We start from the raw sequence: 57,671 nt of genomic DNA on the forward strand, positions 1-57,671 counted from the left end.
TCTCCTCTTAACATTGCTTTATACATTTAGGTTTTGCCTCGCCCACCTACTTAGTCAATTTAATAATTTCTACTAAATTAGTATCCTTAGCTGATTTTACTAATTTCAAAAGCAATTTTAAAACATCTTCCGCTTGATCAGGATGTCCCTCTACGAAATCAATAATATTTAGGAATGCTAATTTTAGAGACTTAGGACTTATATTTCCTTCATAATTTAACGTATAGGGGTAAGGTTGTTCTAAAGAACGAGTTAACCATCCACTTTCAGCCATTGCGGGTAAACCTAACTCTGTTAATGTAGGAGTAATATATTTTGTATCTATAGTTCTTCCGGAAAAACCACCTGTTAGATCAACTTGGTGATATCTAATGTCTTGAGATGGATATAAAACCTTATGTACTAAAAGAGTAACTAGTACCGTATAAACGGCTTTTCTAGTAAAGCATTTTTTACTAATTTCCAGAACATAGTCTTGATATTTTTGTGGTAATTGAGTCTGATTGCTCTCTAATTCAGATATGCTTTGATAAATCTGAATAAGTTTTTCCTTATGATTCATTGTTAATGATATTTTTGTTTTAATTCCTGGCTGTAAAGAACAATTTTTATGAAATTTTAATATTTCTAAGTCGCTCTCTTCAGGTAAAAGAATTTGTTTTTTAATTTGATTTGCGAGTTCATAAATTAGCGGTATACAGACAGAATTACCTATTTGTTTATAGCATTCGGCTAAATTGCTATGGGTTTTAAAGTTATCAGGAAAACCCATGATTTTATAGCATTCCCTAAGTGTTAATTTTCTCACTGCATTTTCTTCTGGTATGTAAATAAAAAATCTTCCTGAAGTCTCTTGAGAAGGTATAGTTGGATGTACTCCTTCGATAGAATAAATTCTATTTGGTTGATGATGAACTCGTGATAGATGTTCTGTATTTGGTCTAACACCTGTTTTCCAAATACTTTTATTGCGATATCCTACAAAAATCAACCCCGATTGTTGTTCTTTAGGATTATCTATCATTGTATATTCTTCAGGATTAAGGTATTCAAATTTTCCTGAACTACACAAAAATTCTTTCAATTTAGGAAATCTGTCCGATTTTTTCAGACTCTGAAAATTAAATTTTCTGCTTTTTGTGGCAACAAATATGACTCGTTCTCTATTTTGTGGTAGTCCGAAATCTCTAGAGTTAACTATTTCGTAGTTAACTATGTAACCCATATCTTCTAAAGAATAAAGTATTACTTCTAATGTTCTACCTTGATCATGATGTAATATATGCTTAACGTTTTCTAGGACAACTACAGGAGGATGTATATGTTCAATAATTTCACAAATATGAAAGAATAAAGTCCCTCTAGTGTCATGAAAACCTTTTCTATGTCCGCAAATACTAAAAGGTTGACAAGGAAAGCCAGCCGTTAAAACATCAAAATAAGGTAAATTTTCTAAATCAATTTTTCTGATATCAGATTCTGGCTTGTCTCCGAAATTATTCAAGTAAACCTGTTGACACGCCTGATCAATTTCGCAAGAAAATACACACTGATATTCAGCTTGTTCAAAGGCTAATCTAAAACCTCCAATCCCAGCAAATAAATCAGCAAACTTTAATTTTAATTCCTCCATAAAAGTTAATTATTAAAATATTATTGAAATAGTTAGGTTATACATCATACCAAAGTTTAATCGTTTTTTATCTGTTTTTCAGTCAACTAAAAATTTTCCGTCTTGCCTATGTAAATACTAAAAGATATATGTAAAATATATAACAAATAATAACTGAGCGAAATATTTTTAAACATAGGATTCCTATTTGATTTCTGTAGGCGTAGCCTGGGCTTTGTGCTTACAACTCAAAAAGCTGTTTCCCACTTGCTACTCCCCACTCCCACCTACGCAAGTAAGTTTAAAAATCAAAGCGGATTACTATATTTAATTATTAACTAAATCTTAAAATAAGAATTTTGTTACCAGCGATACAGTATTTTTTTACTATTACTTTTTCAATACAATAACGCCTTTCAAAATTACCTGACATGACCATTAAATCTACTTATCTCAAGACATTAGTGACAGGGATCACTGCAATTCTAAGATATCTGTAGAGGTGGCATTAATTTATATATCTCAGGTAAGATGGTAAATTCAGTTAAAAATGACGATAATATATACATCATAAAAAAATGCAAATCTAAAATTTTCTTTAAATCAGCCACTATTAAGGCTTTTAGTTAAGTTCAAAAAATAAAATTTTCTGCTGATTTAGTCGAGTGAAAGACCATAAAACCAGGGATTTTAAAATGAATACAGTCCAAAAAGTTCACTGTCCTAATTGTGGTAGTGATGCGGAACGTCACTATATTTCTGACAGCAAATTAACTCGGACACAATGCCCAAGTTGCGATTACTTAATGATTAGTTGTACTGAGACTGGTAAGGTGATTGAGGCTTATGCACCAGGGATTAGTGCTAAAAAACAATTGAGTGCGAAGATAAAGTAGTCACTTATTTACTGGCGCGGAGTTGTCCACAAGCAGCATCAGCTTCTAAACCACGAGAATAACGCACACTGACGGCAGTTTTTTGTTGTTTGAGAATGTTAACAAAGGCTTGAATGCGATCGCTAGTAGGGCGCTTGTAGTCAACTTCGTGAATGGGATTGTAGGGAATCAAATTGACGTGGCTTTGAAATCCTCTAAGACATTTTGCTAGTTGCATTGCGTGATGTGGTAAATCGTTAAACCCAGCTAACAGCACATATTCAAAAGATATGCGTCGTCTGGTGATTTCCACATATTCCCGACATTCATGTAGCAAGTCTTCTAGAGGATAAGGACGGGCGCTGGGAATAAGTTGTTCTCTCAGTTCTTGGTTAGGTGCGTGCAGACTTACGGCTAGAGTGACTTGTAAATTGTACTTGGCAAATTGACGAATGCGATCGCGGATACCCACTGTAGAAACAGTCAGTGATCGCTGTCCAATCCCCACATCTTGATTTAAAGATGTTAAGGATGCTAAAACATTATCAGTATTCAATAATGGTTCCCCCATACCCATAAATACCACATGGCTCACCCGTTGCTGAAAATCTTCCTGCACAGTCAACACTTGATCCACAATTTCATGGGTTGCTAAATTTCGCGTGTAACCACCCTTACCAGTAGCGCAGAAATCACAAGCCATGGGACAACCCACCTGAGTAGACACACAAACTGTGAGGCGCTTTGCAGTGGGAATACCTACAGTTTCAATAATTTGACCATCTGCCAATTTGAGGAGATATTTAATTGTGCCATCAGGCGCAACAGCCCGATGATGTATAGTTGAACGTCCAATGGGAACCTCTGCAATTGCAGCCCGCCATTCTTTAGGAAATACAGAAATATCAGTTAGCGATCGCACACCCTTGTGATAAATCCAATCGTGTAGCTGTTTACCCCTATAAGCCGGTTGTCCCTGCTGCTGTACCCACAGGCTTAAATCTGCAACCGAAGCGCCAAGGAGGGGAGGAGTGATTTCTGATTTTAAAGCAAGAGGTGTGGCAGACATAAATAATCAAAAGTTGATGCTAAACCTCTATGCTACAACCTTCAACCGCATTTTAGTTTAAAAATTCTTGGCGTTCTCCGCGTCTTGGCGGTATGCGCTACGCGCACGCTACGCGAACGATAAAAAAAATCAAGACTGGAGAAACTTCCTCACCTGATATTCCCCTGACCCCACTATCGGATAGGATTTTCCCATTGCTTGGGTGAACTTTTCGTCAATTAACTGTAAATCTGCTAAAGGTATAGCTTGCCACTGCTCTTTAGTAGCCCAACGAACAATTAAAATCAGTTCTGTGGCATCATTTGGGTTAATCCAAACTTCCTTACCCAAAAATCCCGGATACCCAGCCAAAGCTGTTGTCCAGATTTCTGCATCCTTCTGGATATAAAATTCTCGCTCATCTGGAGCCACCTGAAATTTGAGTAATTCTATAACCACACTTGTTAATTTCTCCCCTGTCTTTCTGAATTTGCCAAAATAGAGATGTAGGCTAAATTAACCCCTTTTCCAGGATAGCTTGATTTTATACACTTACGAGCCAAGGTCAGCTAGTGGAAAATAATTAAAGAGGAAGGGACTATGGATAATAACAATTGGTTGCAACAGTTAATGATGCTGGGTATTGGTACAACGTCTTTAGTAGCTGAAAAAATGCGGCAAGTCAGCGATGACTTGGTTAAGGATGGTAAACTCGACCCTGAGCAAGCAAAAGCCGTCATGGATGACGTTGTAGAGCAATTAAAGTCTGAGCAGGGAAACTGGGAAGAACAAATGCAACGACAAATGCGAAATATGATGCAGGATTTAGGTGTGGCGCGTCAATCTGAAGTGGATGAATTACGCGGCAGAATTGACCGTTTAGAGCGTCAAGTGCGTGATTTGGAGAATAAACTGTGGCGTTAAAATGTCGTTTCTGATTTACACTATTTGTGTCCTGTAGGTAATTTCAAAAAATTTGAGATTGCCTGATTTAAGGAGGGATAATTTTGAAATCTATTTTTCTCAGCGTGGCTTTCATGCTGTTCTGTGTTGTAGTTTTGGTAGTTGCACAAGTTGGGAATAATATCAACTCTGCTGTTGCTGCCAATTTAACCACAAATACACCAGCAGCTATAAATGTCACCGAAAACCAAACCTTGATTGCGAGCAATACTATGTCTGATGATAACGTCGTAACCACTCCGTCTGGACTGAAATATATTGAACTAAAAGAAGGAACTGGGGCGACTCCTGAACCTGGACAAACTGTTGTAGTTCACTACACAGGTACTTTAGAAAATGGTACTAAGTTTGATAGTTCCCGCGATCGCAAGACTCCCTTTGAGTTTACAATCGGTATCGGACAAGTGATTAAAGGTTGGGACGAAGGTCTCAGCACCATGAAAGTCGGCGGTAGTCGTCAGTTAATCATTCCCTCAGAATTGGGTTATGGTTCCCGTGGTGCTGGTGGTGTGATTCCACCCAATGCTACTTTGCTATTTGACGTTGAATTAATAGACGTTAAGTAGGCAATAGGGGCAGGGGACAGGGGGGAGAAGAGGCAGAAAAGTCCCCAGTACCCAGTCCCCAGTCCCCAGCTATTAATAATTTCCCTGATTTGCTAGGTTTTTAAACTTGGTATACTGGGGGTCAAATAAAAGTTTTACAGTACCTGTAGGACCGTTGCGGTGTTTAGCAATGATGATTTCTGCAATGCCCCGGTCAGGACTGTCAGGATTATAATAGTCATCACGATATAACATGACTACTAAATCTGCGTCTTGTTCAATACTGCCGCTTTCTCTCAAATCGGACAACATGGGGCGCTTGTTAGTCCGTGCTTCCACCCCCCGACTTAATTGAGATAAGGCAATGACTGGTACGGATAATTCCCGCGCTAAACCTTTGAGAGAACGGGTAATTCTGGATAATTCTTGCACTCGGTTATCTCCTGCACCTTCCATTAATTGCAGGTAATCTATCACGATTAATCCCAGTTCCATACCTTGTTCTGCTTGCAGTCTTCTGGCTTGACTCCGCATTTGGGTAACGGTAATATTGGCGGTATCATCAATAAAAATTGGCATCTCTGACAGCATACCAATGGCACGGCTTAAAGGTTCCCATTGGGTTTGACTAATGCGCCCACTCCGCAAATAACCGCTTTCAATTCCGGCTTCACTAGCTAAGAGTCTCTGCACTAGCTGTTCTTTAGACATTTCTAAGCTGAAAAAGGCAATGGGTAATTTATATCCAGCCGCTATGTTGTGCGCTAAATTTAAACAAAATGCTGTTTTTCCCATTGATGGTCTCCCGGCGATGATAATTAAATCGGAACGCTGGAAACCACTGGTTAAGGAGTCTAAGTCATAGAAGCCGCAGGGAATACCGGGAAGGGCGATACCTTGATGACGGGTTTCAATATCTTGAAAGGTGTTAATCAGGGTATCGGAAATGTGGGTTAAACCTGATTGGGGACGTTCTTGAGTTACACCAAAAACCTTCTGTTCGGCTTCATCTAAAACTATGGGTAATTCTTTTTCTGTCTCGTAACCCAGATGGACAATTTCGTTACCAGCTTTAATTAAATGCCGCCGGAGGTATTTTTCCATAACTAACCCGGCTAAGGCATCAATGTTGACAGCTGACACTGTGCGGTCTACGAGGGTGGCTAATTTGTTTCGCCCCCCAATTCGGGCTAACATATCGTTATCGGCTAACCAACTGGTGATGGAAAGTAAGTCTGTGGGTTTCCCTTGGGCGTGCAGACGGAGGGCGGCTTGATAAATCTCTTTGTGAGCGCTAATATAAAATGCTACTGGTAAGAGGCGATCGCTAACTCGCCCTATGGCTTCTGGATCTAGTAAAATTCCCCCCAAAATCGCTTCTTCTGCTTCAATATTTTGGGGAGGGAGGCGATCGCTACCATCCCCTTGAAAACTTAATTCTTCAGACATAAGCCATTTTAATTGCGATATTTTCGCTTTTAGCTTCTAGTTGCTTCCCCAGTCCTTGACAAAAAAACTACTGAGTGCATATCAGAGCAGCACTCAGATGTTCTCATAGTTAGCTGGCTACAACTTCAATGTTGATTTGAGCCGTTACGTCAGAATGTAGCTTCACTTCCGCTTGGTAAGTTCCCAGATGGTTAATATCAGGAATAGTAATTCCACGACGGTCAATTTCTTGACTGGTAGCTGCTTGAATTGCATCTACTACATCTTGAGTTGTGACTGTACCAAAAATTGCTTCGTTCTCACCCAGGGGTTTAGCAATTTGCAAGTTACCAATTTTTTCTAAAGCGGCTTTTTGCTCTAAGGCTTGTTGACGCAGTTCTAATTGGCGTTGACGCTCTTTCTCACGACGGCGTTCTACTTGCTTAAGAATACCGGGAGTAGCGCGAGTTGCCAAGCTCTGGGGAATGAGATAATTACGAGCATAGCCGGGAGCTACGTCTACTAGGTCGCCAGATTTTCCCAGCTTGCTCACATCTTGATTTAATACTAACTGTACACGTTTCGCCATCGGTTTCGTTTTTTCCTGTAAAATCTGATTAACTTTGGTTTCAGCAGCATAGCTAAAGCCTACAGATCCTAGCGAATCGTAGGGTGCGATCGCAACTATTTTGCTGTCAAAAAATGGAAATGCCATTCCCACCAGGCTCAAAAGTAAGTTAAAATGCCTTTTTTAATTGCCGAATTTGATGCTTAACTTCATCCCAAGCCACTTGCATCTGACTTTTTTCTACAGGTGCAGGGATATTAGCCACAGGTAAGGCTGGATTCAAATGACGGTAATATTCCCAAGTATCCCAGTAAGGACAACCAGGTTGAATGCGAATCCCCGCCCAGTGCAGATATTGTAGAGGTTGATTGACTTTGGGATCAAATACCATCTGAGCTTCAGCCTGAAAATGGCCACTTCCCGCCCAATTTCCTGGTGCTTTACCCTCCCTGTTCACAATATTAAAACGCCGGGGAATCCGCTTCAGCAACATATAGTTGATAATTGGTTGGTCAGAAGTCTTTTCCGAAAAGTCAAAATATTCTGGATGTGCAGCACACTCGGCAAAAATTGCATATAAATCATTCTCAGAGACTAAATTTTTCTTAGAACCCCAAAAACCACCATTGAAAATATCTTTAACTTCTGCTTCTGTAAATACGTTCTCTGTTAATACCTGGGGACTAAAGACATTTTTAATTCCCCCCAAATGTTGATAGTCACAAGAGATAAAATCTGTGGTTGCTAGATAGTTGAGATTATCAATAATCTTTTCAAACACCACGATATCTGTGTCAATATACAAAAACTCATCAAAAGGCCCAAACCAACAAGCCTGCTTGCGGAATTGATTGGGACGAGCAAAAAATTGACCCCCAAAGGTTTCATGTAAATTCTGGGAAAGTCGCTGAATAAATTCTAAGTCTTCGTAAACTGTGACTCCGTAATATTTATTCAGAGTCTCGGCGATATTGTGATAATTTTCATCATAAGGAATCATCACAATGGGTGTATCTGCATCATATAATCTGATACTATTGAGTAATGCGATCGCCTGATCCGTCACCCTATCATTCGCAATAATATAAATTCCCCGAATCATGTTATTTACCTCTAGCTGTTAATCCTAACTTGCGGAAAATGCGCTTCCCGATACTGGGAGGAGCGTTGTATGCTTTGGCTTTTGTTGTAAAATTTGGTCGCTGGTCTGGTTCATGCAAATAGCGATAATGCAAGAAAATATCTCTGTAAGGAAAATCAATATTTTCTCCCGCACAAACTCTATTAAATAGTTTAGAAGATAAACCAATATAATGGAGATAAGTCAGTTTATTGCCCCGATCATAGAGAATGTAATTGATATTTTCAAAATGGTCAGAAGTTACAGAACAACCAGTTGATTGATCAACAGGTAAATTGCGGGCAAAGTTATAAATAGATGTATTGCTTTTCATCCTCAGATAGTTAAGCACAGATTGATTGGGAGCAGCCATATATAACACATCTGCATCTCCCTCTCTTAATTGAGATAGCAACCACTCTCTTTGTGCTGGGGGAAATAAGCCTTTTTTAGCAGCGTAAAAACCAGAGCAAAAAATTTCTGACTCGATGCGTTCTTGACTAAATATTTCTAAAAGTCTGGGAGACGATAAATTATATATATGGGCAGGGTCTTTGTATTGAAAATCGTAGACGACAAAATCATAATCATCTAACTGCTGGAAAACAAAATCTAGCGGCTGCATTACCAATGTATCAGCATCCAGATAAATGAATTTATCAAATTCACTTCTGGAATCAAAGGCACAATAACGGCGATTTTCTCCCACTCGGTAAAACTTGGGAATCCCTTTTTCTTGCCAAACTTGAATAGCAGTTTTATGTGATTTCCAGACATCATAAGAAAATTCTTCCCACTCAGCAAAAATTGCCGGATCTTCTAAGAGGGTGACATTTTTCCGAGATGCTACTTCGGCGCGAACCTTTTCTAGTTGGTCGTTATAAGCAATCACACACACGGGTACATCCTGTCCAGCATTGGCTTCTATGCTATTTAGTAACGCCACAAGTTGGTGATATACATAATCATTAGCCAGTGTATAGATACCATTTTTCATAGTTTTACCTGTTATTTTCTACAAAATTTGAGAGCCAATTAAGTAGGTTTAATTTGTGCAGAATTACCTGTCGAGCTTCGGCGATCGCATCTTTAGCAGCATACCAAGCATCAGGATTTGCAGTCACTTCTTGAATGTAGGCTATACCTTTTTCATCCAGACTGGGTAATCTTAAAAAACTTCCAGGGGGTAATAATTTATCCGCAGCCGAACCACCATAGTAAATTGGCAAACACCATGCTAACAAAGCGTCCCAAAGTTTCTCACTCACATACCAATTGTTATCAGCATAGTTTTCAATTGCCAGGTTATAATAATAAGGAGCCATGCCGTGCCATTTATTCCCTAATTCTCCTGAATCATGCGCCCAGATGGGTAAATCTCGCCCATATAAATCAAATTTAATGCTGCTATTTTGTAAGGATTCTAAAAATTGTAATCTTTGCCGATGATTAGCTGTACGATTAATCCCAGAGGTAATCCAACTACAAGGAGAAATTTTTTTAGGCGGTGGCATTTCGTTTAATTCCCGAAAGGAATTACCGTGATACCATATAGCAGGCATATAGTCGGGATGAGGCGCAAAATCATCAGGGCCGGAAATATAGCCGCAATACTTTTGAGCTTCTTGATATGATCTTTGATGCTTTTTTACAACTTCATCTAGTGGTGGTTCCCGCAATAAATAAATTATCTGTTCTTTGCTGACTCCTTTGAGTAAAGAATGAATATTTAATTCAGTTTTTGGTTGTGGATGACGAAAACGCCGTAACCAAGATTTTGGCTGGGGTGGTTTAGGAAAGTTAAACTGATACATCAGCAGAAAATCTGGTTTTGATGCTAAAGCCTGCATTTGGATATTTCCCCAGATTCCCAATTGATGGGGGGTTTGTTGCCATAGCCAATCTGCTTTATTATTGAGATTGCGATAACTGCTAATCATGCCAACTGTTTTTATAGTCATCTTCGTTAATAGGTTGAATAATTCCGTTTTTTCGTGGTTATTATAATTAATAACTAAATTTAATTGCGATATGCACCTTTGCGATTTAGCAGTTTTGCGGGGCTAAATATTTGATCGGTTTATCAAAGTTAACTAAGGCTTCAATTAAATATCTAGCAGATTGATAAGAGTCAATAATTAATTTACTTTGTTGAGGACTGATTGGTTTTAAGGTATCATCTAATTGGGCAATTACGCCGAGTATGGCGTTGAGATGCTGGCGAGCTTCTGCGGCAATTTCTGTAAAATGAGAGTCGGAATACATAGTATTTTTATATTTACTAGGAGATTCTTGTTTTTTCCAGTAAATAATATCTTCTAAAATATCGATAGTTGTCATGGTTTTAGAAGTGAATTTATAGGATTTGTTGAGTAGGTCTTGCTGTTCTTCATAGTTAGCTACCATACCGTCAATTAATAGGTTTAAAAACCCAATCATGGCATTAACTCGTGTACGCAGTTCTTCGGAAATCCGGGTGAAGTTTTGGTTGCTTGGGGTGGATGTTTCGGTGCGATCGCTAAATTGCATGGCGTACAGATGTGAGTAGTAACCACCTTTGCGTAACAGTTGTTGATGGGTTCCTACTTCTACTACACGCCCCTGTTCTAAAACAGCAATTTGATCAGCTTGTTGGACTGTAGAAAGGCGGTGAGCAATGACTAAGGTGGTGCGACTACGACTGAGATCATCAAGTGCTTCTTGTACTAAGCGTTCAGAAACTGTATCCAAGGCGCTGGTGGCTTCATCTAAAATCAGAATTTCGGGATTTTGCAGTAAAGCGCGGGCGATCGCTAATCTTTGTCTTTGTCCCCCAGATAACATGACACCGCGATCGCCAATCAGAGTGTCAAATTCTTGAGGCAATTTGCTGATAAACTCGTAAGCATTAGCCCGTTTTGCAGCTGTGATAATTTCATCCAAGCTGGCTGAGGGTCTTCCATAGGCGATGTTATTCCCTACTGTGTCATTAAATAAAAAGGTATCTTGACTGACAATACCCATTTTCTTCCGCAGAGATATGAGATCAAACTCCCGGATATCTTTACCATCGATGGTAATACTACCAGATACCGGGTCATAAAATCTCGGTAAAAGGTCTGCTAATGTTGATTTACCAGCACCTGAACCCCCTACCAAAGCTAAAGTACCGCCACGGGGTAAAAATAAATTGACATCTTTAATTACTAGCTTGTCATGGCCAGGGTAGGCAAAGGAAAGAGATTGAAAATGTATTCCCTCTCGTAATTCTGTGTAAGGAATCTTGCCTTTTTTCATTAAAGGCTTATTATTGCGATTTAAAAAATCCGTGACAATGGTAACACTGCTGGAGTTATTAGCAAAGCTGCTGCGAATACCGTTTAACTGCGAAATCAATGGTAGCAATCGCAGTAACACTAATAAATATGTTAAGAGTACGGCGGAAAGATTAGAAATTTGTTCAGAAAAGAAAGTTCTACTTAAAAATATAATTAGTAGTAAAGCAATAATTCCCATTACCTCACTCAGAGGTGCGATCGCTTGAGCATTGACTTGAGATTCAAAATCAGCAGCTTCACGATCACGGATAAGTTTTTTAATTCTTAAATATTCTCTGTTTTCATTTCCCGTAGCTTTTACTAATCGAATACCATTTAGGGTTTCTAGCACAGCAATTGAATAAGCCTTAGACATTTCACTCAGCTGCTTCCCAAACTTCTTAGAGCGGTAAATAGCATACTGATTTACTAGGGTGACAAAAGCTAATAAAAATGTCGAAGCAATTGTTAATTCCCAAGAAATTGATAGCAAAATCACCACAAAAACTAAAATAGTTATACCTAAAATAATTAATTTTATAGTATTACTGATCGCAGTTGCTGCCCTACCAGTTTCTGCACCAAGGCTATTGATTAAATCACCAATTTTCATTTTGGCATAATAATCTATATCCACCTCTAGTAATAATTTTACTCCCATTTCCCGGATATCTGATATTAAAATTTTAGTTAAATAACTTGAGGATAAAGCACTAGTATAAGTAGCTATATTTTTTAAAATTATTGTTAATAAAATTGCCCCAGACATTACCAGTACGCGGTAATTTTCTGAAATATTATCAAAGGGAGTAATAATAATTTGGAGAATGGGAGGAGCATTAGTTAAATCTACATCTTGCCCAACAATTCTTAAAATTACTGGCACAATTAGCGCTGTACTAACTCCATTAAATAAAGCTCCCGAAAATCCCAAAAATATCGTCAGTACAATCCAACCTGGATAGGGCTTGGCAAACCTGAGTAGTAATTTACTGCTAGACATTAGTTATATATATCACAATTTAGTTATTATTCATGTAATTTATCAACTTATGGTATATTTTGCAATAACACATTTATACGCATAAATACCATATTCTCTTTACTTTATAAATTAAGTAATCCCCTAAATAAAGGTAATGATATTTTAAAATTTTACATAGTGACACCGCAACTTTATGGCAGCTTTAAAATTCCTCAAATAAATCTTTATAACTGGGAAATTAGCGCCTTGAGGCTAGAAGCCATCGCCTCTGTACTATATTTCTCCACACATCTGCCCCTAGCTCTTTTACCACGCTGATTTGCTAAGTCTAAATTTTCAAATATCAATTGAATTTTTTCTGCAATTTGTTCCGGAGAACTAGGTTGAACTAAATAACCAGTGTCTCCTAAAATTTCGGGAATATCTCCCACCATAGTAGATAGTACAGGTTTAGCCATTGCCATGCCATCTGACAGCTTGAGAGGAAACTGGGCGCGAGCCGTCAGCGTATCTCGCTGAGGAACAACTATAATATGAGCAGCAGCTAATACATGAGGCATCATTTCTATAGGAGACTTTGGTAATTTAATGATCCAACGTCCCCACTTTTCCCTTAGTTGCTCATCATAATTATCATAAGGGCTACCACCCACAATTACTAATTTTAAATCTGGTTGATTCAACTGTTCTAAAGCTATTAAAACATCTTCAACCCCTTTATGTGGTCTGGGTGCGCCAGGAAACATTAAAATTCTCCACTCAGACAGACCATAATATTCTCTACTCACCTCTGAATCATATTTATTCGGGTCAAACATGGCCGTATCTTTGCCATTGGGGACATAAACACCGCCAAAACGTTGTTGGAGAAACTGAGTATCTATGGTGATAGCATTAGCACGAGATACTATATTTTCTATCCACTTGATATAAAGGGGATGGTCAGGAAATTTCAGCGCCCCATTTTTTTTAAAGATATCTCTATATAATTGTTTGGGATTTGGTGCATACTTCCATTCATCACCACCATACCAACTCATTTCCCAGTCATCCATATCTAAAATTAAGGGACGACTACTGGTAAATTTTTTAATTAAAGATATGCCAAAACTGGTCGGTTTGGGTTTAATTGCATAAATAATATCGCCATCCAGTTGCTTTAATAATTTCTGGGATGAAATTAAAAACTCAGGATAATTTTTACCTGGAATAGAAATAACGGACATATTAGCAGGAGGAATTGCATAAAGCTCCTTACCAAATAAAAATCCTATAACCTCTACTTGATAATTTAGTTTTTCTAGAACTTGTCCCAAGAGAAATGCGCGTATAGCACCTCCCCCAGCTAAATCACTCACTACTAAGGAAACTTTGGTTTTCATGATACCTGAATATTTTATTAATTATTTCCAGCAAAATTCAGAATTTGTGAAAACATAGCTATGATTTTTTTCGACCTTGGCCCACGATATTTTTCATAGAGGATAAAATTGGGAATAATCAATCTGATTTGATAAATAATTTTCCACAATAACATGGATTTGATAGAAATTCTAGGATGGAATAAGGTTATAGGGTAAGGAAGAATTTTCACTAATCTGTAAAAGTTTTTGTCATCTTTTTCTTTCAGAGCTTCTTTGATGAAATAATCAATTCCCTGTTGAGAAAATGCCAGCAGGTTGATATTTTTAGTAGTTAGATTTTCATAGAATTTGGTGTAATGAATTTTCATTGCTGACCAATTATTGGTTGTATTGCTCTGATGTTTTGTATAAAATGTCCCGACTATGGGAGTATAAATAAAATCTACGCCTGCCAGTAGTAAATTTAACATAAAATCTCTATCTTCCAAAGCTTTGAGACTTTCATCAAATCTTTGGTTCTGGACAACGCTTTTATGCATAAGTAAATGGATTAAGGGAAATGGTGAATTAGCTAAAAAATCAGGTAACAACAATCTCTGAATTAATTGTTCTTTAGTCAGTGATGAAACTAGATTTACATCTCTTTTAATAATATTTTGCTGCGCATCTAAATGCACTCTTTCGTAATCGCCATATAAAACAACTTCTTTTGTGGGAAAATTATGCAAATAATTTAATTGAAATTCTATTTTATCTTCCAAAATCCAATCATCTGGATCTAATAAATGAATCCACTCTCCTTGGGCTAAATTCAGTCCCCAATTTCTGGCGGAAGATACGCCACCGTTATCTTGATAAAAATATTTGACTCGTGCATCTTTCTTGATTAATTTTTCAGCTATTTCACGCGTGCTATCCGTGGAACCATCATCGATAATTAAGCATTCTAGGTTAGATAATGTTTGATTTAAAATGCTTGTTACACATTTTTCGAGATAGATGGCTCGGTTAAAACAGGGGAGAATAAATGAAACTAATGGAGCCATGTGTTAATTATTCCTCTCAAGATGTTAATTTTGTCCAAATTTCCACTGGGATTGGCGAGGTAAAAGCAGTAATAATTAAACGCAGATGGACGCAGATGAATTTGTAATTTATTAGACTAGGAAATGCTATAAGGTGATAAAATTAGTCTAGTTATATGTTCATGGCTAACTCCGAGAAAACACAGTTTAAAGTTGATATTTAAAGTAAATAAATTATTATATCTTAAGGTGTAGTCTTTTGGTTTTTTTCCTACTTCTGGCTTTATTCAGCAAGCCCTAAATGGCTTTTAGCCCCCACCTTGACTTTTATCAGTTTATAAAGTACAATTGTACTACAACGAAGCCAGTCTCACCCTTCAAAAACAAGAATGCTGCTTTTAGCAGTATCACACCTGAATTACAGAAACGTTAGATAAATTTCTTTAAACTCTCAAATCAGTTATCACAAGAAGATTTACAATCAAATAACAGCGATTCACCCCAAGGCTGAAAATAGCCGTTGTATAATGCTTAATTCAGTGCATTTTACTAGGGGGGTGGGTAGCTGTGCGTTTTTATTTCCAGAAGAAAAAAATTGAAGCACTTTACACAGAAGAAAAAAATGCTCACAAATACCCAGGAGTGGTTGACGACTTCTTTGAAGTCATGGCAATTATTGATGCTGCTGTAGACGAACGAGACTTGTATGCCCAAAAAGGATTGAGATTTGAAAAACTACAAGGAAAACGTGGAAAGGAGGAACAACGTTCTCTGCGTTTAAATGCTCAGTGGCGTTTAATTGTCACCTTGGCTGAGGATGAACAAGGAAACTACTTGACAATTATTGATATCGAAGACTACCACTAACACCACGCAGCAGGGGAAACAGGAATATGAACCAAAAACTAGCACCAGCAAGAGTACCAACACCAGGAAGAATTTTAAGTCGAGAACTAGAAGCGCGGGGATGGACACAGAAAGACCTAGCCGAAATCATGGGTCGTCCAGTGCAAACTATCAACGAAATTATTCGCGGTAATAAGCAAATTACTCCAGAAACAGCCCTGGAACTTTCCCAAGCCTTTGGGACATCACCAGAATTTTGGACAAACTTAGAAGCCAAATATCGCCTGCATCTAGCAAGTAAACAAAAAACCGAGCCAGATATAGCTCGCAAAAGCCGTTTATATACCCTTGCTCCTATACCAGAACTGATTAAAAATAATTGGATTCAAAAAACAGAATCCTTGGATGAATTAGAGCAGCAAGTTTGTAATTTTTTAGGCATATTATCTTTAAATGAAACTCCAAAATTAGATGTTAACTTTCGTTGCTCACAGCATCTAGAGCCAGAAGAAACATCACAAATAGTTTGGGTTAAACGAGTAGAAAACCTAGCCAAACAGCAAACTATTGCATCTTTTGAGCGTTCACAGTTGGAAGCAGCGATACCGACAATTCTCAGCCATGCTGCACAACTAGAAAATATTGTACATATTCCTAAATTACTCACAGATGTAGGCGTACATTTTGTCATTGTCCCCCACCTCAGCAAAACCTATTTAGATGGTGCAGCCTTTTATTTAAGCAATAATCCTGTTGTCGCCTTGACATTGAGATATGACAGAATTGACTCATTTTGGTTTACACTCCTGCATGAGTTAGCACATATTGTTCTTGGACATCAAGGAGCTTATTTAGATAACTTAGAAGCATTAGCAGAAAATGAAGAAGAGCAAGCAGCTAATCAACAAGCAGCCAATTGGTTAATAGAATCTCAAGCCTTAAACAACTTTGTTGGTAAAACTGGAAGATTCTTTTCGCGCCGTGCAATTGAAGAATTTGCCCAAACACAACACCGACATCCAGGTATTATTGTAGGGCGGTTACATTATGAAGAAATAGTTCCGCAAAAAAATCTGAGAGCATTACTTGTAAAAGTAAGTCCCTTGTTAGAACAATGGATTGATAAATAATGGACAGGTACTTGATTTTTTGATTTAGGGCAATATTGCTGATTCTGCCATCAAAACTCAAATTACGGTAAAATTGCCCGAATACCTATTCAATTCTCTTGTTGTTTTTTCACGACTTTTTCAGCCAACCCTACTTCCCACTCCTGATTGTGAAAACATCCTCTAAGCTGAAATAGATGATCAGGGAGAAAACAGGTATGCAGGTAATCCGTCTTCAGGCTTTATCAGACAATTACATATTTTTATTACACGATCGCCAACAGAATATTGCAGCTGTTGTTGATCCAGCAGAGGCTGAACCAGTCTTAAAGCAACTTGCAGCCCTAAAAGCGGATTTGGTAGCTATTTTTAATACTCACCACCATCATGATCATGTGGGTGGTAATCAGGAGTTAATGCGACATTTCCCCAATTTAACGGTGTATGGTGGGGCTGAGGATGAGGGGAGGATTCCGGGACAACAGGTATTTTTGCATGAAGGCGATCGCGTGCAGTTTGGCAATCGCACTGCTACAGTTTTCTTTATTCCTGGACATACCCGCGCTCATATTGCTTACTACTTCCCCCCGGTAACATCTGGTGACGCTGGAGAGTTATTCTGTGGTGATACCCTATTTGCTGGCGGTTGTGGTCGCTTGTTTGAAGGTACACCCACACAAATGGTGTCATCTTTGGGGAAATTACGCTCTCTCCCAGACCATACCCGTGTTTGGTGCGCCCACGAATACACTTTAAAGAATCTGCAATTTGCGCTGTCTGTGGATAGTGAGAATCTGGAATTACAAAGGCGCTACGAGGAAGTTAAAAACTATCGCAGTCGCCAACAAGCCACGGTTCCCTCATTATTGGGGGTAGAAAAACTCACAAATCCTTTTTTACGTTGGGAACAACCGTCATTACAGTTAGTAACTAAAAGTAATGATTCAGTCCAAACTTTTGCTCGTTTACGGGGAATGAAAGATAGATTTTAGTTAAACTTAAATTCCTCGAATTAAATTAATTGAATCTGTTACGGTAAAATTATGGAGATAGAAAACATTTATTTATGGTTGATTTCCCGAAATTTAACTAATTTGTTGATGTGCTAAATATTGTTGCTGTAATTCTTGGGGAATGGGAATAGGGCGACCATTCTGCACATTAACAAACGCCCCTTTTTGGATTGCTACTGCTGACAACTGATTGTTAGATAAAATTTCAGCTTGCATAGTCCACTTTAAACGTCCTAAATTATGCAGCCATAAACATCCTTCTACTTTGTCACCCAGTTGGATGGGGCGTTTATACTCAATTTCCGTTCCAGCTAAGATGGGCGTGTATCCTTGCTCCATTAGTTGACCAAGTGGCAAATATTCATCTAGGCACTTTAAGCGTAAATCTTCTAGCCATCTAATATAAACAATGTTACTTACAATGCCTGCAAAATCAATATCATAGGTTCTGACAGGGATTGTCAGCTTTACTTCTAATGGTCTTTGTGGGTGATGATTTACTAGCATGATGGCAAATATTTAATGTTTAAGACTGTTCGGTCGGTTATTGAAGAAAATTTTTTGTATAGCAGGGGAGTAGGGAGTAGGGAATAGGGTAAAAGCCTTTCGGTGTCTAACTTTTATGATCAGCTTATGTCCTAACGTCCTTGGCGGTTGGTATAACTGATACCATTTCTTGAGCAAGTTGTGCTAATTTTCTTTCCTTATTTCTGGTTTCTGCTAATATTTCAGCGCATCCTAATGAGGATGTAGATTTAAAAATTATGATCTATATACTGATTTAAATGATTCACGGCTCGCTGCATATAAATTGAATCTCCGTAAAGTTTGCTCATCATAATTGCTCCTTCTAAGGTTGCAGTGATAATAGTGGTGATTTCATCAGCATTGACATCAGAGCGAATTTCACCTTTTTCAATTCCGGTTTCAATAATGCGACGAATTAGATGTAGCCAGGAGTTCATCGCCTTTTGAGTGCGTTCCCGTAGTGCAGGATGTGCATCATCACTTTCAACAGCAGTATTCAGCAGTGGACAGCCTCCTTGAATGGGTGGGTTGTCAGCAAAATTACTAAATACTGCAATAATTGCATGGAGACGAGCAATTGCATGACGCTGATTCCGCAATGCAGCTATATAATGCTGACTGACACAGGCGATCGCATAGTCAAAAGCCTGTAATGCTAACTCATCTTTACTTTGGAAGTGGTTGTAAATTCCTCCTTTCTGTAATCCGGTGACACGCATAATGTCGGAAATGGACGAGCCAGCATATCCCTGTTGGTTAAACAGTTCGGCGGCTTGTTGGAGAATTTTGGCTTTTGTTTCTTTACCTTTAGACATAAAATATAGAATAGACCGATTGGTCTGATTAAACTTAACGTCATATATATGTGATGTCAAATGATACGGAATTTCATGTGTTTAAACTTGATTAATCAAGTTTTTAGGCATTATCTCTCTTCCCAGAAGTGTTGAAATAATTAAAACTTATATTGGGGGCTAAATATCACTGATTGCAAGTAAAGGCACATCTTTGGGCGGGGCGTAGCCCATCGCTATCTAATTCCAGGAATTTCTACCAATTTTTTCACTATGATTATATAATGCAAGCAAGCACTTACATTATTTTACAAATTCTTTAGATATACCAGTAAAGCGATGGTTTTGCACCCAAATATTACCAAATTTCCGACCAGTCTATAAAACAAGAAAATAAAAATGCAAACTCCTGAATTTCCTGAGCCTCAAGTTTCTGCGGAAACAGAACAGTCAGGCGCAACTGATGCTAATGATATTAAACAGCAAGAGCCAACATTTAAACCAAATCAAAAGCAAAGATGGCCGCTAATTGTAGGTATTATCCTCTTAATTGTCGGCGGTGGCTTTGGTTGGCGCTGGTGGCAAAATAGCATTGCGGGTAATGCTCCCTCTGGGGATACAGCAGCAGCTGGTCAACCAATGGGGATTCCTGTGAAGTTAGCCACTGTAGAAACTGGAACCATAGAAGACAGTTCAGTAATTAGTGGTTTTCTAGAAGCTCCCGGTTCAGTAGCAATTAGGCCAGAGATTGACGGGCGCATCAGTGAAATTATCTTCCAAGAAGGCGATCGCGTGCAAAAAGGGCAAGTAATCATCCGCCTGCAAAGTGGCGATACCCAAGCCCGTGTACGACAAGCAAAAGCAACATTAGAACTTAACCAAGCCCGACTCGCCGAACTCACAGCAGGTACACGTCCCGAAGAAATAGCCCAAGCCAAAGCCAGATTAACTCAAGCCGAAACCCGCCTGCAAAACGCCCAAGGTGGCGCACGTCCACAAGAAATTGCTCAAGCAGAAGCCCAAATTAAGGTAGCGAAATCTGATCTGGAATTGGCACAGTCAAGAAGTGAAAGATATCAAAAATTAAGAACAGAAGGGGCAATTTCCCAAGACGACCTAGAAGGATTTCTGGGAGAACAAAGAAGCGCTCAAGCTAGGCTAGAACAAGCTCAAAGACGGCTAGACCAACTCAGTGAAAGCAGAAGCTCAGATATTGAAGAACTAGCCGCCGTCGTAGAAGTAGAAAAACAAACCCTGAGACAACTAGAAAACGGCCCCCGCGCCGAAGAAATAGCCCAAGCCCGTTCTCAAGTCTCCGAAGCCGCCGCCCAAGTCCAGTTAGCAGAAGTCCAACAGCAATACACAAACGTTGTTGCTCCTCTCAGTGGTATTCTCGGTAATATCCCCGTCAAGGCGGGAGATTTTGTCAATAAAGGAGACGAACTTACCACACTCAATCAAAATGACACTTTAGAATTAAATTTAGCCATCCCCTTTAATGAAGGGGAAAGATTGCGTGTGGGATTACCTGTAGAAGTATTAGATGCAGAAGGCCAACCAGCAGCTACAGGTCGGGTAAGTTTTATTTCACCTAATATCACTGTAAATACCCAGAATATTTTAGCTAAAGCTACCTTTCCCAATACCACAAACCAAATACTCAATCGCCTGAACGTCCAAGCCAGAGTCATTTGGGATGAACGTCCAGGAATCTTAATTCCCACCGAAGCAATATCGCGCCTGGGTGGACAGACCTTTGTATTTGTAGCTGAAGCACCACCAGAATCTAAACCGGGAATGCCAAACCTGATAGCGCAACAAAAACCTGTGACATTGGGAGCCATTGAAGGTAACAATTATCAAGTGATTTCCGGACTAGAAGCTGGGGAAAAAATTGTTGTTTCTGGTATTCTTAACCTCACCAACGGTGTACCCATCATCCCTGCGCCGGAAGAAGAAGGCGAATAAAAATGCTGCTTGCTGAGTGGGCAAATAGAGTAATGCAAAGTTAGGAATAATCTTCCTAGTCCCCAACCCCCCCAATCCCCAGTCCCCATTTGCTTATGTTTATTGATTTCTTTATCAAAAAACCAGTTTTTGCCACAGTTTGTGCATTAATTGTGTTGTTGTTGGGATTGATTTGTCTTCCCACACTACCCATTGCTCGGTTCCCAGATATTGCCCCTACTCAAATCAACGTCACAGCTAACTTTAGCGGAGCCAGTGCTGAGGATGTAGAAAGCGGTGTCACGAATATCTTAGAAAGGCAAATCAATGGCATTGAAGGTATCCGCTACATTACTTCTAGTAGTAGCAACGACGGCTCTACCAATATTACAGCTACCTTTGATTCCTCCCGCAATCCCGATATTGCAGCTGTGGATGTGCAGAACCGGGTTTCTTTCGCTCAAGCGCAACTGCCAGAAGCTGTACAGCGCACAGGTGTGAGAGTTTCTAAGCAGTCTAACAACATACTCTTAGCCGTTGGTTTATTTGCCGAGAATGATGAGTATGACAATATATTTTTAAGTAACTATGCTGACCTTTACATCTCAGATGCTTTAAAAAGAGTCAAAGGTGTGGGTAATGTTACTATCTTTGGGGAACGTCGTTATGCTATGCGTCTCTGGTTAGATCCCAATCGCCTTGCTAGTCGTGGGCTAACAACTGCGGATGTAGCCAACGCCCTATCCGAACAAAATTTGCAGGTGGGAGCGGGTAGCATTGGTCAAGAACCAGCCCCAGAAGGGCAAAGATTTCAAATTGATGTCCGTGCTGCCAGTAGACTGACAGAACCATCAGAATTTGCCGAAATTGTCCTGAGAACTAATGATGATGGCACTTTAATTAAGCTGAAAGATGTTGGTAGAGCCGAACTGGGAGCGGAAAATTATAATTCATTTTTACGCTATCGTGCTAAAGATGCTGTAGGTTTGGGGATTTATCAGCTTCCTGGGAGTAATGCTTTAGATGTGGCACGGGGAGTCAGGGAAGAAATGGCGCGACTAGCTCCTAATTTTCCCCCAGGATTACAGTATGAGGTAGCCTTTGACACTACCCTGTTTGTAGAAGAGTCGATGACAGAAGTAATCAAGACTCTAATTGCCGCAGTCATACTAGTTGTGATTGTAATTTTTGTGTTCTTGCAGGATTGGCGAACTACTTTAATTCCCGCCCTGACTGTTCCGTTATCTCTGATTGGGACTTTTATTTTTGCTTGGATTTTTAACTTTTCGATTAATAGTTTGACTTTATTTGGTCTAACTTTAGCATCGGGGATGGTGGTAGATGATGCGATCGTTGTAGTTGAGCAAATCAGCCGTTTTATTCAAGAGAAAGGGATGAGTCCCCGCCGGGCGGCCAGTGAGTCAATGGCGGAATTGTTTGGTGCAGTCATTGCTACTTCCTTGGTGCTAATGGCGGTATTTATCCCGGTGGCGTTTTTTCCCGGAACCACTGGCGCACTTTATCGACAATTTGCCCTCACCATCGCCTTTTCCATTGTAGTTTCTACTTTTTTCGCCTTGACCTTGACACCTTCTTTGTGTGCTTTGCTATTACGTCCAGGACAGAAACCTTCTGGCTGGCTGGGTCGGGTGTTTAATCAAGTCAATCGCGGGCTTGACTCATTACAACGCAGCTATCAGCGATCGCTCAACTTTTTAGTCCGCTTTAAAAGCATTATCATTGGACTATTCATCGTGTCATTGGGAATGACATCTTGGCTATATATAACCGTACCTACAGCCTTTCTCCCAGAAGAAGACGAAGGCTTTTTCATTACCCTAGTTCAAGGGCCACAAGGAGTTTCCCTGCAATATACCAGTGATGTCATAGCCCAGGTAGAAAAAGAAATCTTAGAAATTCCTGAAGTAGTAGGAACCTTCGCCGTGGGGGGCTTTAGTTTTAGTGGAAATACTGCCAACAACGGTATTATATTTACCACATTAAAACCTTGGGGAGAACGCACCAGACCAGACCAAACCGTACAGGCCATTCTCGGTCAATTACGCGGGAAATTATTCGCCATTACAGAAGCCAGAGTCTTTCCAGTAAATCCACCCCCCATCCAGGGATTAGGTAACTTTGGTGGCTTCGAGTTTCAACTACAAGACCGTAGAGGTAGTAGTGGCTTAGATAGTTTAGTTCAATCAATGGGTCAATTGCTAGGAAGTGCTAACCAAAGGCCAGAATTACAAGCAGTATTTACTACTTTTGCCGCCGAAACACCACAATTGCTAGTAGAAGTAGACCGTAATCGAGCCAAAGCCCTGCAAGTTTCCGTAGATGATATTTTCCGGACTCTACAAACCGCGTTAGGTTCTCAATATGTCAATGACTTCAACCTCCAGCAGCGTAACTATAGAGTATACATCCAAGCAGACCAACAGTTTCGCTCCAACCCTGAAGATATCGGACAACTATCTGTGCGTTCTCAAACCAATCAAATGATTCCATTGAGAAACTTAATTACCACCAAGAATGTTGTGGGAGCGCAAACCATTAATCACTATAATCTATTTCGCTCCATTGCCATCAACGGTTCTCCCGCTCCCGGTTCCAGTTCTGGAAAAGCTCTTGAAGCGATGGAACAAGTCGCCACACAAGTATTACCACCTGGTTTTGGTTATGAATGGTCAGGAACTGCACTAGAAGAAATAGAATCTGGCGGTTTAGCACCCATTATCTTTGGTTTAGGAATACTCTTCGTCTTCCTAGTGTTAGCAGCACAATATGAAAACTACATCGACCCCCTGATTATCCTCTTATCAGTACCTTTAGCAATTTTTGGCGCACTTGTAGCCCAATCAATGCGGGGTTTTGCTAACGATGTTTACTGTCAAATCGGTCTAGTCATGTTGATTGGTTTAGCCAGCAAAAATGCGATTTTAATTGTAGAATTTGCCAACCAACTCCGAGAACAAGGACTTTCCATTACTAAAGCCGTCGTGGAAGCTGCACAGGAGCGTTTACGCCCAATTTTAATGACAGCATTTTCTACACTTCTCGGTATTTTCCCCCTGACTATTGCCACAGGTGCGGGTGCGGGAAGTCGCCAATCCTTGGGAACAGCCGTATTTGGTGGGATGTTAATCGCTACTTTTCTGAGTTTGTTTGTCGTACCAATTTTGTATATTGTCATTAAAACAACTACAGAAAGCTTATTCAAACCCAATCGCCATCAAATGCAACTGGATAGAGAGATTACATATTCGTCAAAACATGATGAATAAAACCCCACCCCTAGCCCTTCTCCGCAAGCGAGGAAGAGAACAAGAAGTTTTTTCATAAAAAAAATTTAACTCTCTTCTTCTCCGCGTCTCTGCGTGATATAGCACTACGCATACACGTTAGGACATAAACTGATCATAAAAGTTAGACACCGAAAGGCTTTTACCCCACTCCCTACTCCCTACTCCCCAGCTATACAACCAAACCCAAACCAAAAAACCAATGGAGATATTTCAAGTTATCCAAGACACCATCAGCAAACCACCCATTCCCCATGAACCATACAAGCAATCACTAAAAGCTTGGGCGATGTATTGCTTACGGGACAAAGGATTTAAAGTAGTTTATGCCCAAAATGCCGACTTTGCCATTGAACCTAAAGGACAAGAAAAAGTCTATTTTAAAGTTACCAATCATCCAGAAGATGTCGATAATTCTTCTAACTGGATAGTTTGGGATAGTGAAACTAAAACCGTGAGTCTATTTCCACTCACCTAAAAGTTTGTAGAGAGGACTTAAGTCCTCACTATAAATCAACCTGAAACTTGCTTTTCAAATATCATCAAGTGTTGCTGGGGTAACAAATTTTTGGTTTCTCGCCACACTAAACCCACAGCTTGCATTTCTTTACGCACTTGCTTTTGAGTCATTTTGTGCAACCGTTTAATCATAATCAAGGGATTTTCGCCCCGATATTCCACCAGCACTACTTTACCTCCTGGTTTCAACGCTTTAACAATTGCTGTCATCACTTCTTGGGGATATTCCAACTCATGATAAGCATCCACCATTAGCGCTAAATCAATACTTGCATCTGGGAGGTTGGGGTTGGTGAGAGTTGCTAATATTGGTTCAACGTTGCTGATATTTTTCTCTTGTTTGAAAAAGTCGATTATTTCTAGCATTTCTGGTTGAATATCTACAGCTAAAACCTTGCCATCTGTTAATAATGGTGCAATGCGAAAGCTGAGATATCCTGTACCTGCGCCAATATCTGCGACGACATCATCTGGTTTTAAGTTCAGCGCACTGACTATTTTACTGGGTTGTTCTTCTACTTCGCGCCTGGGTCTTTCTAACCAACCTGCGCCTGTGTGTCCCATGACTTGGGCAATTTCTCTCCCCATGTAGTATTTTCCGATACCATCCGAACTGGGGTAAGTGCGCTGTTGATAAATATTATGGGATAGAACTGCGGCGCTTGCTGTGATAATTGGGGTAAACCACAAGTTTCCCAGCATCAGCAGAATTGCGATAAATTGTAAGAAATTTAACTGATATTTTTGACTCATATAGCAATCTTATCTGGTTTGCTTTCCACCGAAACGTTTAGATCCCCTCTCTGGGTTCGTAACTATATGTGTTTCAATAGATTAATACTCCCATATATTGCTAATTTCAATAATTATGGATGATTACAAGCAGCAGGTAAAAGAATTTTATAATAGTAGAACTACTTATGATCACGAAGAAGGCACTCGCCATCCGTTAGAAGCAAATCTCTTACTTGAATATGTCCCACTACATTCAGGAGATAAAATCCTTGATGTTGCAACTGGAACTGGTTTAGTAGCGATTCCCGCAGCTAAAAAAGTTGGTTTAGAAGGCTATGTCATTGGTGTAGATATGACTTCTGGAATGCTTGATCAAGCTAGACAAAAAATTGCCACAGCAAGATTAGAAAATATTGAATTGATTGAAGCAGATGCAGAGTTTATCGACTTTAGCGATGGTAGCTTTGATGTGATTTTTTGCTGTGAAGCACTTGTGCTTTTTCCTGATATCCTCGCTATTTTACAAAAGTGGTATCGCTTCCTAAAATCAGGCGGTTTTATTGCCTTTACCTGTCCTCCCGAAACTGCTTATCTGGGATCTGTTTACAGAAGCATCTGCGCTAGAGTTTTAGGCACATCAATGACACACATCCTTGAACCTTTGGGTACTCCAGAACGGTGTGAAAATATGCTCCAACAGGCAGGTTTTAGAGATGTTGAAGTCAAAATTGTGTCATCTGGAAGGTATCGCAATTGTAGGGAAGACCGATTATCTCAGAAAAGAATTAATTTAAGTTTTAAAGGCAATCCTTTGTTGTCAACACTATCACAAATACAATTAGAGCAACTGCAAATTGAGTACATAGCAGAAATTGAAAAACTAGGAACTGATCAAGGAATTTGGGAAGACACCACAAAATTCTTGGTTCGTGCTAGAAAATGAGTTGATAAACGCAGAGGTGCGCGGAGGTTAACGCAAAGGTACGCGGAGGTTTTATGAGTTTAAATCACAAATGGTTGAATTTGAGGGGTTTGCCATTGTTCGCCGACGCGATCTGCTACTAAGGGTGTGACAATGAATTTGGGTGGTGTACCGAGTTTAACGTCAATTCTGACGCAGGAGTAAGGTAAATGTTTGTGGGGTTTTTTGCCGTTGCGACCCAGAAACAGGAGGGACTCGGCTACTTGGCGCTGGGGATGTCCGGGTATTTCTGTAAAGGTTTCTATGAGTTTGTTTCCTTCTCGACGTTGACGGCGGGGATAGTGACCACTACCACCGGAGATAATACAGTTTATATGGGAGTCGGCGTATCCTGTATCACCTGTGCGAATATGTTCTAAGCAGTGGGCGTGTCCGTTGAGAATTAAATCGACTATGGGACGGTCTTTGATGTGGGAACCCAGGGTTTCTGCTACTTGTTCCAATACCCAGCGTAGGCGATGACGCACTGCTAAGGTTTGGGCTTGATTCCATTTTGTGGCTTCTGTGACGTAGGGGGGATGGTGAAAGAAGATGATTCTTCCCCGCACTTCTGAATTGTTCCAAGATTCTATGAGTCGGTTTTTTAACCAGTTCAGTTGCTCAAAATCAATAATATCTGTGCTGTTGGATGCTAGTTGTTTTTCAATATCTATTTTGATTTCGTTGATTTGCTCTAGTTTGGCTTGAAGATAATCTAGTTGTTCCGCATCGCTGGGTTTTTCGGGGATGAGTTGGTCGCAGCTTGCTAATATCTGTTCGGCTTCTTGGTCTATTTTTTGGCGACGCTGCTGTAATTCTCGGCGGTTAATTTCCCCTTGTGGAGTGTCTGGTAGGGGGGATGGTGTATTAAAGGTGTTGGAATCTAATGCATAAAAGTCTATTCCGCCATAACGAAAGGTGTAATAGCGGTTGGGTAAACGGGTAAATTTTCCGGGTTGATAACGCAAACACCGCCCTGCGTTAATTATAGCGGTGTAATGTTGATCTAAGTGATTTTGTAATTTTTTTGGGGAGGCGATCGCCCCTATATAATCAAGAAAGGCTCTGGCATAAGCATCACCTTTATTTGATCCATGCCAGCCAATTTCGATGTCTTTGTAGCGCAGGAAACGACGTAACGGCCGGGTGCTTCCTGTGAATAGTCTATACATGAATGGCACGTCATAGTAATCATGATTACCGGGTACTGGTAAAAATGGCAGGTTGAATACCATGCGGTCGTAGGCTATTTTTTCGGGTTTGTCTCCACCTACGAGAAATTCCCGATAGGGTTGGATAAAATTTTTGCTATAAAACTCATGGGAACCTACGGCATAAATGACATCGCCGGTATGTAAGACAAAACGACTGTCTTGTTTATGGGCGAGCATTAATTCTGCTACTTTGCGTTGGGGATGATAACCGTAAAGTGATGTTGTACCAGTATCACCAATTACCATGAAGGAAAATTCAGGATTATCCTCTTTACCGTCATCAATGACTATGCTGGTTTGGTCGATTCCCTGGGAGACTATCTGGGGATGAAGCCACTGCACTCTTTGCTTCATTTTGTGGATTTTCTCGGAAATCGATGGTTCAGAAATTAATTTCATCTGTAATTTTCCTGAGTTTTAAGTTTGTTGATGACAGTAAGGTTACACAATAATCGATTTATTTACTTGACTTGCGGTAAATGGGGAGGCGATCGCTTGCGCGGATTTGTCAGTTTGCGTAAAAATAAGAGTTAGGATGCCTTAATTTATCTTAACAATGGCGCTCACACAGCTACATCAAAATTTTTCCCCTCAACAACCACCGCCAGATCATCGGGGATATGATTATGATTTGGTAATTGTCGGCGGTGGGATTATTGGTTTGACTTTAGCCTCGGCTTTGAAGGATTCTGGCTTGAGTGTTCTGCTAATTGAGGCTAGAGAAACATCAGCCGCAGTTGCTAAAGGACAAGCTTATGCAGTTCATATGCTTTCGGCTTTGATTTATCAAGGAATTGGAGTTTGGGAGCAAATATCGCCTCACATCGCTAAATATTGCCAAGTTCGCCTTTCTGATGCCGATTATCCTGATGTGGTGGAATTTGCTACAGATGATATCGGTACGCCAGAATTGGGTTATGTGGCGGAACACCAAGCGCTGTTACAGCCTTTGCAGGAGTTTGTACAGAGTTGTCGGAATGTGACTTATTTGTGTCCGGCTGAGGTACTAAAGACGGAATATCAGCAGGATATTGTGTGTATAGATATCAAAATTGCTGAGACAATTCAAACGGTTCGCAGTAAGTTGGTTGTGGCTGCTGATGGTTCAAAATCGCGCATTCGGGAAGCTGCGGGAATTAAAACTTCTGGTTGGAAATATTGGCAGTCTTGTATTGTCGCATTTGTGAAGCCGGAAAAACACCACAATAATACTGCTTACGAAAGGTTTTGGACTAGTGGACCTTTTGCCATTTTACCTTTGCCGGGGAACCGTTGCCGCATTGTCTGGACAGCCCCCCACGCTGAAGCTGAGGCTTTGTGTGCTTTAGATGATCAGCAATTTTTGGCAGAACTCAGCCGCCGCTATGGTGATCAAATGGGTAAGTTGGAATTATTGGGCGATCGCTTTATTTTTAAAGTCCAACTCATGCAAAGCGATCGCTATGTTCTCCCTAGATTAGCTTTAATTGGTGATGCGGCGCATAATTGTCATCCTGTTGGTGGACAAGGTTTAAATCTGGGGATTCGAGATGCTGCGGCTTTAGCGCAAGTGTTGCAAACAGCACATCAAGCTGGGGAAGATATTGGCAATGTCAAAATTCTCAAACGCTATGAACGCTGGCGCAAACGCGAAAACCTGACGATTTTAGGTTTTACCGATTTGTTAGATCGGATGTTTTCTAACAACTTTTTACCATTAGTGTTAATTCGTCGCCTGGGTTTGGGGATGATGCGACGTATACCAGTGTTAAAGGTGTTTGCACTCAAGTTAATGATTGGGTTAAAGGGACGTACCCCCGCATTAGCGAAACGGTGAACTTAAATCAGTGAACAGTTACCACGCTGATTTATTCAGAGATTTTGAGCTAGTCCCCAGTCCGTAGGGTGGGTTAAACGGGGGTCAATGATTTTTTGACGAGCAACCTTTGTTTCCGTCGTAACCCACCGCAACATCCCAGACCACAGCACATATTTAAGATGGATATAGAAGAGGCCTGTAAACTACGCAAATTTTTCCTGGGCGCACGGACACGCATTTTAGTTTGGTTAGTTCTGCTTATTTCTCTATCAACAGCTATTTCTATCTTTGCGATTCGGCAAATTTTGTTTGCACAGTTGTTACAAAGAGTACAGCGATCGCTAGAGCAAGAAGTGGAGGAAATTCAACGACTAGTACATGGACTTGATCCCTTAACCGGAGAAGCCTTTGACGATAATGTAGCGGCACTTTTCGCTGTATTTTTGTCCCGTAATATCCCTGAAAATGATGAATTTTTAATCGCATTTTTAAACGGCGAAATTTATAAAACCGTTCCCAACACCTTACCTGATACATTGAGTCAAGACAAGGATTTGCTGCGATCGTTAGCTAAAGTTGAACGCCGTACACAAGGTCAAAAATCCACAGATCAAGAAACGATTATTTATTTAGCCCATCCCATGCAAACTTCGGAGAAAGACCAAAGTGTGTTTGTGGTGGTGCATTCTTTGAGAAATCAACAAAAAGAAATTAATCGGGCGGTATCGGTAGCGGCTAAAGTAATTATTAGCGTTATGTTCACTGCCCTAATTCTAGCTTGGATAGCAATTGGCAAGGTGTTATCTCCTCTAAAATTACTGACAGAAACTGCCCGTTCAATTAAAGATTTTGACCATTCGTTAAATCGTCGTATTCCCATCCAAGGAGTGGATGAGATTGCTGAATTGACTGCTACCTTTAATCAAATGCTGGATAGATTGCAAGCTTCATTTGCTAGTCAAAGGAAGTTTATTAATGATGCTAGTCATGAATTTCAAACTCCTATCACCGTTATTCGCGGTAATTTAGAAATCCTGGGTCAATCCTTAGAACAACCCGATGAATCTATAGATTTAATGCATGATGAATTGAATCGGATGAGTCGATTGGTAGATGATTTATTACTTCTAGCTAGAGCTGAACGTCCGGATTTCTTAAATTTAGAATTATTAGAAGTTAGCAAACTTACACAAGAATTATTCACTAAAGCAACAGCCTTAGCTCCGCGAAATTGGCAGATGGGGGCTATAGCTTCGATTCGCATTGTGGCAGATCGGCAACGCATTACTCAAGCCGTGATGAATTTGGTACAAAATGCTGTGGAACATACTGACGTTAATCATGTCATTGAACTGGGTTCACAGTTAGTTGGAGATCGGGTATGTCTTTGGGTCAAGGATACAGGTGTTGGCATTTCGCCAGCCGATCAGGTGCGGATTATGAAACGTTTCGCCCGTGTAGCCAGTAGTCGTCGTCAGTCCCAGGGAGCCGGACTGGGCTTGTCAATCGTTACAGCGATCGCCGAAGGACATGGAGGACAGGTAACAGTCACCAGTGAACTTGGTAAAGGCTCACGTTTTACTATCACCCTTCCCCTCGATCCACCACAAGATACAATTGTCCGATGAGTCGAATTTTAATTGCAGAAGATGAACCGCGAATTGCTGCATTTTTGCAGAAAGGTTTAAAATCTCATGGTTTTACTACCACTGTGGCAGATGATGGGGTAAAAGCCGCTTATATGGCCAGAAGTGATGATTTTGAACTGTTGATTTTGGATTTGGGTTTACCGGAAAAGCATGGAACACAAGTAATTGAAGAGTTACGAGGACGGGGAGAATATCTACCGATTATCATTCTTACCGTGATTCCAGATATTCAAGATAAGGTTAAAATTTTGGAAGCAGGGGCGGATGATTACTTGACTAAGCCCTTTTCTTTAGAGGAGTTAATTGCTCGTATCCGGGTGCAACTGCGACATCAGCGATCGCCACGAATCGTAGAAACAACGGTTTTGCAAGCCGGAGATTTAGTGCTGGATTTACGGCAGCGCAGTGTTAATTTTCAAGGAAAATCTATTGAGCTATCTACCCGCGAATTTACGCTATTAGAAATGTTAGCACGTCAGCCGGGGCAGGTGTGGACGCGAGAAGATATCCTTGACCAGGTGTGGGGCTATGACTACGATCCTAATTCCAATATTGTGGATGTGTATGTGGGTTATTTACGGAAAAAACTCGGTCGGGGATTAATTAACACTGTCAGAGGTATGGGGTATCGTTTGCAAGTGTGAACTTGTTTTCATGAGTTAATAATTAAACGCAGATGGACGCAGATAAACGCAGATAATTTTTTAGTTCATTAGATTAGGAGGCGTTGGTTAATCAAAGTCAGGACTTACGCAGAATTAAGAAAAACAAACCACATTCGCGCAGCGTATGCCCCCAGGGCGCTAGGACGCAAAGGACACAAAGTGAAGAGGGTTTCAGAGAGTCCTTGCGTAAGTCCTAAAAGTATTAAATGCCAAAATTACCTTTCTTTTTCTTCGTACCTCTGCCTGAGACAGATCCATATTCTCAATCAGCAATGCCGATTAGGAAATGGTATTCCTGGAAACATGAGAGTTTTCTTATATTTTCTTATCAAAATTTCATGCAATGGAGAGCAATTTTATTTAACCTATCTTTAATCTCACCTTAACTAAGTGTTTACATTGTATTTCACACCATCTGGAGTCTGTAAATTGACTCAAGTTTTCTGATTCCCCTGAAGCAGAAATGCTAGATGTGCTGGGTGTGCCAGTTATATTACCTATTTTCTCAGGATACTGAAGTGATGAAACGGCACATTAGATATAACAAAAGATATAACAAAACTATCCCCTTTAGAGAAATGCTACCGCCTAAATCCAACGAAAAAGGCATCGGCAGTCAATCGGTTGATTGTGGGCAAATGGTGCAATTTTCAGGGGAAAACTTACAACAACATCCTTTAAAGATTGCCCTTTATTCCCATGATACTATGGGTTTGGGACACAAGCGGCGTAATTTGCTCATCGCTCAAACCTTGGCGCGATCGCTTCCCCAAGCATCAATTCTGTTAATTAGCGGTATGGCGGAAGGAAGAAGTTTAAACCTACCTGCCAATGTGGATTACTTATCCTTACCTGCTTTGCAAAAAGAGTCTGACGGACAGTATCAACCCCGGCGTTTAGAGGTATCTCTGCAAGAGTTAATTGCAATTCGCTCTCAGGTAATTCAAGCGGCGATCGCTACTTTTGCCCCTGATATCTTTGTGGTAGATAATGTCCCACGGGGCGCAGTTCAAGAACTGAATCCAACTCTCAAACAACTATCTAAACAAGGGCAAACTCGCTGTGTTTTGGGGCTACGAGATATTTTAGATGATCCCGAAGTCATTCAACGAGAATGGGGACTAGCCCGTAATGAAAAAGCCATTATTAAGTATTATCATGCAGTTTGGGTCTATGGCGACCCGGAAGTATTTGATCCAATTCAGGAATATTGTCTTTCACCCAAAGTCGCCGCCAAAGTCCGCTATGCAGGTTATTTTGACCAGCGCTATCGCCTCAAATATGTAGACTCCACTGAAAATTTGCTGGAGCAATTGAATTTACCTCCGGGTAAACTGGCGTTGTGTTTAGTTGGTGGTGGACAAGACGGGGGACATTTGGGAGAGATGTTTGCTCAAGCAACCCTACCCCCAGAGATGAATGGGGTAATTCTCTCTGGCCCCTTTATGCCGGCGCACATCCGAGAGCAACTCTGCAATTATGTCCAAAATCAGCCTCGATTAAGAGTTTTGGAATATTTGCCAGAACCAACCCAATTATTGAATCAAGCAGATTATGTGGTATCGATGGGGGGCTATAATACTACCTGCGAATTGCTGTCCTTTAACAAGCGATCGCTCATTGTTCCCCGTGTCACGCCTCGACTAGAACAATGGATTCGCGCCCAACGCTTGCAAGCACGTGGTTGGATTGATGTCTTACATCCGGATCATCTGACTCCCCAGGCGATTACGAATTGGCTCACACAATGTCAATATCCCTCATCAAAAATGCGATCGCCAATTGATCTGAATGGTTTAAATCGATTACCAGAACTGGTGATGGAATTAATCACAAAATCTGTTGTTTCTCGCGTTTCCTAAAGATGAATAAATTGATCTCTGTCACCGATTCTACCAAGGTGGGATATGTCCTCAAGCGTTATCCCCGCTATTCTGAAACCTTTATTGTCTCAGAAATTCTCGCCCATGAAGCGGCTGGATTAGAAATACAAATTTTTGCCCTCCATCCCCCCTTAGATGGATATTTTCAAGACATTATTGCTCAGGTGCGATCGCCTGTCACTTATTTATTTTCTCACGACCTCAGAGGCAGTACATTGTGGAATGTATTAAACACAGCCAGTGAAATCATTCCCAATTTGTGGCAAAAACTGGAATTAGCTAAAAGCGAAGACGTGCATCGAGTGCATAAAGCGATTCAGTTAGCTTGTATGGCGCGACAACAAAATTTCACCCACTTACACGCCCACTTTGCCACCTCAGCCACAGTCATCGCACGCCTAGCCAGTTATTTTGCCGAAATTCCCTATACCTTTACCACCCACGCCAAAGATATCTTTCATGAAAGCGTAATATCGACAGAATATTCGCAGAAATTGACAGATGCCGCCGCAGCAATCACCATCAGCGATTACAATCTGGATTATCTTCAGCAAACTTATGGTGCAGTAGCCCAAAAAGTGCAGCGCATTTATAACGGGTTAGATTTGCAGCGATATCAATTTGCATCTCCCCAACATCGTGATCACAAAATTTTGGCGGTGGGGCGATTGGTAGAGAAAAAGGGATTTGCAGTATTAATTAATGCCTGTCAAGTTTTAGTTGAGCGCCAGATTTCCTTCACCTGTGAGATTGTGGGAGTAGGTGAACAAGAAGCTAATTTGCGTACCCAGATTGAGCAATTGGGATTACAAGAGCAGGTGAAATTGCTGGGTATTCGTCCCCAGTGCGAGGTAGTAAAACTGGTACAGTCGGCGGCGGTGCTGGCTGCTCCCTGTGTCGTTGGGGTAGACAGTAATCGGGATGGTTTACCGACAGTTTTATTAGAAGCAATGGCATTGGGAACCCCCTGTATTTCTACAGATGTCACCGGGATTCCAGAGGTGCTGCGACACAAAGAAACAGGATTAATGGTGTCACAAAACGATGCTTTAGAATTGGCAGATGCGATCGCCCAACTGCTAGAAAATGACGACTTGCGAGTCCATCTGGCAACCCAAGCTAGACAATTGATTGAACAAGAATTTGATATCCATCGTAACGCAGCTCAACTGCGAACAGTGTTTCGCGCTGCGGCATCGGTGAAAGCAGTTACAGTTTAGGAGGTGAGATAATGCGAATTGCCTATATTTGTGCTGATCCGGGGATTCCGGTATTTGGCTGTAAAGGATGCTCCATTCATGTCCAAGAAGTCATCCGCACTTTGATTCAACAGGGGTATGAAGTAGAATTGTTTGCCGTGCGTTGGGGCGGAAATCCCCCCTCTGATTTGGCATCTGTACCAATACACAAACTACCCAAACCACCCCAGGGCGATCGCGCATTGCGAGAACAAGCGTTATTAGCCCATAACCAAGATTTACGGCAGAGTCTAGAAGAAGCGGGAAAATTTGATCTGGTTTATGAACGCTATTCTTTGTGGAGTTTTACGGCCATGGAATATGCTCACACTCAGGGTATTCCTGGGATACTGGAGGTAAATGCACCGTTAATTGCAGAGCAGGCTACACACCGGGGTTTAACTCATCGCCAGGAGGCAGAAGCCGTTGCTAGGCGGGTGTTTAGTACAGCGACGGTGTTAATCGCAGTCTCACAAGGCGTGGCAAATTACCTCCAGAATTATCCCCAAACTCAAGGCAAAGTGCATATTGTTCCCAATGGTGTTAACTTGGAGCGCTTCTCCGGACATCTGCCGCCGACTTTACCAAGTAACAAATTTACAATTGGCTTTGTGGGTACTATGAAGCCTTGGCACGGCTTACCGATACTGTTAGATGCCTTTGTTCAATTCCACCATCGCTGTCCTCATACCCGCTTGTTAATTGTCGGTGATGGCCCGGAGCGATCGCAGTTTGAAGCCGATCTGATTCATAGTGGTATTAGGGATGCAGTAGAGTTTACTGGCAAAGTACCGCCATCGGCAGTTCCAGGATACCTAGCCTCAATGGATGTGGCTGTTGCACCCTATCCTGTTCATGGGAATTTCTATTTCTCCCCCCTCAAGGTTTATGAATATATGGCCGCAGGATTGCCCATTGTAGCTAGTCAAATTGGGCAAATCTCCACACTAATTGAAGATGGTGTAAATGGGGTACTGTATGAGCCAGGGAATAGCCGACAGTTAACAAATTGCTTAGATTATCTGCGAGAACAACCTGGGTTACGGACTCAATTGGGAGAAAATGCCAGGGAGACTGTAAGGCGATCGCACACCTGGAAACAAGCTGTACAAAAGATTTTCAGCCTTATACCAACCTGGAAGCAGCTGGAGGTAAGCACCTAATGGCTCGTCCAAAAAAGCTGCAAGAAGTTATCCCAGGAATAGGGCGGATTCTGCACAGATTTTGGCCTTACATCCGCAAACAGCAGAAACTGGTTGTTATTTCCATGACAGCCTTATTGTGTGAAATCGGGTTGCGATTGTTAGAACCTTTACCACTCAAGTTTGTTTTTGATCAGATTTTTGCCGAGCGAAGTAACGCAGAGGTGAATACTTTTCCCTTCCCGGTGGCAGCCCTGGATACGCGCACACTGCTAATCGGATCGGCGATCGCCTTATTCGCTCTTGCGGGATTAAGAGGTATGGCCGCCTATTGGAATACAGTGGGTTTCGCCTTGGTGGGTAATCGTGTGCTGACTGAAGTTCGTAGCGTCCTATATTGCCATCTGCAAACCCTTTCCTTATCGTTCCACAACAGCGCCCGCAGTGGTGATTTAACCTTACGGGTGATTAGTGATGTGGGCTTACTTCAGGAAATCGCTGTCACCGCATTGTTACCTCTCCTAGCCAATTGTCTGATTTTGGTGGGCATGGTGGGCATCATGTTCTGGCTAAATCTGCAACTGGCGTTGTTAGCACTGGCAATGATTCCCTTATTTTGGTTCTTCACAGTGCGGCTGAGTCGTCGCATCCGCGAAGTTTCTCAGCAACAGCGTCGCCAGGAAGGAGCAATGGCAGCTACGGCGGCGGAGTCCATGACTGCGATTAAAATTGTGCAAGCATTATCTTTGGAAAATCAGTTTGCTTCTGTGTTCACGGGACAGAATCAAAAGAATCTCAACGAAGGCGTGAAAGCCAAGCGACTGGCGGCAAATTTGGAGCGGACAGTGGATGTGCTGATTGGTGGTGCAACCGCCCTGGTATTGTGGCGGGGAGCAGAACTGGTATTGAGTAATATTCTCACACCGGGGGATTTATTAGTGTTTCTCACCTATCTGAAAAACGCCTTCAAACCCGTGCGCGATTTTGCTAAATATACCGGAAGATTGGCTAAAGCCTCAGCCGCAGGCGATCGCATTCTTGATTTGCTGGATCAAACCCCCGAAGTATATGATTTGCCTGGAGCTAAACCTGCTCCTCAATTTGCTGGATCTGTGGAATTTGCGGAAGTGGCTTTTGCCTACGAATCAGGACATCCGGTGCTGCAAGGTATTGACTTTGTGGTGCAGCCCGGACAGCAAGTGGCGATTGTGGGACATTCCGGTAGTGGTAAATCTACCTTAGCTAACCTGATGTTGCGGTTGTATGACCCCAGCCAAGGCGGTATTTTAATTGATGGACAGGATATTCGCCACTACACCCTAGAGTCACTACGGGCGCAAATTAGCGTGGTTTTGCAAGATAGTCTACTGTTTGCCGCCAGTGTCTGGGATAACATCGCCTACGGTTCCCCTAACAGCACAGAAGCAGAGGCGATCGCGGCGGCAAAATTAGCTAACGCCCATGAGTTTATTAATAACCTACCCCAAGGCTATGACACGGTACTAGGTGAACGAGGCGTAACCCTTTCCGGTGGACAAAGACAACGGATTGCGATCGCTCGTGCAGCTATCCGTCAAGCGCCGATTTTAATTTTGGATGAACCGACCACCGGACTGGATAAAGAGAATGAGCAAGAAGTCCTAGAGGCATTACACAGACTGGCTCAAGGATGCACAACCTTCTTAATTATTCACAATTTAGAGCTGGCTGCTCGTGCCGATTTTATTCTTTACATGGAACGAGGACGCTTGGTAGAACGGGGAACCCATGCTGAGTTAATGCAACTCAATGACCGTTATGCATCCCTCTACCGTTTACAAGTAACTGAAAGTGAGCAACCCCAGGAGGATACTGATGCTATCACCTGCTGATCATCGTTTGGTGCGGCGTGATGTCGATCTCGTGGGATTGGGTCTACTGCTGGACACAGATGCTTTGGCTGCGGCTTTAATTTCTCAGTTTCCTGATCTTGATTTGAGCCAGGTAAAAAAAACTTACATTCGCTATAAACCTGCTACAAATTGTATCGTCAGCTATGAATTGACCATCGCTCAAACAACCGTTCTAGCATACGCTAAAGCTGTCACTAGCCAGAAAAAACTGGAAAAATACTACCAACGGCCGGGAGTGATTCAAGATTGTGGCATTGGACGCACCGTTTTCAGACAAGAAGGAATTATTTTCTCTGTGTTGCCCAATGATAACGCTCTCAAGCAACTGCCAAAATTGTTTGATCCGCGATCGCGTCAGGAAATACTGCAAAAACTCTTACCTGATCACCCCGATGTCTCACAGGGGACATTGAAAACCCTACGATATAAACCGGAACGTCGCTATGTTGCTCAACTGTGTGTGGGAGAACAAAAGCTAGCTGTTGTTAAAGCCTACACCAATAAGAACTATCAACAAGCACAAATCAACGCCAATGCTTTTAACTCCATTGCCCAGTTACAAATTTTACCAAAACTGGCACACTGCCAAGGCGATCGCTTCCTAGTTTTTCCCTGGATTAATGCTTCTCCCTTATCCGATTTAATAACTACTTCCCAGGCTAATTGGGAAAAAATTACCCAAACAGGAATTTTCTTAGCTCAACTACACAAACAGTCTGCCAAACATCTTAATTTTCTGTCCCGCAGCGATGAAGCCAAAAATTTGCTCCTTCTGTCCTCTGATTTAAGCTGGCTGTGTCCTCAGTGGAAACATCGGATTCAAACCATCGCTGTGCAACTTTCCATAGCGTTGTTGAATGCACCTCCCATCAATCTTCCTATTCACGGTGACTTTAATGCAGAACAAGTATTATTGAATCCCACCACAAACGACATTACATTTATTGACTTTGATTGTGCTGTCCGCAGCGATCCAGCAACTGATTTAGGCTCATTTATTGCCAAGTTAATCCAAGCTGAATTGCGGGGATTGCTGTCTACTGAGCAACGGGAAAAACTCTCAGCATCTCTGATTGCTGGATATCGTACTGCTGCACCTGAGCTAATTTCAGACTACTGGATTCAAGTTTATACTGCCATTGCACTGCTGCGATTAGCATCTGAGCCGTTTCGTTATTGTGAATTTGATTGGTTAGAAAAAATCGACACCATACTATGTTGTATTGAAAAATTGATCCATCAACTTCCAGGTGATCAGTTTTATTGTCCAGCTTAATGTTTTGCTTCGGTTTTAATTCAATCCGATTCAGTTAAGGCTAAAACTCTTGGTCAAAGTCAATTTTTTGAACGTATCGCTAAAGCGAAAGCTCCGCTAACGCGTAGCGTGCGCGCAGCGCATACCGCAAAGGACGCAAAGGACGCAAAGGACACGAAGAGAAGAAAGAAAGAGAGAGATATATATAGGCTTAAATGCAGAAGTTTTTAGTTTTAATTCTCCTCTAAAAATGTCTTTGATTTTGAATTTTGAATTGTTAATATGTCTATTTCTGTCAGCGATTTTTTCCATGTTCTTAATGATCCAAAGCTGAGTTTTTTAACATCTGCCCTTGATCCACAGCAGGTGCAACAGCGATTTCAAACTCAGTTGAACCCCTATCAAAAATTACAATTACAAGAGATTCGCGTAATTCGATATAAACCACAGCGCCGTTGTTTGATTGAGTATGACGTAATTATCGAGGAAGCTAGTCAGATTTCGCAAATGACCTGGATTGGTAAAGTCCGAGGAAAAGGGCTAGATCAGTCCAGTTATCAACTACAAAAGATACTCTGGAAGCTAGGTTTTCACGACGATAGTCCAGATGGTATTTCTGTCCCGGAAACTATGGGGATGATTCCCGAATGGAATATGTGGCTTCAGCGTAAGGTTCCTGGTGTCACCGCCACAAGTTTACTGACTCAAACTCAAGGTTTAGAACTTTCCCGGAGAATTGCACAGGCGGTTCATAAACTGCATCAAACCTTTATTGTGCCGCATCGCACCTATAGCATCTCCGATGAACTGGATATTTTACACGATCGCCTGGCTCAAGTCGCCCCAAAGTTTCCCCATTGGCAACAACGATTAAAGCAAGTTTTGGCAGGATGCGATCGCCTAGCTGCGACTATTACTGATCCTCAATTTAATGGTATTCATCGTGACTTCTATCCAGATCAAGTGCTGGTGGATGGTTCACGGCTTTATTTACTAGATTTTGATCTCTATACTGGAGGCGATCCCGCTCTGGATATTGGTAACTTTAACGGACACTTAATTGAACTAGGACTACGCACTTTTGGCAATGCAGATGTCCTAACCCCACAACAGAAGGCTTTAACAGACCAATTTCTCCAACTCAATGGGGAAAAATTTCATCACTCTATTGATGTTTACACAACTCTCACCCTAGTCCGACACATCTATTTAAGTACCCAATTTCTGAATCGCCAGCCTTTTACAGAAACGATTTTAGAACTATGTGAACAACGGCTAGAAAATTCATTGCTTAAATTTGTGTGACTGCGCTGATGTCTATGAGAAAAATAAGTTTATCCCTGGCGGCAATGGTAGCTTTGTGTATGTCACCAGCGATCGCCAATGAGCAAATAACTCCAAACCCAATTAATAGTCCATCTGTTTCCCAACTATCGGATCTCAATCCCGATGATTGGGCTGTTCAGGCGTTGGAATCTTTAGCCCATAAATATAACTGTATTATCGGATATGCAGATGGTACTTACCGAAGAAACAGAGGGGAACAAGCCCCCAACTGTGGCGAAGTACAAACTCTGTCTGAGTCTTCTCCCTTGCTCCCTGCTCCCTGCTCCCCTGCTTCTTGGGGCGATCGCCCTCTGAATCGTTATGAATTTGCGGCGGCTTTGTCTACCTGTTTAGCTCGACTTAATCAACAAAACGTCGAGTCTGAGGATCTGGCTACACTGCAACGACTGCAAAGGGATTTTGCCTCAGAAATAGCAACTATACAGCAACAGGTGGGTGATTTAGAAACTCGTAACGCCACCCTGATAGCGCAGCAGTTTTCCCCTACCACAAAATTGGAAGGTGAAGCAATTTTTGCTCTGGCTGGAGTAGGTGGGAATCGCCGAGTAGATGATAGTGATGAATCTATTGATAGCAACATTGTCTTCAGCAATCGCGTCCGACTGGAACTTACGACTAGCTTTAGTGGTTCTGACCGATTACGGATGCGTCTGCAATCTCGCAATATTCCAGAGTTTGAAGATGTGACGGGAACCCAAATGGCTAACCTGGGATTTGATGGTAACACTGACGAGAAGATTGAACTTGACCGCCTGGACTACGAAACTAAAATTGGCAAGCGAGCGCAGGTTTCTGTTAGTCTTGTAGGTGGTGGCTTAGGTGATTATGTCAGTACAGTTAATCCCCTATTTAGTGGTAGCGGCGATGGCGCAATTTCTCTGTTAGCCCGTGAGAATCCCATCCGCCGACAGGGTAGCGTTCCCGGTGTGGGACTGGCTTATGAACTCAGTGATGACATTTTATTAGAAATGGGATACATAGCCAGAGGCGCAACCAATCCGGAAGTGGGAATTGCCCAAAGTCCTTACGCAGCGATCGCCCAAGCGACAATTGAACCCACAGATTTGGCTCGATTCAGTCTCACATACGTGCGATCGTTTAACGGTCTGGATACAGGTACTAGCAGCGCTTTGGCCAGCGATCCCTTTGAGGATGATTCGGATGCCATCATCGCCAATTCCTTTGGTGCAGAAGCCTCAATAAATGTCAGTCCTAACTTGACAATCGGCGGCCGAGTTGGATACATTCAGGCAACCGCCAAAGATTTAACTAACAATCCTCAAGCTGATCTCTTCACCTGGGCTGTGCTGCTGGGTTTGAAGGATCTAGGAGGAAAAGGAAATATACTGGGAGTAATTGCAGGTCAACCCCTACGAGTTACCCAAAATCAATATGGCGATCGCGAGTCGGATGCTACATTGCATTTAGAAGGCTTTTATCTTTGGCAAATCACCGATAACATTGCTATTACACCCGGTGCGTTTATATTGCTGCATCCAGAAAATAATGCCAGTAATCATCCCATCTATGTGGGAACTATTCGGACTACATTAAGTTTTTAAACCAGATTTTGCACTTTTAACCGCTTTGATAATGAAGAATTTTACCCTCAATTCCCTGGTAACAGGAATAATTTGCTCTTTAATTGGCGCTACCCTCAGCCCAGCATCTGCCCAAAGTTTCCCCATAATCAATAACTCTGGGACAATTCATCAGCAACCTGCTGTGGGTTCTTTTATTTATGGTAGCCCCATTTCTACACCCATGCCTGTCAACCCCAACACTGGGTTAATGCCAACTCGCAGCGATCGCCATTATCAGTCTTATCCCATATTTAAGCCGAATGTGGGTCGTAATTCTGGTGTAAATAATCCCCTAATTCGCAACTCTCACTTATTTAATCCAGTGCTGAATAATTATTCCCGGCCTCGTCAACCATTGAGAAGGCCGGGACAGGGCAGAATAATGTATTCCAGACAGCGTATTCCTGCAACCGGGGGATCTGTGATTTTTTTCTACAGCAGATAGATCCAATTCTAGGTAAACTGAGAACCCAGAATCATACTACCAATACCACCATCAGTAAAGATTTCTAACAGTAAAGCGTGGGGAATCCGACCATCAATAATATGTGCTGCGCTTACGCCTTGGGCGAGCGATCGCACACAACAATTCACCTTGGGAATCATCCCACCACTAACAATACCATTAGCAATCAACTCACGGGCTTGGCGAATATCTACTTTCGGAATCAAACTCGATGGGTCATTATAATCCTTAAGAATACCCGGCGTATCAGTCAACAAAATTAACTTTTCTGCACCCAACGCCGCCGCAATTTCCCCCGCCACCGTATCCGCGTTAATATTATAAGCCTGTCCCTTCTCGTCTGTAGCCACGCTAGAAACTACCGGAATATAGCCATTACTAGAGAGAGCTTCCAAAATTTTAATATTGACACCACTCACCTCCCCCACAAAACCGATACCCTCTTGATCCTGGGGACGGGCGGTAATCAAATTACCATCCTTACCACACAGTCCCACCGCCAAACCCCCAGCCTGGCTAATCAGGGACACAATTTCCTTATTCACCCGACCCACCAAAACCATCTCCACCACATCCATAGTGGCTGCATCTGTCACCCGTAGACCATTTTTAAATTGTGCTTCAATACCCAGCTTATTTAACCAACTATTAATTTCTGGGCCACCGCCATGCACCAGAATAGGACGTAAACCAACGCAAGATAAAAAGACAATATCCCGCATTACCTTATCTTTCAGGGTGCTATCCTTCATCGCCGCACCACCATATTTAACCACCACCGTGCGACCCACAAACTGTTGAATGTAAGGTAGTGCTTCACTCAGCACACGTACACGAGTAGCATCCGTTTGTCTGATGTATTCAGAATCGTTATCCATCACTAAGGGCTATAGCTATAAAACATATCTAGCCAGTGTAAAATAATTTGTCCCCTGCAACAATCTGGCAAAAATTCAGTGAAACCTAACCTCTCATAACCCAGCGCATAGTTAACCATGATCAGCATCCCCAATTAAATTAAAGTCCCACCACAACTAGAACCACATCCAGCAGTGCAACCGTAACAGTAATTTGCCGTTCTGATTTCCTCAATTAAATCTAATGTGCCAGCAGCTAACAACTTACCCACAGTTAAAGTTTCACCAGTGAGAGTTTTTGACGGCAGATTTTCCATTTGATTAAAATCGCAGTCATAGACATTACCTAAGTAATCAATAGAAAGTTCATTTCTACACATTAAATGCTCGACAGTCGTAGAATTAAAATGAGATTCCAAAAACTGAAGATAAGGTTTGTCAAGTTCTTGGCGTTCTAAATACAACTTAGTTCTACCAATAGGTAGATTTGTAATGGCGAATAAGTTATTAAAATTGATACCAAAATTTTCTTTCAAAAATACCTGATAATCTTTTTCCAGATTACTTTGGTTGGGCGTTAAAGCAAACTTATCTTGAGTGGGAAGTTGAGGATTATAAACTAAATCAAGAATTAAATTAGGGTTTTGACCATAGCCCAGACGGTTTAGCCATTGCAACGCGGAAATTGAAGCATCATACACACCATTTCCCCGCATTTTATCCACATTATCAGAGAGATAGCAAGGCAAAGAAGCAACGATTCTCACCTGATTTTTAGCACAATATTCGGGAATATCTGCAAAATCCGGGACAAAATAAATCGTCAAATTAGAGCGCACAATTAACTGTTTTCCATGAGTTCGTGCCGCTTCCACAATTGCTTTAAAACCATACAGCATTTCCGGAGCGCCACCTGTCAGGTCTAGGGTTTGAATTTGGGGGAATTTCTCAATTGTGGCAATTATTTGTTGGCAAACTTCTGGAGAAAGTTCCTCAGTACGTTTGGGGCCAGCTTCTACATGACAATGACTACAAGCTAAATTACAACGTTTACCCAAATTTATTTGTAAAACAGTAATCTTATGTTTAGATAAGGGTTCATTTAGCTTTTTTCTAAAAGGTGTTACCAGTGAATCTAAAGATAAAGGACTTACTTTTTGTTGAACCATGCTTAATTTTCATTCTCTATTACAAAAAAACTGATTCCGGTAGAATAACTAACAACAGCCACCACCGTTGTAATGCCAAGTTGAATCTGTAACTAGTATTTCTTCCGTATTTAATGCACCTAATTTCCCCGCAGTTTTATCACATACCGCCGCAGGTACTCCTGATTGTAGAATATGTCCGGCTTGGTCATCAAAAAATGGTTCTATTCCTGTATAAATAGCGGTTTTACCTGTAAAAATACAAGCTCCATCTTCAGGAATTGGTACTTTAAAAGCCACTGAGTCAAGACTTTCTAGCAACAAATTTGCTTCTAAACCATAATTTTGACGATTCAGGAGACGGTAAGGACGACGCGCCCGGATTTCTACTTGACCAAAGCCGGCATTTACCAGATGTTGAATATACTGTTCGTAGGTCATGGCTCCCGATAGACACATAGCCCGCAGTCGTTCATCGTTTTGCAGGTGTTCGGGAATGGGACGAGTTGCAATGGGATCGCTCATAATTAAGCGTCCGTTGGGCTTTAAAACTCGAAAGGCTTCTTGTAAAGCTAGGTCTAAATCTGCTGGTTTAAAAATATTAAATAGACAATTTTGTGCTACCACATCTACAGAAGCATCGGGAACTGGTAAAGCAAAAGCATCTCCGGCTCGAATTTCCACAAAATTTGCCTCAAACCAGGGATTTTGTTGAGCAGCAAGTTCTAAATTACTTATGGCTGCTGACCGCATAGCTGCAACTGGTTCAATAGCAATTACTGACCCTGGACGGCGGGAGAAGTAAGCAAATTGCAGTGCTTCCAAGCCACCACCAACGCCTACATACAGTACGGTGGGATCGTTAGCTAGTTCGGTGGGATGAACTGTTGTCCCACAACCGTAGTTCATTTCCTGCATCTGGGTGGGAATTTTCAGGCCGGGTAGTTGTAAAGGACTGCTTTGGACGCAACATAATCCAATTTGTGGTGTTTCGGCGACTTCGGTATAAAAGTTAGCGGTTGTTTCTAAATAGGTCATGAGAATTTTTGGGTTGTATTTGTGGTTATGTTGGTGATTCCCAGGGGCTTTGTAGACTTACAGGAGTTAGGCAGAATTATGAGGAAACCGCAAACAACACAAAAGAAAGAAGTTTGTCATCACTAGTGGAAGCTATCCCCTGAAAAAAGGGAAATACACAATTAGTATACTCAGGCAAAAAAGCCCTAAACACTACTATTTTATAGAGAGAAATCACTTATGTTACAATCTGCAATCACTAATTTGATATTTCCCCAACATCAAAAGAACTATGGCACATATCTCAACTATAAATTGGCAACAATTGGGTAAATTTGCTTTACTCATGTTTGTGATATTTGGTGTGGCTATGATATTTACCGCCGCACCAGCTTGGGGACAAGAAGCTACTCAAAATACCTCTGGGTTTCATCCCCAATTATGGTTAAGAAATGCTTTACAGTGGATTGATAGTCTGGGTGCTGTAGGGGCATTGGCGTTTATTTTACTGTATATTATTGCTACTGTCGCCTTTTTACCAGGGTCAATCCTCACACTCGGTGCGGGTGTTGTCTTTGGTGTAGTTATGGGTTCGGTTTATGTCTTCATTGGTGCAACCATAGGCGCGACAGCTGCTTTTTTAGTGGGACGTTATTTAGCTAGGGGTTGGGTTGCCAAGAAAATAGCAGGTAATGCCAAATTTAGAGCAATTGATGAAGCTGTGGGTAGGGAAGGATTGAAAATTGTTTTGCTAACGCGACTCTCTCCGATTTTTCCCTTCAATTTATTAAACTATGCTTATGGCGTAACGGGTGTTTCTCTCAAAGATTACTTTCTGGGTTCTGTGGGGATGATTCCCGGCACAATTATGTATGTTTACATTGGTTCCTTAGCTGGTAACATTGCTACAATTGGGACTGATTCTCAACCAGATAACCCCGGTGTACAGTGGGCGATTCGGATTATCGGCTTGATAGCTACGGTGGCTGTGACAATTTATGTGACTAAGGTGGCGCGTCAGGCTTTAGAGGAGCAAGTGTTACAGTCTACTGAAAATCATGAAAATAAAGAAGTAAATAATTAAACGCAGATAAACGCAGATAGTTTTGGAGTTTATTAGAGTAGGAAATATTATATGTCAAATTCTGGATTTGAAAAAGTAACTCTTCCCCCAATGGATGAGTATAATCAACAGTTAATTTCTCATGTTCATCCCCCTGATTGGGTTAATCCTCAACCTGCTGATTGTTATGATTTGGTGGTAATTGGTGCTGGTACGGCAGGATTAGTTGTAGCCGCAGGTGCAGCAGGTTTAGATGTGGGTTTAAAAGTGGCTTTAATCGAAAAACATTTGATGGGGGGTGATTGTTTAAATGTCGGTTGTGTCCCCTCAAAATGTATTATTCGTTCATCTCGCGTTGTGGGGGAAATGTGGTCAGCTAAGGCTTTAGGAATTAATGTTCTAGGAAAAATAGACGTTGATTTTGCGGCGGTAATGGCAAGGATGCGCCGTTTAAGAGCAGGTATTAGTGATCATGATTCTGCTCATCGGTTTCAAAAACTGGGAGTAGATATTTTTTTAGGTAGCGGTCGTTTTGCAGGTAATAATATTATTGAAGTTGGTAATCAGAAACTTTCCTTTAAAAAAGCTGTGATTGCTACTGGTGCTAGAGCCGTGCGACCATCGATTAAGGGATTAGAATCAACTGGATTTCTCACTAATGAAACAGTCTTTTCTCTCACTGAACTTCCTCAACGTCTGGCAGTAATTGGTGGTGGCCCTATTGGTTGTGAATTGGCTCAAGCTTTCCAACGTTTGGGTTCTCAAGTTACCTTGTTTCATAAGGATGCTCACATCTTAAATAAAGAAGATAGTGAAGCCGCAGAAATTCTCCAAAATCGTTTTATTCAAGAACAAATACAGTTGGTTTTACATAGCCAAATCACCAGTGTAGAAACCACCCCAGAAGGAAAGCTGATCCACTTCGTCAGTAATGGTTCTCCAAAGTCAATTATTGTTGATGAGATTTTAGTTGGTGCAGGACGCGCACCGAATGTGGAAGGTTTAAATTTAGAGGTGGTTGGGGTACAATTTGACCAACGCCAGGGGGTGAAAGTTAATGATTATCTCCAGACAACGAACCCCAAAATTTATGCCGCAGGGGATATCTGCATGAATTGGAAATTTACTCATGCGGCTGATGCAGCAGCGCGGATTGTGATTAAAAATACTCTATTTTCTCCCTTTGGTTTGGGACGCGCTAAACTTAGTAATATAGTTATGCCTTGGGTGACATATACTGACCCAGAAATTGCCCATGTGGGGATGTATGAACAGGAGGCTGAGAAACAGGGTTTTGATATTAATACGATTAAGATTCCTTTTAGTAGTGTAGACCGGGCGATCGCAGATGGGGAAGAAGAGGGTTTTGTGAAAATCATCCACAAACAAGGTTCTGACCAAATTTTAGGTGCAACAATTGTCTCTCGTCATGCTGGTGAAACAATTAGCGAAATAACTACAGCCATTGTCAATAAAGTGGGCTTAAATGGGTTATCTGGTGTGATTCATCCTTACCCCACTCAAGCCGAAGCGATTAAAAAAGCCGCAGATGCTTATCGCCGGACTTTATTAACGCCAACATCAAAACGCATTTTACGATGGTTAACCAAGTTTTCTTGAAGAGTTAGCCTTCTCCCAGATTCATCGCAGCTAACATGGCCTGCTGACTCACCTGTTTGTAAACCGTATCTAAAGATTTCGTCACCACATCACCAGCAGTTATACTTAGGCTATCGTCTTCCGTTTTTCCTAAAGGAATCGCCCCCAAAACATCTAATACTGTTTCGCTACCGGAAGGCGTAATTACTACTAAAGAAGACTCTAGGGGTTCTTGATATTCCCAAAAAGATCCCAGATTTACAGAGAATGATGGCTGAGTCGGCTGTTTAATCTCAGGTGTGGGAGGCGCTGTCACTTCTAACTTAGCACCCCGTAGTTGACGTAAATCACTGATAATTTGCTCTTTAGTGCGTCCCCGTAATTGAAACAATACAAAAGGATCTTCACTAAAGCGATCGCCTAACTGATAGTATACAGCACCAATATGTTTACAAGGATTGGCTTTATCGGGACAAGAGCATTTGCTGTGAACATCAGATAGTGTAAAAGGAAACAAAGACAAACCATTGGCTGTAAACACCTCCTCAATATTTTGAGGCATTTCCCCCGCCAACAACTTGGCTGCAAAAATTGCTCTTTGGGACATAGTTTCAATCACATAACCCCATTCCTCTTCACTAAAATGGTCAATAGCAAGAGAAACTTTATAAGGATCAGGTTCACTACCTTGAACTTTAGCTAATACCTTTGCCCCTTTAAACTCAATATTCAAAACATTTCCTTGACGAGAATAATTTCTCGCCCGTTCTAAACGCTTTTTAAACCGATAAGAATCCAGTAACTCTAGCCACTTTTGCGACCACCACTCACGGCTTGCTTGCAAAGTTTCGTTATTCATAAATAGATGCAAAAATTTGGTTCAGGTATACAACTAAAATACTAGGAATAAAATGATCTCAGTTTATAAAAAAAGGCTTATGGTAAGCCATGCCTACTACTTTCAACTTGTTATGCATTATTTAACCAAATTTGCAAATCTTCTACAGTATTTAAATCAAATATTGCCTCTCCTAAAGCTTCCATAACTTCTATATTTAAACTTCTAATTTCGGTTTCTAATTCTCCATCAATTTGCCCAAGTTTTTTATTAATTTGACGGATAATTAAATTTTTTTCTCTTTCAATGCCTCTTTCAATTCCTTCTTCCATCCAACTGGTTACAATTTGCATAACTTCCTCCTTCTCTTCCTTGATTAATGTACCTATTTCTGATTTAAATTTCTCTTCCTCTATTTTATTCAATCTCAAATATGTGTCAATAAAACCTGATATCAATTGCATTTTTGCTGGATTTAATTTTAAGGTAACTAACAACCTTAAACATTCTGCTTTGACTTTAGGCCTATCTTCCGGTGCTATATTCATTTTTGACATCAAAGCCGATGCCACTGGATTTGGACGAGCTAAAAAGTCTCGCCAGTTGAGTTGATTCAGTTGCACTACTTGATAATTAAATTTTAGCACTTCAAAATCAGGAAAGTTGATTTGATAGTTATTTACGGCTACGGTTTTCGGTGAGTCGTAGGAAAATATAACTATCGGATATATTGGCAAGTCCAGTTTTTCATCTAATCTCGCAAAATAACGAAACATTCTTTGATTAAATTTCGGTCTTGCACCTGACTCGGCTTCAATATGAATCACAAAGTAAGAAGGTTGACCTAAAAATTTAACTTTAACTATTAGGTCTGTTTCATATTTATCTCCGGCGGTGACATCTGTAAATATTTCCTTGTCTAAAAATGTAATTGATGTAGTATCTATATATTCGAGAACTTGAGGAAAGAATAATTCTATAAATTCTATGAAAAAATTTGATATTAGTTCTTTGAACAAGCGGTCATGGTCTATGTTTACTGTCATCTTGTTATCTATAGGACTACTATTTGATTATTGTTGACGTAGCCTGCCCTTGGCGCTGATAAACACGTAGTGGCGTGGTCATCTAAAAATGTTGCAAAATATTGTAGGAAACCCAACATCATTGGCAGCATTGGGTTGCGCTGTGCTTAACCCAACCTACTTCTAATGCATTAAACTTCATCTTCTTCAATTATGGCACTGCGATCAAGTATGAGTAAATCACGCAATTGGTCAGTATTCATTTCCGTTAGCCACTCTTCACCAGCACCAACTACTTGTTCCGCTAATTGTTTTTTACTTTCAATCATGTCATGAATTTTTTCTTCTAATGTGCCAGTACAGACAAATTTGTGTACTTGCACATTGCGCGTTTGACCAATGCGAAATACTCTATCTGTAGCCTGATTTTCCACCGCCGGATTCCACCATCTATCAAAATGGAATACATGATTAGCCCTGGTTAAATTCAAACCTACACCGCCTGCTTTTAAAGAAAGAATCATAATGGGAGGTCCCTGGGGATCGTGTTGGAAACGGTCAATCATTTCCTCTCTTTGTTTTTTCGTGCTACCACCATATAAAAACAATATTTCTTGACCCAGTTTTTGCTGTAAATGAGCTTTTAATAATTTTCCCCATTCAGCAAATTGGGTGAAAACTAAAGCCCGATCTCCTGACTCCAAAGCCTCATTTAACATTTCATCTAGCCGTTGCAGTTTGGCAGAACTATGTTGTTCTAATGTGGCTAATTTTAAATATTGGGCTGGGTGATTACAGATTTGTTTAAGTTTAATCAGTAAAGCTAAAATCATCCCGCGCCGTTGCACACCGGAAGCAGAATCAATCTCGGCTAAAGATGCTTCTACAACTTGTTGGTAAAGTGCAGCTTGTTCAGCCGCAAGACCACAAAAAACTGTCATTTCTTGCTTTTCTGGCAAGTCTTGAATAATATCACGATCTGTTTTCAGGCGACGGAGAATAAAGGGTTGTACTAAACTCCGTAATTGATTTAAAGATGCCGTGTCACCATACTTTTCAATTGGCATAGCAAAACGTCTCTGGAAAAATTGACGATTGCCCAAATAACCAGGATTAAGAAAATCTAAAATAGACCATAATTCCTGAAGTCTATTTTCTACTGGTGTCCCTGTTAAAGCTATACGAAATGTGGTTTTTAATTCTCTCACTGCCTGGGATTGTTTAGATTCAGCATTTTTGATGTTCTGGGCTTCATCTAATACGATTACCTGCCAATCAAGACTATGTAAAAATTTAATATCTCTATGAATTAGTGAGTAACTGGTAAGCAGAATATCATGTTTTTTTGCTGATTCTACAAATGCCTTACCTTTAAGACGTTTATCGCCGTGGTGCTGTAAAACTTTAAGGCTAGGGGCAAACTTTTTAATTTCCCGTTCCCAATTACCTAAAATGGAAGTGGGACAAACCAGTAAAGTGGGATTTTTCAGTGCATTTTGTTCTTTGAGATGGAGGAGAAAAGCGATTAGTTGAATGGTTTTACCCAGTCCCATATCATCAGCTAGACACGCACCCAAACCCCAACGTTCTAAGAAAGTCAGCCAAGCCGCCCCTCTTTCTTGATAAGGTCGTAAATTTCCTTGAAAGTTAGTAGGTGTTGGTAGGGGTGCGATGGTTTGATTATTGGTTAATGCCCCAATTAACTCTTGCAATATTCCCGATGCTTCAAAGCCGACTACAGGCAATTTTTCAATGGCTTGGGTATCGCCTGAACTGAGACGTAACGCATCTTCTAAAGACAGTGCCATTTCGTCTTTACGACTAGCAAAAAATGTCTGGGCAGTTTTAATATCTTGCGATCGCAATTCCACCCACTCTCCATTAATTTCTACCAGTGGACTATTTAAAGCCACAAGTTTATTAAACTCAGTTTTAGAAATAGTCTGTCCACCAATTGCTAATTGCCATTGAAAATTCAGCAGACTTTGTAAACCCAAGCGTCCCTGTTGTTGCTTTTGGGTTTCAGCAGTGATTTTTAAACCTAAACGATTCGCCCATCCTTCCCGATTTGCCAAACTCGGAGGCAAAATTACCCCCAAACCACTATCTTCAAATCGCCAAGTTACAGACTTAATAAATTCATAGGCTTGTAATGGATTCAGGTGACAAGATTGGGGATATTCTGTTTCTAAACTGGGCGCAATCACTGGATACAAACGGGAAGCTAACCCCAACCCGCGCAATAAAGTTTCTTGGGGTTGATCGATGGTACGATTTTGATCTACCAACTGTTCCACAGGATGATGCCAAATAGTGGCCGCATCCACTAGAAAATTAGGATCATCTGCTGCTTGCAGAAAATATGCTAACATCCAATCTGTTTCTCCAGACTCAGGAGGTAGCAGTTGAAAACAAGCGCGAAACAAAGGTTTTCCTAGCAGTTGGTATTGCAACGGCATAGTCCAAGACTTCAGTGCCGCTTCTAGTCTTTCTACTGCTAGTGCATCTGCATTCACTGTATAAGATGCACTAGTTAAACCTTGTAACCACTGTCTAACTACCGATGGTAATGATGCCATTAATCTGGTTTCTAATGGAGGTTGAGAAGCCAGCATTACCCGCACTTGGGTATCTATTGTACTGTGAAGAAATCCTAATAATAATTCCTGGGGTTCTGTGGGGAAATCTACATACATTTTCGATGGGTAAGATTCTTCTCCAGTATCCACTTGCTGTTGATAAGTACGACAAGCCAAAGGCATTTTCGCTGCAAACTTTTCTAAGCGCGTGCCATCAACTGCACTGTCTAATAATACTTGCCACTTAGCAACAATAGAATTATCAGATTGGCGTTGGATGCTTGGTAAAAACTTAGAACGGGAGATTAAATCTAAACTCCAACGGGCAACCTGTGACCAAAAACGTAAGTCTCCGGCAAATATACTATTCTCTTCCCTAGTGGCATTTAAGGGAACAGCTGCGAGAAGTTTGATCGCTTCACTGGGGTTAAGACAAAAACCCTCTACTCGCCAGGGATGGAGATATTGGGGTGAGTTGATTTTATCTCCCACACTAGCAGAATGCACAGGCGAAATAAATTCTATTTGTTGCTGATTATTTTCGGAAATCTCAGTAGGTAAAACAATAATTTGAGCCTGAGTTGGCAGGTTGGCTTGACTAGCAACTTTAGTTTTACGAGTTCGACCACTAGCGGTTACAGCAGCTTGCTTTTCTTGTATTAAGTTAGCAATGGGAAGATTTTGAGAACTCAACCATTCACTCAAATCAACTGCTGACATTGCTAAGGGATGCAATGGTATCTCGGATGCACTAGCATCTAAATTGACTCGTGTTGAACGCCAAGTTTCACCCCAAATAAATAAACAATTCTGCTGATTTTTTAGTACCCAATTGCCGTGTAAAATTGCCATCTGCTAATTACTCAAACTCTCGCTAAACTAAAGTATGTAATACTTTTATAGTCATTAACAAAAAAATATAATATTTTACTATGGTTTTTTGATGGATTTTAATATTGTAATTATAATACAATATATGCTTTCTAAGCAAGTAATTATTTACCTATAAGTAACAATATATTTATTGATTAAAATTCTTTTTAAGATGCGATTGTCTGGTAAACTCAAAAAATAAAATAGCATAAAAAAAATAATGAAATTACCTATTTATCAAGTTTTAAAGAATAATTTAGCAGTAGAACTTGATTATATGAAACCCCAAGAAGAGGAGGCTGTGAGATCATTAATCAATCTCGTAATTAATGAAGGTAAAACCTACCCCCAAACTCAACCTCTGTCCCCGACGGCATTTGCAGCTTATTGGTTGAGTCAGGATGCCTTCGTAGTCAGGACATCTGCTCAAGATGGTACACACAAGGCACAAGATGTGCTAGGGGCATTTTATTTAAAGCCTAACTTCCCCGGTATGTGTAGCCATATTTGCAACGCTGGTTTTATTGTACAACCTGCTTTACGTGGTCAGGGTATGGGAAGGTTTATGGGGGAAGCAATGGTGGCGATCGCCAGCAGTTTAGGCTACGAAGCGGTAATGTTCAACTTGGTCTTTAAAACTAATATAGCTTCAGTGCAACTTTGGCAATCCTTGGGATTTGAGATTATTGGCAATATTCCCCGTGCAGTTAAGCTAGCAGACGGACAGGTAATTGAAGCGCTAATTTTCTATCGGGCTTTGGTTTAAACGATTTATAGCGATCGCCAAGGACGTTAGGACATAAACTGATTATAAAAGTTAGACACCTCCCACACCTCCCACACTCCCCACACCCCACACTCCCCACTCCCCACTCCCCACTCCCACACTCCCCAACTATATTTATCATCCAGAAGTCAGTCTGAGAGCATAAATGTTAGGATTGCCACAGAAAGAGAAAAGCGAAAAAGAAGGACAAAAAACTGAATGGCAGAAGTTGATAAGTCAATATCCTTTGATGGTAGGGATATTCGGCTGAAAGTAGGCTTACTAGCTCCCCAGGCTGGTGGGTCAGTTTTAATAGAATCAGGGGACACGTCTGTTTTGGTGACAGCTACTCGGTCAAAGGGCAGAGAGGGAATTGATTTTCTACCCCTGACAGTGGATTATGAAGAAAGACTGTACGCCGCAGGTAGGATTCCCGGAGGAATCATGCGGAGAGAAGGTCGTCCACCAGAAAAAACCATTCTGACTAGCCGCCTCATAGACCGCCCTATGAGACCTTTGTTTCCTTCATGGTTGCGGGATGACCTGCAAATTATCGCCTTCACCCTGTCAATGGATGAGTTAGTCCCACCTGATGTCCTCGCAGTCACAGGCGCTTCCATTGCTACCCTGATGGCACAAATTCCGTTTAATGGACCAATGGCGGCAGTGCGAGTCGGCTTAGTGGGTGATGATTTTATTATTAACCCCACCTATGCAGAAACCGAAAACGGCGACTTGGATCTGATTGTGGCTGGTTCCCCCCACGGTGTGATCATGGTGGAAGCCGGAGCCAATCAATTGCCAGAACAAGATATTATCGAAGCGATTGATTTTGGTTATGAAGCCGTCCGAGATTTAATCCAAGCCCAGCAGGATTTATTAGAAGAAATGGGTCTGAAAGTTGTGCAACAAGCACCACCAGAAGAAGACCAAACTTTGAACAACTATATCCGCGATCGCGCCAGCGATGAGATTAAGAAAATTCTGTCTCAATTTGAATACAGCAAAGCCCAACGGGATGAAGCCTTAGATGCTGTAAAAGATCAAGTTGCCAGTGCGATCGCAGAACTACCAGAAGAAAACGAAGTTAAAGCTGCTGCAACTGCAAACAGTAAAGCACTCGGTAACACCTTTAAAGACATAACCAAACACTTCATGCGCCGTCAAATCGTTGACGATAACATCCGCGTTGATGGTCGCAAACTCGATGAAGTCCGTCCAGTTTCTTGTCAAGTTGGTGTTTTACCCAAGCGAGTCCACGGTAGTGGTTTATTTAACCGGGGATTAACCCAAGTATTATCCGCCTGTACCCTGGGTACACCTGGAGATGCCCAAAACCTCAACGATGACTTGCAAACAGACCAATCAAAACGTTATCTACACCATTACAACTTCCCTCCATTTTCCGTTGGGGAAACTAAACCCATGCGTTTCCCAGGAAGGCGCGAAATTGGTCATGGTGCTTTAGCAGAACGAGCGCTCATCCCTGTATTACCACCCAAAGAAGATTTCCCCTACGTAATTCGCGTAGTTTCAGAAGTGCTTTCTTCCAACGGTTCCACTTCGATGGGTTCAGTGTGCGGTTCCACTCTAGCCTTAATGGATGCTGGTGTCCCAATTCTCAAACCCGTAAGCGGTGCAGCAATGGGTTTGATTAAAGAAGGTGACGAAGTGCGAGTCTTAACTGATATTCAGGGCATTGAAGACTTCTTAGGCGATATGGACTTTAAAGTTGCCGGCACAGACACCGGGATTACCGCCTTGCAAATGGACATGAAAATCCCTGGTCTGTCATTAGACGTGATTGCCCAAGCCGTCCATCAAGCCAAATCAGCCCGCTTACATATTCTGGATAAAATGCTCCAGACTATCGATGAACCAAGGGTTGACACCTCACCCTATGCCCCACGTCTCTTGACCATCAAGATTGATTCAGACATGATTGGTCTGGTCATTGGACCCGGAGGTAAAACCATTAAGGGGATTACAGAAGAAACTGGTGCTAAAGTTGACATCGAAGACGATGGCACAGTTACAATTTCTGCCGTGGATGAAAGCAGGGCTAAAAAAGCTCGTAACATCATTCAAGGCATGACTCGCAAGTTACACGAAGGTGATGTATATGCCGGGCGTGTGACTCGAATTATTCCCATTGGTGCATTTGTGGAATTTTTGCCAGGAAAAGAAGGCATGATTCACATTTCTCAACTAGCTGACTATCGTGTAGGCAAAGTTGAAGATGAAGTCGCTGTTGGGGATGAAGTCATTATCAAAGTCCGAGAAATTGACAATAAAGGACGCATTAATCTCACACGTTTGGGTATTCACCCAGACCAAGCAACTGCGGCACGAGAAGCTGCGGCGGTAAATCGCTAAATCGGTTGGGGATTTTAGATTTTTATCTAAAATCCGCGATGCCTACCTAGATTCCAGGCATCGCCGGAAATTTTTAACATTTAAAATTACAGGGAAGTAGGGAGTGGGGTGTGGGGAGTGTGGGGAGTGTGGGGGGAGTGGGGAGTTTGGGAGGTGTGGGGAGTTTGGGGAGTGTGGGAGGTGTCTAACTTTTATGATCAGTTTATATTTTAACGTATATGCTTAGTGCTATAAACACAGGCTTTGGTGGTTTTAAAGATTAATTAGCCTAAATTTTATGGATGCTTCCGAGTTATTAGCAACAATCACACAACTGATTGCACAGGCTGAACAAGGGGACATTGACCCTTGGGATGTCCAAGTTATTGAGGTGATTGACCGTTATTTAGAACTTATGGCACCGGAGGCCACAAGTAAAGGAGCCATTGAGTCAGACTTGTCACAATCGGGACAGGCTTTTTTGTCAGCATCAATGCTAGTGTTATTCAAAGCCAACACTCTCATGCAATTATCCTCCGGAATAGAAGCACAGGAAGATGTACTAGAGGATGAAATGTTAGCCAGTGAAGACGGATTATTACATCATGCTCATCGTTTACAGTTAGAGCGACATATCCGCCGTCGTCCTTCAGCAATGCCACCTCCCAAACGCCGTGTAACTCTGCAAGAGTTGATCAAGCAATTGCAGATTATGGCTAATCAACTCAAACTGGTAGAAAAATCCAGTAAGCCTGTTCGCCCCAAACGTCAGACCAGCGCCCAAAATATGCGCCAGGCCCTAGAGTTAGCCCACCAAGAAAATCTCACGGAAG

General features: G+C 41.3%; 47 protein-coding genes (1 of these 47 running past the window's edge). 26 read left to right on the forward strand and 21 right to left on the reverse strand.

Annotated features, from left to right (window positions below):
- Nucleotides 1–46 precede the first annotated feature (46 nt).
- Nucleotides 47–1,633 (reverse strand): DNA cytosine methyltransferase, encoded by a 1,587-nt coding sequence (locus ACM0OP_RS04795; RefSeq protein ID WP_414527249.1) that lies wholly within the window; start codon nt 1,631–1,633, stop codon nt 47–49.
- Between the two features lie 674 nt (nt 1,634–2,307).
- On the opposite strand from ACM0OP_RS04795, the gene ACM0OP_RS04800 reads away from it, so the two are divergent.
- Nucleotides 2,308–2,508, forward strand: coding sequence for a replication restart DNA helicase PriA (locus tag ACM0OP_RS04800; RefSeq protein ID WP_414527250.1), 201 nt, complete (start codon nt 2,308–2,310; stop codon nt 2,506–2,508).
- Nucleotides 2,509–2,512: 4 nt separating this feature from the next.
- Here ACM0OP_RS04800 and rlmN read toward each other — a convergent pair whose 3' ends face one another.
- Together rlmN and ACM0OP_RS04810 are read right to left on the reverse strand one after the other, a co-directional pair.
- Nucleotides 2,513–3,556, reverse strand: coding sequence for a dual-specificity RNA methyltransferase RlmN (gene rlmN, locus ACM0OP_RS04805; RefSeq protein WP_414527251.1), 1,044 nt, complete (start codon nt 3,554–3,556; stop codon nt 2,513–2,515).
- Nucleotides 3,557–3,685: 129 nt separating this feature from the next.
- Nucleotides 3,686–3,994 carry a TIGR03792 family protein gene (locus tag ACM0OP_RS04810; protein WP_414527252.1) on the reverse strand — a complete coding sequence of 103 codons (309 nt, stop codon included), beginning with the start codon at nt 3,992–3,994 and terminating at the stop codon, nt 3,686–3,688.
- 141 nt (nt 3,995–4,135) lie between these two features.
- Between ACM0OP_RS04810 and ACM0OP_RS04815 the strand changes: the two genes are divergently transcribed.
- Both ACM0OP_RS04815 and ACM0OP_RS04820 read left to right on the forward strand, forming a co-directional pair.
- Nucleotides 4,136–4,459: a phasin family protein gene (locus tag ACM0OP_RS04815; protein ID WP_414527253.1), complete on the forward strand. Its 324-nt coding sequence runs from the start codon at nt 4,136–4,138 to the stop codon at nt 4,457–4,459.
- Nucleotides 4,460–4,542: 83 nt separating this feature from the next.
- Complete coding sequence (locus tag ACM0OP_RS04820; protein ID WP_414527254.1) at nt 4,543–5,064, forward strand: FKBP-type peptidyl-prolyl cis-trans isomerase; 522 nt, start codon at nt 4,543–4,545, stop codon at nt 5,062–5,064.
- Nucleotides 5,065–5,136: 72 nt separating this feature from the next.
- On the opposite strand, the gene dnaB is transcribed toward ACM0OP_RS04820, so the two are convergent.
- The 8 genes from dnaB to ACM0OP_RS04860 form a co-directional block, all read right to left on the reverse strand.
- Complete coding sequence (gene dnaB, locus ACM0OP_RS04825; RefSeq protein ID WP_414527255.1) at nt 5,137–6,492, reverse strand: replicative DNA helicase; 1,356 nt, start codon at nt 6,490–6,492, stop codon at nt 5,137–5,139.
- A gap of 109 nt (nt 6,493–6,601) precedes the next feature.
- Nucleotides 6,602–7,060, reverse strand: coding sequence for a 50S ribosomal protein L9 (rplI, locus tag ACM0OP_RS04830; protein ID WP_414527311.1), 459 nt, complete (start codon nt 7,058–7,060; stop codon nt 6,602–6,604).
- 148 nt (nt 7,061–7,208) lie between these two features.
- Nucleotides 7,209–8,141, reverse strand: a complete 933-nt coding sequence (locus ACM0OP_RS04835) for an Npun_R2821/Npun_R2822 family protein (RefSeq protein ID WP_414527256.1) — start codon at nt 8,139–8,141, stop codon at nt 7,209–7,211.
- A 1-nt stretch (nt 8,142) separates the two neighbouring features.
- Nucleotides 8,143–9,156, reverse strand: coding sequence for an Npun_R2821/Npun_R2822 family protein (locus ACM0OP_RS04840; protein ID WP_414527257.1), 1,014 nt, complete (start codon nt 9,154–9,156; stop codon nt 8,143–8,145).
- 4 nt (nt 9,157–9,160) lie between these two features.
- Nucleotides 9,161–10,120: a glycosyltransferase family 10 domain-containing protein gene (locus ACM0OP_RS04845; protein WP_414527258.1), complete on the reverse strand. Its 960-nt coding sequence runs from the start codon at nt 10,118–10,120 to the stop codon at nt 9,161–9,163.
- Nucleotides 10,121–10,205: 85 nt separating this feature from the next.
- Nucleotides 10,206–12,458, reverse strand: a complete 2,253-nt coding sequence (locus ACM0OP_RS04850) for an ABC transporter ATP-binding protein (RefSeq protein WP_414527259.1) — start codon at nt 12,456–12,458, stop codon at nt 10,206–10,208.
- Between the two features lie 206 nt (nt 12,459–12,664).
- Complete coding sequence (locus ACM0OP_RS04855) at nt 12,665–13,822, reverse strand: glycosyltransferase family 4 protein (protein ID WP_414527260.1); 1,158 nt, start codon at nt 13,820–13,822, stop codon at nt 12,665–12,667.
- Nucleotides 13,823–13,839: 17 nt separating this feature from the next.
- Complete coding sequence (locus tag ACM0OP_RS04860) at nt 13,840–14,850, reverse strand: glycosyltransferase family 2 protein (RefSeq protein ID WP_414527261.1); 1,011 nt, start codon at nt 14,848–14,850, stop codon at nt 13,840–13,842.
- Between the two features lie 546 nt (nt 14,851–15,396).
- Between ACM0OP_RS04860 and ACM0OP_RS04865 the strand changes: the two genes are divergently transcribed.
- The 3 genes from ACM0OP_RS04865 to gloB all read left to right on the forward strand — a co-directional run bounded on the left by ACM0OP_RS04865 (nt 15,397) and on the right by gloB (nt 17,776).
- Nucleotides 15,397–15,696, forward strand: a complete 300-nt coding sequence (locus ACM0OP_RS04865; protein ID WP_414527262.1) for a type II toxin-antitoxin system RelE/ParE family toxin — start codon at nt 15,397–15,399, stop codon at nt 15,694–15,696.
- 26 nt (nt 15,697–15,722) lie between these two features.
- Nucleotides 15,723–16,805, forward strand: a complete 1,083-nt coding sequence (locus ACM0OP_RS04870) for a HigA family addiction module antitoxin (protein ID WP_414527263.1) — start codon at nt 15,723–15,725, stop codon at nt 16,803–16,805.
- 197 nt (nt 16,806–17,002) lie between these two features.
- A complete protein-coding gene (gene gloB / locus ACM0OP_RS04875) occupies nt 17,003–17,776 on the forward strand; it encodes a hydroxyacylglutathione hydrolase (protein WP_414527264.1) in 774 nt (257 codons plus the stop codon).
- A 93-nt stretch (nt 17,777–17,869) separates the two neighbouring features.
- Here the strand turns inward: gloB and ACM0OP_RS04880 are convergent, their stop codons facing one another.
- Entirely contained in the window at nt 17,870–18,304 is a 435-nt protein-coding gene (locus ACM0OP_RS04880; protein ID WP_414527265.1) for an acyl-CoA thioesterase, read from the reverse strand.
- A gap of 248 nt (nt 18,305–18,552) precedes the next feature.
- The gene (locus ACM0OP_RS04885) at nt 18,553–19,140 is read right to left on the reverse strand and encodes a TetR/AcrR family transcriptional regulator (RefSeq protein ID WP_414527266.1); all 588 of its coding nucleotides are present in this window, start codon (nt 19,138–19,140) and stop codon (nt 18,553–18,555) included.
- A gap of 378 nt (nt 19,141–19,518) precedes the next feature.
- On the opposite strand from ACM0OP_RS04885, the gene ACM0OP_RS04890 reads away from it, so the two are divergent.
- The 3 genes from ACM0OP_RS04890 (at nt 19,519) to ACM0OP_RS04900 (ending at nt 24,849) form a co-directional block, all read left to right on the forward strand.
- Nucleotides 19,519–21,087 (forward strand): efflux RND transporter periplasmic adaptor subunit, encoded by a 1,569-nt coding sequence (locus tag ACM0OP_RS04890; RefSeq protein WP_414527267.1) that lies wholly within the window; start codon nt 19,519–19,521, stop codon nt 21,085–21,087.
- A 95-nt stretch (nt 21,088–21,182) separates the two neighbouring features.
- Entirely contained in the window at nt 21,183–24,353 is a 3,171-nt protein-coding gene (locus ACM0OP_RS04895; RefSeq protein WP_414527268.1) for an efflux RND transporter permease subunit, read from the forward strand.
- A gap of 220 nt (nt 24,354–24,573) precedes the next feature.
- Entirely contained in the window at nt 24,574–24,849 is a 276-nt protein-coding gene (locus ACM0OP_RS04900) for a hypothetical protein (RefSeq protein WP_414527269.1), read from the forward strand.
- 35 nt (nt 24,850–24,884) lie between these two features.
- Here the strand turns inward: ACM0OP_RS04900 and ACM0OP_RS04905 are convergent, their stop codons facing one another.
- Nucleotides 24,885–25,592 (reverse strand): class I SAM-dependent methyltransferase, encoded by a 708-nt coding sequence (locus ACM0OP_RS04905; RefSeq protein ID WP_414527312.1) that lies wholly within the window; start codon nt 25,590–25,592, stop codon nt 24,885–24,887.
- Between the two features lie 166 nt (nt 25,593–25,758).
- Between ACM0OP_RS04905 and ACM0OP_RS04910 the strand changes: the two genes are divergently transcribed.
- Nucleotides 25,759–26,568, forward strand: coding sequence for a class I SAM-dependent methyltransferase (locus ACM0OP_RS04910; RefSeq protein ID WP_414527270.1), 810 nt, complete (start codon nt 25,759–25,761; stop codon nt 26,566–26,568).
- A gap of 59 nt (nt 26,569–26,627) precedes the next feature.
- Here the strand turns inward: ACM0OP_RS04910 and ACM0OP_RS04915 are convergent, their stop codons facing one another.
- Nucleotides 26,628–28,199 (reverse strand): metallophosphoesterase family protein, encoded by a 1,572-nt coding sequence (locus ACM0OP_RS04915; RefSeq protein ID WP_414527271.1) that lies wholly within the window; start codon nt 28,197–28,199, stop codon nt 26,628–26,630.
- 157 nt (nt 28,200–28,356) lie between these two features.
- Between ACM0OP_RS04915 and ACM0OP_RS04920 the strand changes: the two genes are divergently transcribed.
- From ACM0OP_RS04920 to ACM0OP_RS04970, 11 genes are all read left to right on the forward strand, one after another.
- The gene (locus tag ACM0OP_RS04920) at nt 28,357–29,616 is read left to right on the forward strand and encodes an FAD-dependent hydroxylase (protein WP_414527272.1); all 1,260 of its coding nucleotides are present in this window, start codon (nt 28,357–28,359) and stop codon (nt 29,614–29,616) included.
- 161 nt (nt 29,617–29,777) lie between these two features.
- A complete protein-coding gene (locus ACM0OP_RS04925; RefSeq protein ID WP_414527273.1) occupies nt 29,778–31,226 on the forward strand; it encodes a sensor histidine kinase in 1,449 nt (482 codons plus the stop codon).
- A complete protein-coding gene (locus ACM0OP_RS04930; protein WP_414527274.1) occupies nt 31,223–31,891 on the forward strand; it encodes a response regulator transcription factor in 669 nt (222 codons plus the stop codon). Before ACM0OP_RS04925 ends, ACM0OP_RS04930 begins: the two co-directional genes overlap by 4 nt.
- 542 nt (nt 31,892–32,433) lie before the next feature.
- Nucleotides 32,434–33,774, forward strand: coding sequence for a glycosyltransferase family protein (locus tag ACM0OP_RS04935; protein ID WP_414527275.1), 1,341 nt, complete (start codon nt 32,434–32,436; stop codon nt 33,772–33,774).
- 2 nt (nt 33,775–33,776) lie between these two features.
- Complete coding sequence (locus ACM0OP_RS04940; RefSeq protein ID WP_414527276.1) at nt 33,777–35,015, forward strand: glycosyltransferase family 4 protein; 1,239 nt, start codon at nt 33,777–33,779, stop codon at nt 35,013–35,015.
- 11 nt (nt 35,016–35,026) lie between these two features.
- Nucleotides 35,027–36,196: a glycosyltransferase family 4 protein gene (locus tag ACM0OP_RS04945; protein WP_414527277.1), complete on the forward strand. Its 1,170-nt coding sequence runs from the start codon at nt 35,027–35,029 to the stop codon at nt 36,194–36,196.
- Nucleotides 36,196–38,046 (forward strand): ABC transporter ATP-binding protein, encoded by a 1,851-nt coding sequence (locus tag ACM0OP_RS04950; protein WP_414527278.1) that lies wholly within the window; start codon nt 36,196–36,198, stop codon nt 38,044–38,046. Before ACM0OP_RS04945 ends, ACM0OP_RS04950 begins: the two co-directional genes overlap by 1 nt.
- Entirely contained in the window at nt 38,030–39,343 is a 1,314-nt protein-coding gene (locus ACM0OP_RS04955) for an aminoglycoside phosphotransferase family protein (protein WP_414527279.1), read from the forward strand. Before ACM0OP_RS04950 ends, ACM0OP_RS04955 begins: the two co-directional genes overlap by 17 nt.
- 261 nt (nt 39,344–39,604) lie before the next feature.
- Entirely contained in the window at nt 39,605–40,627 is a 1,023-nt protein-coding gene (locus ACM0OP_RS04960; protein ID WP_414527280.1) for a phosphotransferase family protein, read from the forward strand.
- A 14-nt stretch (nt 40,628–40,641) separates the two neighbouring features.
- Nucleotides 40,642–42,231, forward strand: coding sequence for an iron uptake porin (locus ACM0OP_RS04965; protein ID WP_414527281.1), 1,590 nt, complete (start codon nt 40,642–40,644; stop codon nt 42,229–42,231).
- A 31-nt stretch (nt 42,232–42,262) separates the two neighbouring features.
- Nucleotides 42,263–42,697 carry a hypothetical protein gene (locus ACM0OP_RS04970; protein ID WP_414527282.1) on the forward strand — a complete coding sequence of 145 codons (435 nt, stop codon included), beginning with the start codon at nt 42,263–42,265 and terminating at the stop codon, nt 42,695–42,697.
- An 8-nt stretch (nt 42,698–42,705) separates the two neighbouring features.
- On the opposite strand, the gene argB is transcribed toward ACM0OP_RS04970, so the two are convergent.
- The 3 genes from argB to arsM all read right to left on the reverse strand — a co-directional run bounded on the left by argB (nt 42,706) and on the right by arsM (nt 45,761).
- Entirely contained in the window at nt 42,706–43,599 is an 894-nt protein-coding gene (gene argB, locus ACM0OP_RS04975) for an acetylglutamate kinase (RefSeq protein ID WP_414527283.1), read from the reverse strand.
- A 131-nt stretch (nt 43,600–43,730) separates the two neighbouring features.
- Nucleotides 43,731–44,744 carry an arsenosugar biosynthesis radical SAM (seleno)protein ArsS gene (gene arsS, locus ACM0OP_RS04980; protein WP_414527284.1) on the reverse strand — a complete coding sequence of 338 codons (1,014 nt, stop codon included), beginning with the start codon at nt 44,742–44,744 and terminating at the stop codon, nt 43,731–43,733.
- A 48-nt stretch (nt 44,745–44,792) separates the two neighbouring features.
- Nucleotides 44,793–45,761, reverse strand: a complete 969-nt coding sequence (gene arsM, locus ACM0OP_RS04985) for an arsenosugar biosynthesis arsenite methyltransferase ArsM (protein WP_414527285.1) — start codon at nt 45,759–45,761, stop codon at nt 44,793–44,795.
- Between the two features lie 349 nt (nt 45,762–46,110).
- On the opposite strand from arsM, the gene ACM0OP_RS04990 reads away from it, so the two are divergent.
- On the forward strand, nt 46,111–46,824 hold the full coding sequence (locus ACM0OP_RS04990) for a TVP38/TMEM64 family protein (protein WP_414527313.1): 714 nt from the start codon (nt 46,111–46,113) through the stop codon (nt 46,822–46,824).
- Between the two features lie 51 nt (nt 46,825–46,875).
- Nucleotides 46,876–48,423 (forward strand): mercuric reductase, encoded by a 1,548-nt coding sequence (locus ACM0OP_RS04995; RefSeq protein WP_414527286.1) that lies wholly within the window; start codon nt 46,876–46,878, stop codon nt 48,421–48,423.
- Nucleotides 48,424–48,427: 4 nt separating this feature from the next.
- On the opposite strand, the gene ACM0OP_RS05000 is transcribed toward ACM0OP_RS04995, so the two are convergent.
- The 3 genes from ACM0OP_RS05000 to ACM0OP_RS05010 all read right to left on the reverse strand — a co-directional run bounded on the left by ACM0OP_RS05000 (nt 48,428) and on the right by ACM0OP_RS05010 (nt 53,696).
- Nucleotides 48,428–49,261 carry an SWIM zinc finger family protein gene (locus tag ACM0OP_RS05000; protein WP_414527287.1) on the reverse strand — a complete coding sequence of 278 codons (834 nt, stop codon included), beginning with the start codon at nt 49,259–49,261 and terminating at the stop codon, nt 48,428–48,430.
- 110 nt (nt 49,262–49,371) lie between these two features.
- Complete coding sequence (locus tag ACM0OP_RS05005) at nt 49,372–50,286, reverse strand: Rpn family recombination-promoting nuclease/putative transposase (protein ID WP_414527288.1); 915 nt, start codon at nt 50,284–50,286, stop codon at nt 49,372–49,374.
- Nucleotides 50,287–50,456: 170 nt separating this feature from the next.
- A complete protein-coding gene (locus tag ACM0OP_RS05010) occupies nt 50,457–53,696 on the reverse strand; it encodes a DEAD/DEAH box helicase (protein ID WP_414527289.1) in 3,240 nt (1,079 codons plus the stop codon).
- A 241-nt stretch (nt 53,697–53,937) separates the two neighbouring features.
- Here ACM0OP_RS05010 and ACM0OP_RS05015 point away from each other — a divergent pair, with 241 nt between their 5' ends.
- The 3 genes from ACM0OP_RS05015 to ACM0OP_RS05025 form a co-directional block, all read left to right on the forward strand.
- Entirely contained in the window at nt 53,938–54,483 is a 546-nt protein-coding gene (locus tag ACM0OP_RS05015; protein WP_414527290.1) for a GNAT family N-acetyltransferase, read from the forward strand.
- 219 nt (nt 54,484–54,702) lie between these two features.
- Nucleotides 54,703–56,859 carry a polyribonucleotide nucleotidyltransferase gene (locus tag ACM0OP_RS05020; protein WP_414527291.1) on the forward strand — a complete coding sequence of 719 codons (2,157 nt, stop codon included), beginning with the start codon at nt 54,703–54,705 and terminating at the stop codon, nt 56,857–56,859.
- A gap of 277 nt (nt 56,860–57,136) precedes the next feature.
- A protein-coding gene (locus ACM0OP_RS05025) for a segregation/condensation protein A (RefSeq protein WP_414527292.1) crosses the window boundary here: on the forward strand, nt 57,137–57,671 show its 5' portion. It continues 257 nt past the right edge of the window; 535 of the gene's 792 nt are visible here — the first part of the coding sequence; the start codon lies at nt 57,137–57,139; its stop codon lies beyond the right edge, outside the window.

The sequence above is a fragment of the Nodularia chucula CCY0103 genome (assembly GCF_963923915.1).
GTDB classification, from domain to species: domain Bacteria; phylum Cyanobacteriota; class Cyanobacteriia; order Cyanobacteriales; family Nostocaceae; genus Nodularia; species Nodularia chucula.

Coding starts and splice junctions, on each gene's coding strand:
- ACM0OP_RS04795 (WP_414527249.1), bottom strand. CDS start 1,633: ATGGAGGAATTAAAATTAAAGTTTGCTGATTTATTTGCTGGGATTGGA.
- ACM0OP_RS04800 (WP_414527250.1), top strand. CDS start 2,308: ATGAATACAGTCCAAAAAGTTCACTGTCCTAATTGTGGTAGTGATGCG.
- rlmN (WP_414527251.1), bottom strand. CDS start 3,556: ATGTCTGCCACACCTCTTGCTTTAAAATCAGAAATCACTCCTCCCCTC.
- ACM0OP_RS04815 (WP_414527253.1), top strand. CDS start 4,136: ATGGATAATAACAATTGGTTGCAACAGTTAATGATGCTGGGTATTGGT.
- dnaB (WP_414527255.1), bottom strand. CDS start 6,492: ATGTCTGAAGAATTAAGTTTTCAAGGGGATGGTAGCGATCGCCTCCCT.
- rplI (WP_414527311.1), bottom strand. CDS start 7,060: ATGGCGAAACGTGTACAGTTAGTATTAAATCAAGATGTGAGCAAGCTG.
- ACM0OP_RS04835 (WP_414527256.1), bottom strand. CDS start 8,141: ATGATTCGGGGAATTTATATTATTGCGAATGATAGGGTGACGGATCAG.
- ACM0OP_RS04840 (WP_414527257.1), bottom strand. CDS start 9,156: ATGAAAAATGGTATCTATACACTGGCTAATGATTATGTATATCACCAA.
- ACM0OP_RS04845 (WP_414527258.1), bottom strand. CDS start 10,120: ATGACTATAAAAACAGTTGGCATGATTAGCAGTTATCGCAATCTCAAT.
- ACM0OP_RS04850 (WP_414527259.1), bottom strand. CDS start 12,458: ATGTCTAGCAGTAAATTACTACTCAGGTTTGCCAAGCCCTATCCAGGT.
- ACM0OP_RS04855 (WP_414527260.1), bottom strand. CDS start 13,822: ATGAAAACCAAAGTTTCCTTAGTAGTGAGTGATTTAGCTGGGGGAGGT.
- ACM0OP_RS04860 (WP_414527261.1), bottom strand. CDS start 14,850: ATGGCTCCATTAGTTTCATTTATTCTCCCCTGTTTTAACCGAGCCATC.
- ACM0OP_RS04870 (WP_414527263.1), top strand. CDS start 15,723: ATGAACCAAAAACTAGCACCAGCAAGAGTACCAACACCAGGAAGAATT.
- gloB (WP_414527264.1), top strand. CDS start 17,003: ATGCAGGTAATCCGTCTTCAGGCTTTATCAGACAATTACATATTTTTA.
- ACM0OP_RS04880 (WP_414527265.1), bottom strand. CDS start 18,304: ATGCTAGTAAATCATCACCCACAAAGACCATTAGAAGTAAAGCTGACA.
- ACM0OP_RS04885 (WP_414527266.1), bottom strand. CDS start 19,140: ATGTCTAAAGGTAAAGAAACAAAAGCCAAAATTCTCCAACAAGCCGCC.
- ACM0OP_RS04890 (WP_414527267.1), top strand. CDS start 19,519: ATGCAAACTCCTGAATTTCCTGAGCCTCAAGTTTCTGCGGAAACAGAA.
- ACM0OP_RS04895 (WP_414527268.1), top strand. CDS start 21,183: ATGTTTATTGATTTCTTTATCAAAAAACCAGTTTTTGCCACAGTTTGT.
- ACM0OP_RS04900 (WP_414527269.1), top strand. CDS start 24,574: ATGGAGATATTTCAAGTTATCCAAGACACCATCAGCAAACCACCCATT.
- ACM0OP_RS04905 (WP_414527312.1), bottom strand. CDS start 25,592: ATGCTGGGAAACTTGTGGTTTACCCCAATTATCACAGCAAGCGCCGCA.
- ACM0OP_RS04910 (WP_414527270.1), top strand. CDS start 25,759: ATGGATGATTACAAGCAGCAGGTAAAAGAATTTTATAATAGTAGAACT.
- ACM0OP_RS04915 (WP_414527271.1), bottom strand. CDS start 28,199: ATGAAATTAATTTCTGAACCATCGATTTCCGAGAAAATCCACAAAATG.
- ACM0OP_RS04920 (WP_414527272.1), top strand. CDS start 28,357: ATGGCGCTCACACAGCTACATCAAAATTTTTCCCCTCAACAACCACCG.
- ACM0OP_RS04925 (WP_414527273.1), top strand. CDS start 29,778: ATGGATATAGAAGAGGCCTGTAAACTACGCAAATTTTTCCTGGGCGCA.
- ACM0OP_RS04930 (WP_414527274.1), top strand. CDS start 31,223: ATGAGTCGAATTTTAATTGCAGAAGATGAACCGCGAATTGCTGCATTT.
- ACM0OP_RS04935 (WP_414527275.1), top strand. CDS start 32,434: ATGAAACGGCACATTAGATATAACAAAAGATATAACAAAACTATCCCC.
- ACM0OP_RS04940 (WP_414527276.1), top strand. CDS start 33,777: ATGAATAAATTGATCTCTGTCACCGATTCTACCAAGGTGGGATATGTC.
- ACM0OP_RS04945 (WP_414527277.1), top strand. CDS start 35,027: ATGCGAATTGCCTATATTTGTGCTGATCCGGGGATTCCGGTATTTGGC.
- ACM0OP_RS04950 (WP_414527278.1), top strand. CDS start 36,196: ATGGCTCGTCCAAAAAAGCTGCAAGAAGTTATCCCAGGAATAGGGCGG.
- ACM0OP_RS04955 (WP_414527279.1), top strand. CDS start 38,030: ATGCTATCACCTGCTGATCATCGTTTGGTGCGGCGTGATGTCGATCTC.
- ACM0OP_RS04960 (WP_414527280.1), top strand. CDS start 39,605: ATGTCTATTTCTGTCAGCGATTTTTTCCATGTTCTTAATGATCCAAAG.
- ACM0OP_RS04965 (WP_414527281.1), top strand. CDS start 40,642: ATGAGAAAAATAAGTTTATCCCTGGCGGCAATGGTAGCTTTGTGTATG.
- ACM0OP_RS04970 (WP_414527282.1), top strand. CDS start 42,263: ATGAAGAATTTTACCCTCAATTCCCTGGTAACAGGAATAATTTGCTCT.
- arsS (WP_414527284.1), bottom strand. CDS start 44,744: ATGGTTCAACAAAAAGTAAGTCCTTTATCTTTAGATTCACTGGTAACA.
- arsM (WP_414527285.1), bottom strand. CDS start 45,761: ATGACCTATTTAGAAACAACCGCTAACTTTTATACCGAAGTCGCCGAA.
- ACM0OP_RS04990 (WP_414527313.1), top strand. CDS start 46,111: ATGATATTTACCGCCGCACCAGCTTGGGGACAAGAAGCTACTCAAAAT.
- ACM0OP_RS04995 (WP_414527286.1), top strand. CDS start 46,876: ATGTCAAATTCTGGATTTGAAAAAGTAACTCTTCCCCCAATGGATGAG.
- ACM0OP_RS05000 (WP_414527287.1), bottom strand. CDS start 49,261: ATGAATAACGAAACTTTGCAAGCAAGCCGTGAGTGGTGGTCGCAAAAG.
- ACM0OP_RS05005 (WP_414527288.1), bottom strand. CDS start 50,286: ATGACAGTAAACATAGACCATGACCGCTTGTTCAAAGAACTAATATCA.
- ACM0OP_RS05010 (WP_414527289.1), bottom strand. CDS start 53,696: ATGGCAATTTTACACGGCAATTGGGTACTAAAAAATCAGCAGAATTGT.
- ACM0OP_RS05015 (WP_414527290.1), top strand. CDS start 53,938: ATGAAATTACCTATTTATCAAGTTTTAAAGAATAATTTAGCAGTAGAA.
- ACM0OP_RS05020 (WP_414527291.1), top strand. CDS start 54,703: ATGGCAGAAGTTGATAAGTCAATATCCTTTGATGGTAGGGATATTCGG.